Below are 56,798 nucleotides of genomic sequence, written 5' to 3' on the forward strand. Positions count from 1 at the left end.
CATCCCGTTCAGCATCGTCCGGTTGTCCTTACGGGGGCGGCCTCGCTTCCCTGTTTCTTCCGGCGGCAGAAGAGGTTTGACACGTTCCCATTGTTCTGTTGTTAATTCAGAGCATTTCATACCTCTAGTTTCGCATATCTGCTCCTTTTGTGCAACTTTTATTTTTCAAACAAGCCCTAGCAAAGATCCAGCAAATGATTGACGCCTCGGTAGAAAGGCTCAAGGACAGCATGAAGTTCCAGATCCAGCAGGAAAAGCAGGTGGAGCAGGTGGCTCCAACCGTACTTAATCAGAAGGATCTGGACGATATGCTCGACAATCTCACTATATTCGACCAGTAAATGTGGGCAGCCCTACGCTTTCAAACAGCGTGGGGCTGTTTTTTGTGGCAAAACTGCTGGCGGAAAACGGGGAATGAGGTGAAGACGAAATGGTCTTCCAGGAAGGCATCCTACTGCACCTTGAAAAAAAGGTGTGCCGCGCCTCATATCAGCAGCGGGTACGTTGCGTGTATGGAGAGCCGCACAAGCAGACCGGGCCATGATCCCGAACAGAGAAGGGAGGACAGGGGGAGCCGGATGCTGTGTGCAGACAAGCTGTGGCGGCTTGGAGGCCATGACCCATACTCGTTAATCATGATACGTCGCTTTGGCCGTGATCCGAGCGGTAGCCAATCCGTCGCAGGTTGCGGGAAGTGCCAATAGCTCGGGGAGTAAGTCTCGCGGAGCGGCCTAGCCAACCGCCGCCCGCTGCTTTTCTTTTGACTTTTACAAAAAGGAGTTGAGGAAATGGAAAAGCAAGCGGTACCAATTTGGGAGAAGGCCAATTTGACGATTGAAGAGGCGGCTGCCTACTTTGGAATTGGGACAAATAAGTTGCGAGAGATAACCAGCAACCCGGACTGTGGATTTGTTATTTGGATAGGAACAAAAAGGCTGATTAAGCGAAAAAAGTTTGAAAAGTATTTGGAAGATGTCGATACATTGTAAGCAAACAAAAGGAGGTCTGGACATGGCTTGAGCCGTGGCCAGACTGTTTTGTTATATAGCAAACTGTAACTGGTGTACTGGTAATTTCCGTAAAAAATCTAATTGAGTAGAATTCATTATGAAAAATGTGATGAAATCTCGCCAGAGTTACCGGAAATAGGTTGAATCTTGAAAAGTAGTATCTGATGTGGTAGAATAAAATGCTATATCAGATTCCTTTTCTCATGATAGAAGGGGAATTACTATGCCAAGCAAACGAAAAGACAGCAAAGGTAGAATCCTTAGAAATGGGGAGGTGCAAAGGCGAGACGGTATGTATATGTTCCGATATACCGATCCGGATGGAAAACGGAAAGCGGTATATAGTTGGAAACTGGTCAGTACTGATAAGGTTCCGGAGGGTAAGAAATGCGTGATGGCCCTTCGAGATATTGAAAGACAGATCCAGAGAGATCTTGAGGATGGTATACGTGCCGGTGAAGCAAACACAATAACTGTTAACGCGCTGTTCAAATCCTTTATGGACTTACGCACTGACCTCAAGGAAACCACAAGATGTAATTACATTTGCTTATACGACAAGCAGGTTCGGGATGAACTTGGCGGACGTAAAATTCGGAGTGTCAAGTTTTCTGACATTCAGAGATTGTATATGCATATGGTCCAAGATCTTGGCCTCAAGGCAAGTACGGTTCAAAGTGTCCATTCCATACTGTACCAAATGTTTGAGAGCGCTGTAATGGACAATCTTATTCGTGTGAATCCTGCAGCGAATGTTTTGAAAAGCTTGCGTAAGATGTTGCTGGTTGAACAGGAAAAGCGTCACGCTTTAACGGAAGAAGAACAGGCAAAATTGATTGAGTATGTTTATCAGTCGCGGATTTATTGTCGCCTCGGTACACTATTCACTGTTCTTCTTGGAACTGGTATGCGGATAGGTGAAGCACTTGGACTTAGATGGTGTGACTGCGATTTCGAAAAAAAGCTCATCAGTGTAAATCACACCCTATTATATAAGCAAAGCGAAAATGGGGGATATCGGTACCGAATCTCTGAGCCAAAGACAAAAGCGGGTCTAAGAGTTATCCCGATGCTATCAGAAGTGAAAGAAGCGCTTTTGGCTGAAAAGGCGAAGAGAAGAAACCCCAATTTAGAGCCCTTCTCTATTGGAGAATACACCGGTTTTATTTTCCTCAATAGTCATGGTAAGGTTTTTTACTCCGGCGTATGTGTTCGATGCCATACAAAACATCACGAGTGCATTTAATAGGGAAGAGTACTTCAAAGCCGAGCAAGAAAACAGAGAACCGTGTTATTTACCAAAGTTCAGTGCCCACATATTGCGCCACACTTTCTGCACAAGGTTCTGCGAAAATGAAAAAGATCTCAAGATAATCCAAGATGTGATGGGCCATAGAAATATTCGGACAACGATGGATGTCTATAATGAGGCAACCGAGTCCAGAAAGATCGCAAGTTTTCAAAGCCTGGAAGGCAAAATCAAGGTCATATAGGTTTACACCATTTTGCCGCAGCCAACACCATTTTGCACCAGGATTTACACCACTACACTGAAAAGTTATAGAAATCTGTAAGGGGTTATGTAAGCACAAAAAGCCTGGAACCCCTTGAAATAAAGGGGATAGAAGGTTATGGAAAGAAAGAGGTGTGCTTATGTACCTTAAGGCGCTGGAGATCCAGGGGTTCAAGTCCTTTCCGGATAAGACGGTGCTCTCCTTCGGGGAGGATATCACCGCCATCGTGGGGCCCAACGGCAGCGGAAAATCAAATATTTCCGACGCCATCCGCTGGGTTCTGGGGGAACAGTCCACCAAGGCCCTCCGGGGAGGCAAGATGGAGGACGTGATCTTCGGCGGCACCGCCCTGCGCAAGCAGCAGGGTTTTGCCGAGGTCTCCCTGGTATTGGACAACGCCGACCACCTGTTCCCCATGGAGGAGAGCGAGGTGATGGTCACCCGCCGGTACTTCCGCTCCGGGGAGAGCGAGTATTACATCAACCGCCGCTCCGTCCGGCTCAAGGACGTGAACGAGCTGTTCATGGACACCGGCCTGGGCCGGGAGGGCTATTCCATCATTGGACAGGGCCGCATCGACGAGATCCTGTCGGTCAAAAGCGGGGACCGGCGGGAGGTCTTTGAGGAGGCCGCCGGCATCTCCCGGTTCCGCCACCGGAAGGAGGAGGCCGAGCGCAAGCTGGAGCGCACCCAGGAAAACCTGGTGCGCATCACCGACAAGATCGACGAGCTGGAGCTCCAGGTGGAGCCTCTGCGGAACCAGAGCGAGAAAGCAAGACGGTTTTTGCTCCTCCGGGACGAGCTGCGGAGTTTGGAGATCTCCCTGTGGCTGGATCAGCTGGAAAAGCTGCGGGCGGGGAATATCAAGACCATGTCCGACTATGAAAACGCCGTCCGGCAGCGGGAGGAGGCCCAAAAGGCGGTAGAACAGTTCTACGCCGCCGCGGAGGACTTTTCCGCCAAAATGCGGGACAAGGACGTGGAGGCCGAGGGCGTCCGCTTTCAGATGATGCAAAAGCAGGCCGACGCCAACGGCCTGGAAAACGCCATTGCCGTGCTGAGAGCCAACATCCAGAACAATCTGGAGAACCGGGACCGCATCCAGCGGGAGCTGGATCAGCAGGAGGGCCGGGCGGGCTCGGTGGCCGCCCAGATCGACGAGCGCCGCCAGAGGCTGGAGGAGCTGGCCGGACAGCGCGCCCAGCTTCAGGACCAGCTGGAGCGCCGGCAGGGGGAGGCCCAGGATGCCGTCCGCTCCGCCGGCCAACTGGCCGGTGAGCTGGAGCAGCTGCGGCAGAAGGAGTCGGTGGAGCACGCCTCCGCCGCCGATGCCAAGGCCCTCCTCTCCGCCCTGGCTGCCGCCGAGCAGGAGCTGCTGGACCGGGACGAGAGCCTGCGGCAGGAGCTGGCCGCCGGGGAGGAGGCCCTGGACAGCGTAAGAGCCGCCCGGCAGGAGGCCGCCGCCGCCCTGGACAAGGCCCAGGAGGACCGGGACGCCCTGCAGAACATGCTCAACGGCTACACCCTGCGGGTGGAGTCCCGGCAGAGAAAGGCCAAGGAGGCGGAGGAGCGCCATGTGAAGCTCCAGATGGAGGAGAACGCCATCCGCTCCCGGGTCCATATGCTCTCCGAAATGGAAAAAATGTATGAGGGCTACTCCAAAGCAGTAAAGCTGGTGATGGGGGAGGCCAAGAAGGGGCAGCTGAAGGGGATCCACGGCCCGGTGGCCGGGCTGCTCCACGTGCCGGACGCCTGTACCGTGGCCATCGAGACCGCCCTGGGCGGCGCCATGCAGCATATCGTGGTGGAGCGGGAGGAGGACGGCAAGGCCGCCATCCAGTATCTGAAGCGGCGGGACGGCGGCCGGAGCACCTTCCTGCCCCTGACCTCCATGCGTCCCTCCGACTTCCGGGACCAGGGGGTGCGGCAGGAGCCCGGCTTTGTGGGCCTGGGCAACGAGCTCATCCAGTTCGACGCCCGGTACGAGCGGGTCTTTTCCAATCTGCTGGGCCGCACGGTGGTGGCCGAGGATCTGGACAGGGCCATCGCCATGGCGCGGAAATACGGTTACCGCTTTAAAATTGTCACCCTGGACGGCCAGGTGCTCAACCCAGGCGGCTCCATGACCGGCGGCTCGGTGTCCCGCAGCGCGGGCATCCTCAGCCGGGCCAATGAGCTGGAGCGGCTGCACCAGCAGGCGGCGGGGGTGACCGAGCAGCTGACCGCCGCCGCCCACGCCATGGAGGAGGCCCGGCGGGAGGCCGCGGCCGCCGCCTACGAGCTGGAGACCGCCCAGAGCCAGCAGCGGCGGCATGAGGACGACATCCTCCAGCTCAAAGAGCGGCTGGGGCATCTGGACAGCCAGCTTGTCCAGGCCGAGGGCCGGCGGGACCAGCAGCAGGAGGAGCTGCGCCAGGTCCAGGCCCGTTCTGCCCAGACCGAGACCGATATCCAGGCCGCCCGGCAGCGGATCCAGGAGCTGGAGGGCGCCGCCGCGGCTCTGCGGGCGGAGGTCGAGGGCAAGGCCCAGGGCCAGGCCGCCATGCAGGAGCAGGCGGCCGCCATCGGCGAGGCCATTGCTGAGCTGAATATGCGCCTGGCCGCCCTGGAGGCGGAGGAGCAGGCCTCCAACAAGTCCCTGGACGAGCTGGAGGCGCTGAAAGCCGACCTGACCGGCGACCGGGCGGAGCGGCAGAAGATGCTGGCGGAGTTTGTGGAGAAAAACGCCGGGCTGGAGGCGGAGATCCGGGAGAAGGAGCGCCAGCTCCAGACCCTCCGCCGGGAAAACGAGGACCGGCAGGGGGCCATCGGCCGCATTAACGAGGAAAAGCTGGCCTTGGAGGCCAGGCGGAACCAGGCCGATAAACAGGCCCGGGAAAAAAATAGCGAATTGCTCAACTTACAGCGGGAGGTCTCCGTCTTAGAACAGAAGAAGGCCGCCGCCGACCTGGAGGAGAAGAACCTGCTGGACAAGCTGTGGGAGACCTACGAGCTGTCCCATGAGGCGGCCCGGGCCCAGCGGGTGGAGCTGGAGAGCGTGCCCAAGGCACAGCGCCGGGTGGGCGAGCTGAAATCCGCCATCTCCTCCCTGGGCAATATCAACCTGGACGCCATCGAGGAGTTCGAGCGGGTCAACGAGCGGTACACCTACCTCACCGACCAGCGGGACGATGTGACCCGCTCCAAGAAGGAGCTGGAGGAGATCATCGCCGGGATCACCGAGGAGATGCGCAACATCTTTTCCGCCCAGTTCGCCCTGCTCAACGAGTCCTTCCAGCACACCTTCCAGGAGCTGTTCCAGGGGGGCAAGGCCAACCTGGAGCTGGAGGACCCGGACGACATCCTGAACTGCGGCATCGAGATCAAGGTCCAGCCCCCGGGCAAGGCTTTGAAAATTCTCTCCCTGCTCTCCGGCGGGGAGAAGGCCTTCGTGGCCATCGCCCTGTACTTCGCCATTCTCAAGGTGCGGCCCACCCCCTTCGTGGTGATGGATGAGATCGAGGCCGCCCTGGACGACGCCAACGTGGTGCGCTTTGCCCGCTACATGCGTCAGATGGCGGACAAGACCCAGTTTATCGTCATCACCCACCGCCGGGGCACCATGGAGGAGGCCGACGTGCTGTACGGCGTCACCATGCAGGAGCAGGGCATCAGCCGCCTGCTGACCATCAACCTGAACGATGTGGAGAAAGAGCTGCATATCAAATAGCGCCGGGGCTAAGGCTGTCCGGCGGAAAGGAATCAGACCACATGGGCTTTTTTGAAAAGATCAAGGCGGGGCTGACCCGCACCAAAGAAAACATCGGACACTCTTTTGACCAGCTGTTTGCCGGGGAGCTGAACGATGACTTCTACGACGAGCTGGAGGAGACCCTGATTTTGGGAGACATGGGGGTGGATACCACCCTGAAAGCGGTGGAGGAGCTCCGCCGCCGGGTGAAGGAGGAGAAGATCAAGGACATGGACTCCGCCCGGGCCTGCCTGCGGCGGGTGCTCACCGATATGCTCCAGGTGGGTGAGCCGGAGCTTCACCTCACCACCACCCCCTCCGTGGCCCTGTTCATCGGGGTGAACGGGGTGGGCAAGACCACCACCATCGGCAAGCTGGCCTCCCGCATGAAGGGGGAGGGCAAGCGGGTGCTGATGGCCGCCGCCGACACCTTCCGGGCCGCCGCCGCTGACCAGCTGGAGATCTGGAGCGGCCGGGCCGGAGTGGACCTGGTGCGGCAGCACGAGGGGGCAGATCCCGCCGCCGTGGTGTTTGACGCCCTTACCGCCGCCAAGGCCCGGGGGAGCGACGTGATCCTCATCGACACCGCCGGGCGGCTCCACAACAAGCAGAACTTGATGAACGAGCTGAACAAGATCAGCCGGGTGGTGGACCGGGAGCTGCCCGACTGCGACCGGGAGACCCTGCTGGTGCTGGACGCCACCACCGGCCAGAACGGTCTCATTCAAGCCAAGCAGTTCAAGGAGGCCGCCGGTATCACCGGCATCGTCCTCACCAAGCTGGACGGCTCCGCCAAGGGAGGCATCGTGGTGGCCATTGCCCAGGAGCTCCAGGTACCGGTGAAGTACATCGGCGTGGGGGAGGGCATCGACGATCTGATGCCCTTTGAGGCCGAGGCCTTTGTGGAAGCGCTGATTTAAGGGAGGTTATCTGACATGGCAAGAATTGACGGACGGGCCAACGATCAGCTGCGGCCCATAGAGATCATTCCCCATTTCAACAAATTCGCGGAGGGCTCCTGCCTGATCCGCTGCGGCAATACCCAGGTGCTGTGCTGCGCCAGCGTGGAGGAGCGCACCCCGCCCCACGTCCCCGAGGGGGAGGGCTGGGTCACCGCCGAGTACTCCATGCTGCCACGGGCCAACCGGGAGCGGTCCAAGCGGGACATTGCCAAGCTGAAGCTGTCCCCCCGCTCCGCGGAGATCCAGCGGCTGGTGGGCCGTTCCCTCCGGGCCTGCGTGGACATGAAAAAGCTGGGGGAGCGCACCATCACCGTGGACTGCGACGTGCTCCAGGGGGACGGCGGCACCCGCACCGCCAGCGTCACCGGCGGCTTTGTAGCCCTGAGCCTGGCGCTCTATAAGCTGGTGGAGGAGGGCGTGCTGGAGAGCATGCCCCTCAAGACCTGTGTGGCCGCCATTTCCGCCGGCATTGTGGACGACCAGCTTCTGCTGGACCTGTGCTATGAGGAGGACTCCGCCGCCCAGGTGGACCTGAACTGCGTCATGACAGGGGAGGGGGAGCTGGTGGAGCTCCAGGGCACCGGCGAGGGCCGGACCTTCACCATTGCCGAGCAGCAGGCTCTGGTGGACCTGTGCGCCAAGGGTATCCGGGAAGTGCAGGCCATTCAGCGGGCGGTTCTGGGAGGTTGAGCGTATGAAAATGGTATTGGCCAGCAAAAACGCCCATAAGCTGGTGGAGATGAAGGACATCCTCTCCCAGCTGGGGGTGGAGGTGGTGCTGGAGTCCGACGTAGGCGTGGATGTGGACGTGGAGGAGACCGGCACTACCTTTGAAGAGAACGCCTATCTGAAGGCCCACGCCGTGATGGAGGCCTCCGGCCTGCCCGCCATTGCCGACGACTCCGGCCTGTGCGTGGACGCCCTCAACGGGGCTCCCGGCGTGTATTCTGCCCGGTATGGCGGCCCGGAGCTGGACGACGTGGGACGGTATCAGCTGCTGCTGGAGAACCTGCGGGGCCAGCTGGATCGGCGGGGGAAATTCGTCTCCTGCATCTGCTGCTGCTTCCCCAACGGGGACAGGGTGGAGGCCAGGGGGGAGTGCCCCGGCACCATCGCCTACGCCCCCAAGGGGATGGGCGGCTTCGGCTACGACCCGGTGTTTTTCCTGCCCGGCCTGAAAAAGACCTTTGCGGAGCTCACCCCCGAGGAGAAAAACGCCATCTCCCACCGGGGCAACGCTCTGAAAAAATTCAAAACGGAATTGGAGAGCTATTTCAATGGACTTAACCAGTAAACAGCGCTCCCAGCTGCGGAGCCTGGCCAACGGCATCGACACCATCGTACACATCGGAAAGGACGGTATCGGCCCCAACCTGGTCAAGCAGGCGGACGACGCCCTGGAGGCCCGGGAGCTCATCAAGGGCAAGGTGCTGGAGAACTGTCTGCTCACCAGCCGGGAGGCGGCGGAGGAGCTGGCCAAAGCCACCCGCAGCGAGGTGGTGCAGGTAATCGGAACAAAATTCGTGTTATATCGTCCAACCCATCGTAAGGATAAGAAGGACCGGATCGTTTTGGCGGCATCCAAGAAACGGGATTAAAACGGGGAGGTCTTAGCATGAAGCTGGGCATTTACGGCGGTACCTTCAATCCCCCTCACCTGGGACATCTGGCGGCGGCCCAGTTCGCCCTGGATGCCCTGAACCTGGACCGGCTGGAGTTTGTCCCGGCGGCCGCGCCCCCTCATAAGACCCTGCCGGAGGGCGGTCCCAGCGCCGAACAGCGGCTGGAGATGGTGGAGCTGGCGGCGGACGGGCTGCTGCTGCCCAAAAAGGTGAGCGTCAGCGGTATGGAGCTCCACCGCCCCGGCAAGAGCTATACCGCCGACACCCTGGAGCAGCTCCAGGCCGCTGATCCTGAGGCGGAGCTGTGGCTGCTGATGGGGACGGACATGTTCCTCACCCTGCAGAACTGGCGGGAGCCGGAGGTTATCACCCGCCTGGCGGGGATCTGCACCTTTGCCCGCACCCAGTCGGACAGCGGGGAATTGCTGGAGACCCAGGCCAGGTATCTGCAAGAGACCTTCGGGGCCCGGACCTGCGTGCTCCAGCTGCCCCACATTGTGGACGTGTCCTCCACCCAGCTACGGGAGCTGCTGGCCCAGGGCAAGGGGCAGGCGTATTTGTCCCCGGCGGTGTACGGCTACATCATCCGCCAGGGGCTGTATGGCGTCCATTACGACCTGAAGCAGCTGCCTGACCGGGAGCTGCGGGCCTGCTCCTATTCCATGATCCGGGCCAAGCGGATCGCCCATGTGCAGGGCACGGAGGAGGAGGCGGTGCGCCTGGCCCAGCGGTGGGGCGCCGATGAGGAAAAGGCCCGCCGGGGCGCCATTCTACACGACTGTACCAAATATTTGACCATGGAAGAACAGTTGCAGTTGTGCAGAAAATATGGTATCGTACTGGATGATTTGGAGCAGCAGGCGGTCAAGCTCCTCCACGCCAAAACGGGCGCGTGTGTGGCCCGGGATGTGTATGGGGTGAGCGACGATGTGTATGAGGCCATCTTCTGGCATACCACCGGCAAGGCGGATATGACCCTGCTGGAAAAGATCCTCTACATTGCCGACTACATGGAGCCCAACCGGGACTTCCCCGGGGTGGAGCGCCTGCGTACGCTGGCCTATCAGGACCTGGACCAGGCGGTGCTGGCAGGGTGTGAAATGAGCATTCAGGAGATGAAGGACAGAGGGCTGCCCGTCCACCCCAATACGGTGCGGGCCAGGGATTGGTTGAGGAGCAAATCAAGCGGAAAGGAACCATGACGGCATGAATCCAGAACAGAGAAACAGTACCCAGGGCGGCGCCCGGCTGGAAAAGAAAGAATCTGCCTCCCGCCCCTCCGGGCGGAAAAAGCGATCCAGGCCTCATCTTACCCGAAAGCAGAAGATCCTGCGCATCCTTTTTATTGTGCTGACCGTTATTGCAGCCATCATCGTGGCAGCGGCTATCATATACAAGCTGTTGGTAGTCAAGCCGGAGGAGCCGGGGGTCACCCCGCCGCCCACTGAGAGCGGGGCGGTGGAGTATGACTTTGGAGAGGGGCCCCGACTGTACGGAGACCGAAAGGATGAGTTTTATACCTTCCTGCTGATTGGGCGTGACACCGGCGGCGGCGGCAATACCGATACCCTCATGGTGGTTGCCTACGATGTAAAAAATCAGGAGCTCAACGCCATGTCCATCCCCCGGGATACCATGGTAAATGTACCCTGGGATCTGAAGCGGATCAATTCGGTATACAACTACGCGCCCTATTATGATAAGGACGGCATCGAGTTTCTCCGGGAGGAGGTCTCCTACCTAGTGGGCTTCCAGCCAGATTACACCATTGTAGTGGAGTGGGAAGCGGTGGGAGAGCTGGTAGACGCCATTGGCGGGGTCTATTTTGACGTTCCCATCGACATGGACTACGAGGATCCCACCCAGGATCTGTATATCCACCTGGATGCCGGGCCCCAGGACATTAACGGAGACGAGGCCATGCAGTTGCTGCGCTGGCGGAAGAACAACAAGATGGTCAACGGGCAAAATGTGATCTACGGCGGCTACCCTAACGGCGACCTGGGCCGGATTGAGACCCAGCAGGCCTTTTTGAAGGCGGTCATTGAAAAGTGCCTCAACAGCATCAGCCTCAACACCATTCCCAAGATGGTGAACATCTTCATGGAGAATGTGGAGACCAGCGAGAACCTCACAGTGAACAATTTGGCCTGGTTTGCCCAGGAGGCCATTGTAGGCGGACTTAGCATGGACAATGTAAACTTTATGACCATGCCCAACAAAGGGGTCTATGTCTATAGCCGGACCTACAAGGACGACCAGTCCTATGTGGTTCCCATTCAGGATGAGCTGTTGGAGCTGGTGAACACTTACCTCAACCCCTACCTGGAGGACATCAAGCTGGAGGAGTTGGATCTGATGTCGGTCAACTCTGACGGTACCCTGTCCTCTACCCGGGGAGTGGTGGAGGACACCAAAGCCAACTCCGGGGGGAGCAGCAGGCCCAGCAGCACCCCAAAACCGGCTGTGACCGAAACGCCGGCGCCCTCCGAGACCCCCGTGGCCAGCCCAGAGATTTCCGCCGCCCCCAGCCAAAGCCCGGAGGCTTCCGCCAGCGCCCAGCCGTCCTCCAGCCCGGCGGCCAGCGGTGAACCCGGTCAGAGCCCGGCGGCCACGCCCACACCGGAGGTCCCCCCCACTGCCACGCCGGTGTTTACACCGGACCCCGTACCCACGCCCGTACCCACGCCCGTACCCACGCCTGCTGCGACACCTGGTGGAAATATTGAATACGGCCCGGGCATGGAGCCTGTGGCTTAAAGGAGAATTGTAAATGACGCCTAAAGAGATTGCCTTCGCTGCGGTAAAAGCGCTGGACAGCAAGAAGGGGCAGGATATCAAGGTGCTGGAGACCGGCCATCTGACCACCCTGGCCGACTACTTCGTGCTGTGCTCTGCCACCTCCACCACCCAGATCAAGGCCCTGGCCGACGTCTGTGAGAAGATGCTCAAGGACGCCGGAGAGCCCCCCCACCATGTGGAGGGTCACCGGGGCGGCACCTGGATCCTGCTGGACTTTTCCTCGGTGGTGGTCCACATCTTCAACGAGGAGGCCCGGAAGTTCTACGACCTGGAGCGCCTGTGGAGCGACGCCACCCCCGTGGACCTGAGCGAAGTGCTGACGGAAAACTGAAACCAGACAGAGCGCCGGACGGTCATGCCGTCCGGCGCTCTTTTTCCGCCGGAATACTTGCAATCCCGATATCTTTCCATTATAATATCTTAGATTGGATAATCGCCCGTTTTTTTGCAGAAACGAGGACTTCAATAAGGAAAGCGTGAGAGATTTGAAGTACGATTTTGCCGCCATCGAACCCAAGTGGCAGAAAAAGTGGGTGGAAGAGAACACCTTCCACTGTGAGGAGCACAGCGACAAGCCCAAGTTCTACGCCCTGGTGGAGTTCCCCTATCCCTCCGGGCAGGGCCTGCATGTGGGCCACACCCGGCCCTACACCGCCATGGACGTGGTGGCCCGCAAGCGCCGGATGAACGGCTATAATGTGCTGTTCCCCATGGGCTACGACGCCTTCGGCCTGCCCACCGAGAACTACGCCATCAAAAACCACATCCACCCCGCCAAGGTGACCCACGACAACATCGAGAACTTCACCCGGCAGCTGCATATGCTGGGCTACTCCTTTGACTGGGACCGGGTGATCAACACCACCGACCCCAGCTACTACAAGTGGACCCAGTGGATCTTCCTCCAGCTGTACAAGCACGGCCTGGCCTACAAGACCACCATGCCCGTCAACTGGTGTACCTCCTGTAAGTGCGTGCTGGCCAACGAGGAAGTGGTGGAGGGCGTGTGTGAGCGCTGCGGCTCTCCTGTCATCCGCAAGGAGAAGTCTCAGTGGATGCTGAAGATCACCGAGTACGCCCAGCGGCTCATTGACGATTTGGACGACCTGGACTTCATCGAGCGGGTCAAGACCCAGCAGAAGAACTGGATCGGCCGTTCCACCGGCGCGGAGGTCACCTTCAAGGCCACCACCGGGGAGGACATCGTGGTGTTCACCACCCGGCCCGACACCCTGTTCGGCGCCACCTATATGGTCCTCTCTCCCGAGCACGCCCTGGTAAAGGGATGGCTGGAGGGCGGCAAGCTCCAGAACGCCGGCGAGGTGCAGGCCTACCAGGCCGCCGCCGCCTCCAAGTCCGACCTGGAGCGCACCGAGCTGAACAAGGAAAAGACCGGCGTGTGCCTGGATGGCGTGAAGGGTATCAATCCCGTCAACGGCAAGGAGATCCCCATTTTCATCTCCGACTACGTGCTGGCCACCTACGGCACCGGCGCCATCATGGCCGTGCCTGCCCACGACGACCGTGACTGGGAGTTTGCCAAGAAATTCGGCTGTGAGATCATTGAGGTGGTCTCCGGCGGGGAGGACGTGCAGAAGGCCGCCTTTACCGCCAAGGACGAGACCGGCATCCTGGTCAACTCCGACTTCCTCAACGGCCTCACCGTGAAGGACGCCATTCCCGTTATTACCAAGTGGCTGGAGGAGAAGGGTATCGGCAAGGCCAAGGTGAACTATAAGCTCCGGGACTGGGTGTTCTCCCGTCAGCGGTACTGGGGCGAGCCCATCCCCATGGTGTGGTGCGACAAGTGCGGCTGGCAGCCCCTGCCCGAGGATCAGCTGCCCCTGCTGCTCCCCGACGTGGACTCCTACGAGCCCACCGACGACGGCGAGAGCCCCCTCTCCAAGATGACCGACTGGGTGAATACCACCTGCCCCTGCTGCGGCGGCCCCGCCAAGCGGGAGACCGACACCATGCCCCAGTGGGCGGGCTCCAGCTGGTACTTCCTGCGTTATATGGACCCCCACAACGACAAGGCCCTGGCCTCCAAGGAGGCTCTGGACTACTGGTCCCCCGTGGACTGGTATAACGGCGGCATGGAGCACACCACCCTCCACCTGCTGTACAGCCGGTTCTGGCACAAGTTCCTCTACGACATCGGCGTGGTGCCCACCAAGGAGCCCTATCAGAAACGCACCTCCCACGGCATGATCCTGGGCGAGGGCGGCGAGAAGATGTCCAAGAGCCGGGGCAACGTGGTCAATCCCAACGATGTGGTGGCCCAGTACGGCGCGGACACCATGCGCACCTATATCATGTTTATCGGCGACTTTGAGAAGGCCGCCTCCTGGAGCGACAACGCGGTGAAGGGCTGCAAGCGATTCCTGGACCGGGTGTGGAATCTGTCCGAGAACCTGACCGACAGCCTGGACTACACCGCCGCCAACGAGAGCGCCATTCACAAGGCCATCAAGAAGGTGGCCGACGATATCGAGGCCATGAAGTTCAACACCGCCATTGCCGCTCTCATGGCGCTGGTCAACGACTTCTACGCCAACGGCTGCTCCAAGGGAGAGTATAAGACCCTGCTGCTGCTTCTGTCCCCCTTCGCCCCCCATATGGTGGAGGAACTGTGGGAGACCCTGGGCTTTGCCGGCGAGGGCATGGCCTGCCAGCAGAGCTGGCCCGCCTATGATGAGAGCAAGACCGTGGCCGCCGAGGTGCAGATGGCCGTCCAGGTGTCCGGCAAGCTGCGCTCCACCATCACTGTGCCCATGGACAGCGACGAGGCCGCCGTGGTGGCCGCCGCCCTGGCCGATCCTAAGGTGCAGAAGTTTACCGAGGGCAAGAAGCTGGTCAAGACCATTCTGGTGCCCAACAAGCTGGTCAACCTGATTGCCAAGTAAGAATAGCGGAAATCCAAATCCACTCTTGACATTTGGGTCATAATAGAATACAATGGTTCTGTTAAAGCCATATCTATGTGGCCCTTTGGCGGTGGAACCCCGCCGCTTCGGAGGGAGGGGAAATCAATGTCGGAAGTCCATGTGAAGGACGGCGAGTCCTTGGAGAACGCGCTGAAGCGTTTCAAGCGCAGCTGCGCCAAGTCTGGTGTGCTGGCCGAGGTTCGCAAGCGTGAGCACTATGAGAGCCCGAGCGTCAAGCGCCGCAAGAAGTCTGAGGCCGCCCGCAAGAACCGCAAGAAGTATTACTAATCAAACACATTGCGAGGTCCTGTACCCGATGGGTACAGGACCTCGTTGTTTTTATTCGTATGGAAGAAAGGCACTCAACCCATCCCTTACAAGATGGGCTGAGTGCTTTAGTGCGTGCTTAGAACAGGTGGAACGCGGTGATCAGGCCGGAGAACACGATGGAAACGGTGGAGCACAGCTTGATCAGGATGTTCAGAGAGGGACCGGAGGTGTCCTTGAAGGGGTCGCCCACGGTGTCGCCGATGACGGCGGCCTTGTGGCAATCGGAGCCCTTGCCGCCGTGCTTGCCGCTCTCAATGTACTTCTTGGCGTTGTCCCAGGCGCCGCCGGCGTTGGACATGAACACGGCCACCACAAAGCCGGTAACGGTAACGCCGCCCAGCAGACCCACGACGGCCTCGGCGCCCAGGATCAGGCCGGTGATGACGGGGACGATAATGGCCAGCAGGGAGGGGACCACCATCTCGTGGAGGGCACCCTTGGTGCACAGGTCCACGCAGGAGGCGTAGTCGGGATCGGCCTTGCCTTCCATGATGCCGGAGATCTCACGGAACTGGCGGCGGACCTCCACCACGATGGACTGGGCAGCCCGCTGCACGCCGCTCATGGTCAGGGCGGCAAAGACGAAGGTGAGCATGGCGCCCACAAACAGGCCCACCAGCACGGCGGGGTTGGTAAGGGACAGATCGGGGGCGTGATCCATGCGGACCTTGACCACATCCACATAGGAGACCAGCAGGGCCAGGGCGGTCAGGGCGGCGGAGCCGATGGCGAAGCCCTTGCCGGTGGCGGCGGTGGTGTTGCCCAGGGAGTCCAGGGCGTCGGTGCGGTTGCGGACCTCCTCGCCCAGGCCGCTCATCTCGGCAATGCCGCCGGCGTTGTCGGCCACAGGGCCGTAAGCGTCGGTAGCCAGGGTGATGCCCAGGGTGGACAGCATGCCAACGGCGGCGATACCGATGCCGTACAGGCCCTTGCTGAACAGGGCGCTGTAATTCTCGCCGCTGGTGGCCAGGGAACCGCCCGCGGCCAGGAAAGAGACGATAATGGCGATGCCGATGATGATGATGGGAGCGGCGGTGGACAGCATACCCAGAGAGATACCGCCGATAATGGTGGTGGCGGCGCCGGTTTCGGTGGAGTCGGCCAGGTTCTGGGTGGGCTTATAGGTGTCGGAGGTGTAGTACTCGGTGAAATAGCCGATGGCACAGCCGGCCACCAGGCCCGCCAGGATGGCGATGTAGGGGCCCCAGGAGCCCATGATGAAGTAGGTCACCGGGGCGCCGATGATGGCGGCCAGCACGGCGGCGGTATAGGTGCCCTTGCGGAGGGTAGCCAGCAGAGATTTCTGGGTGGCGTCCTCACGGGTGCGGATCAGGAAGGTGCCCAGCACGGAGCACACCACGCCCACCACGGCGATGACCAGGGGCAGCAGCATAGCGTTCCAGGTCAGGTTCTCGCTGCCGTAGGCGGCGGCGCCCAGGGCGAAGGTGGCCAGAATGGAACCAACGTAGGACTCATACAGGTCGGCGCCCATGCCGGCCACGTCGCCCACGTTGTCGCCCACGTTGTCAGCGATGGTGGCGGGGTTGCGGGGGTCGTCCTCGGGGATGCCGGCCTCCACCTTGCCCACAAGGTCGGCGCCCACGTCGGCGGCCTTGGTGAAGATGCCGCCGCCCACGCGGCCGAAGAGCGCCATAAAGGAGGCGCCCATGCCGAACATAACCATGGTCTGGGCAATCTTGGCGGCCTCAAAGCCGGCGATGTACTTCAGAATGTGGAACCAGATGGACACGTCCAGCAGGCCCAGGCCCACCACAGTGAAGCCCATGACGGCGCCGGAGGAGAAGGCTACATTCAGCCCCCGGTTCAGACTTTCGTGGGCCGCGTTGGCGGTACGGGCGTTGGCGGAGGTGGCGATCTTCATGCCGATGAAACCGGCCAGACCGGAATAAATGCCGCCAGTGAGGAAAGCGAAGGGGATAAACCAGTTATCCAGCATGCCTTGCCAGGCCAAAAGGAGCAAAATAACGAAGACAATAATAAAGATCTTTGCGACGGTCGTATACTGGCGCTTAAGGTAGGCGTTGGCTCCTTTACGAATGGAAGCGGCCAGCTTTTGCATGAGTTCATTGCCTTCTGAGAAGCCTAATACCTTCTTTGCCTGAATTAAGGCAAAGATTAGTGCTATTGCAGCACCTACTAAGCCGAGACAAAACAGGTTTTCCAACAACTTTCCCAACTCCTTTGTAGTTCGGAAACCCTTGTAGCCCAACGGGTTCCCGGTTTTCCAGACAACATGATTTTAACGCAAGACACCGCTCTTTGGCAAGTCCCATTCACAGAAAGAAAGCGTCAAATCCTAGGATTTGACGCTTTCTACAAAGATGACTATAAAATTAAGAGCGTTTCCATGCATTTCCGCTAAAAAGTACGAGTATGGGAAGTATTTCCAAGCGACCCACAATCATGCAGAGAGACAGGATGGTTTTGGAGAACAGGGAGAAGGATGCGTAGTTGCCCATGGGGCCCACCAGCTCCAGGCCGGGGCCTATATTGCCGATGCAGGCCACCACAGCGGTGAAGGTGGAGCCAAAGGAGAAATTGTCCACCGATACCAGCAGCGTTGCCCCCAGAGTGATGAGAATGTAGGCGGAGAAGAAGATATGCACCGAGCGCAGGGAGCTCTCCTCCAGCACATGGCCGTCCAGCTTGACCACATTTACCGCCCTGGGATGGATCACCTGCCGGATTTCACGATGGATGCACCGGAAAATCAACAGGATGCGGGAGCATTTGATGGCGCCGCCGGTGGACCCGGCGCAGGCGCCGATGAACATGAGCAGTACCAGCAGGATCCGGGAGAACTCCGGCCACTGGTTGAAATCGGCGCTGGCATATCCGGTGGTGGAAATAATGGAGCCGACCTGGAAGGCGGCGTGCCGCACTGCTTCGCCAAGCGTGGTATAGAGGCTCCGGATGTTTATGGAGATCAGGGCGATGCTGAGAAAGACCACCACCAGGAAGAAGCGCAGTTCATCGCTCTGAAAGACCTGCTTGATCTTTCCCCGCAGCAGGAGAAAATAGAGGGCAAAGTTCACCGAGAACAGCAGCATGAATATGGTAATGATGATCTCAAAAGCGGGGTTGTTGTAGGCGGCAATGGAGAGGTTTTTGATGGAGAAGCCGCCGGTACCCGCGGTGCCGAAGGAGTGGACCAGGCTGTCATACCAGGGCATGCCGGCCAGGCGGAGGATCAGAACCTCGATGATGGTCAAGCCGCAGTAGATGCCGTAGAGGATCTTGGAGGACTGACTGCTCTTGGGCACCAGCTTGCTGACCACCGGTCCGGGGCTTTCTGCCTTCATCAGGTGGAGGGTGCGGGCCCCCAGGCTGGGCAGCAGGGCGATGGTGAGAATCAGTACCCCCATGCCTCCCAGCCAGTGCATGAAGGACCGCCAGAACAGGATCCCCTTGGGGAGAGGCTCCACCGCCGTCAGAATGGAGGCGCCGGTGGTGGTAAAGCCGGAGACCGACTCAAAAAAACAGTCGATATAGGTGGGAAAGTAACCTGAGAAATAGAAGGGAAGGGCCCCGGTGGCGCTGACCAGCAGCCAGATGAGAGCCACGGCGAAGAATCCCTCTCTGGGAAAGAAGTGGTCGTTGCTCTTCAGCAGGGAGAGGAGAAAGCCCACCACGATCAGCAGGGGAATGGTAAGCAGGAAGGGGGTGGGATTTTCCCGGTAGTACAGACAGACCGCCACAGGCAGCAGCATGGTGGCAGCCTCCACCATCAGGGTTTTTCCCGTCAGCTTGAATACCAGTCTGAAGTTCATTGAGCCGCCCCCATGTCCAGCAGAGAGTCCTCAAAGATATCGTTGATATCCAGAATTCCGTGGTTGCGGGAAATCAGGATCACGATATCGCCGGAGGAGATAACGGAGGAGCCGTCGGGAATGATGATCTTGCCGTTGCGGACCAGCACGGCGATGAGGATACCCTTTTTCAGCCGCAGGTCCCGGAGGGGAATGTTCAGGTTGTGGGTGGTCTCGTTGACCATGAACTCCATGGCCTCGGCCCGGCCGTCGGCAATCTTGTACAGGGCGTTCATCACGCTGCCCTTGGAGTTCTGCATACCCCGTACCACCTGCAGAATGTGGCTGGCGGTAATCATTTTGGGGGAAATGATGCTGTCCAGTCCGGCGGCGTGGGCGATGCCCACATAGTTCTGCCGGTTGCACTTGGCCACCACCTTGGGGATGCCCTGCTGCATGGCGTAGAGGGAGATGATGAGGTTGTCCTCATCCCGGTCGGTAAGGGCCACAAAGGCGTCGGTGGCGGACACATTCTCCTGCTCCAGCAATTCCTGGTCGGTGCCGTCGCCGCAGAGGATCATGGCGTGGGGCAGCACCTCGCTGAGGTGGCGGCAGCGCTCCATGCTGCGCTCGATAATTTTGACGTGCATCCCGATGCGGTCCAGGATCACCGCCAGATAGTGGGCAATCCGTCCGCCGCCCACCACCAGCACGTCCCGGCTCTTGGGGGTGTGGCGGCCCAGCAGGCGGAAGAAGGAGGTCAGGCCCACAGGGTCGCCCACCAGGTACAGGTGATCGCCCACCTGGGGGACAAAGGAACCGTCGGGAATGACGACCTCGCCGCTCTCCCGCTCCGCCGCGCACAGCAGCATGGACAAAGACTGAAGCTTGCGGCTCTGGGCGGACAGCGGCGCGCCTACCAGAAAATCCCCCTCCCGGACCCGGAAGCCGATGAGCTCCACCCGGCCCCTGCAGAAGGTCTCGATATTGGCGGCGGGGGGGAAGCGCAGCAGGCGGGAGATCTCCACTGCCGTGGCGTTTTCCGGATTGATGGCCAGGTCCACCCCCAGCTCGTCCTTCAGATGGGAAAATTCCATGGCGTATTCCACGTTGCGGACCCGGGCAATGGTAAATTTGGCCCCCAGCCGTTTGGCGGTAAGACAGCAGACCATATTTATCTCATCCAGGTTGGTGGCGGCGATGACCACGTCCGCGTTTGAGACGCCCGCCTCCTCCAGGGGCGAAATGGCCGCGCCGTTCCCCTTGACGCACATCACGTCCAGCGCATCGGAGGCATGGCGCAGGGCCTCGTCATTGGTGTCGATCACCGTAACGTCATGCTCCTCCTGAGAGAGGTGCTCCGCCAGGGTGAAACCCACCTTGCCGTTGCCCACGATAATGATTTTCAAGCTCCAAACATCCTTTCCAAGCGCATCCTTAAAGATGCTGTACACATTGGTAAAGCCAATCTTAACCCAAACACGGCCGGGATGCAAGAGCTGATGCACATTATTTTGTCGGAAGAACGAGAAAACGCTCCCTGAACCGGCGGAAGCCGGTTCAGGGAGCGGATTATGCCTGAAAGAATCGGTATTATGTCGTCCATTCACTGTGGATGAGGCCCACCAGATACCACTCATTCTGCCAGGGCTCAAATACCAGCTTGAGGGAACACCAGTCGTAGCCGTTTTTGCCGGGGTCGATGCCGGGGAAGTTATAGTCCACAAAGCGGGCGTCGGGGTAGGCGTCGGACACATTTTCCAGGGCGTTGCCGCTCATCAGAACGGTGTCCACCCCCACCTCCGGCGCCTGGGCGTAGTCGGCATTGTATACAAAGCGGTCAAAATAGTCGCTGCAGGTGGAGCGGATCGGGGAGCCGGAGCCGTCCATAACACCCCATACATAGGTCTGCTGGTTTTCCTCCAGTTCCGCCACGTCCGTCTGGGTCAGCGTGCGGTCGCATTCTGTGGACACCGTGGAGAAGGGGGTGAGGGTAACGCCCTTCTGGGGGTGGACCAGGCCGGACAGCGCGGTATAATCCTTTTCCTTCAGCAGCTCCAGAACCGACCCCGCCCGAGCCAGGAGCAAATCGTTGTCCTCGGTGTTCAGGGGAACCGGGGTGGTGCTGGCGGCGGTCATCTGTGTCTGCGCCATGGGAGCGCTGGCGCTGGCGGCACGGCTCAGTCCATGCCCGGCGCTGAAAAGTCCGCTGCCCAGCAGGGTACCCAGAACCAGGCCCCCGACCAGAGCTGTGGACAGAAGCAGGATTGTTCTTCGCATCGTCTCATCCTCACACGAACCGGGATTCTGTCACGACATGATATTTTAAAAGAAAGACATAAAAAATACAACAACAAAAAGTTACAAACAGAAGATATATTTGTATATCTTGCAAAGAGGGGCGGAAACAGATATAATAAAAACCATCAAACAGGAGAAATGAGGTGACGGCCATGCATCAGCATGAGCTTCAGTTTCATATCCAATGCGGCCCCGGAGACGTGGGGCGGTACTGCTTCCTGCCCGGCGACCCGGGCCGGTGCGAAAAGATCGCGGCCTACTTTGACAACCCGGTAAAGATCCAGAGCAACCGGGAGTACACAACCTATACCGGCACCCTGCTGGGGGAGAAGGTGAGCGTCTGCTCCACCGGAATTGGCGGCCCCTCCGCCGTGATCGCCATGGAGGAGCTGCATAACATCGGCGCGGATACCTTTATCCGGGTGGGCACCTGCGGCGGCATCGCCCTGAAGGTGAAGAGCGACGATGTGGTGATCGCTACCGGCGCGGTGCGCCATGAGGGAGCCAGCCGGGAGTATGCCCCCATCGAGTTCCCCGCCGTGTCGGACTATGAGGTGCAGACCGCCCTGGTACAGGCCGCCCAGAATCTGGGCAAGCCCTGGCACGCTGGAGTGGTCCAGTGCAAGGACTCCTTCTATGGGCAGCATGATCCGGCCCGGATGCCGGTAAGTCAGGAGCTGCTGTACAAGTGGGAGGCCTGGAAACGGCTGGGGGTGCTGGCCTCCGAGATGGAGTCGGCCGCCCTGTTCTGCTGCGCCGCCGCCCTGGGAGTGCGGTGCGGCTCCTGCTTCCACGTGATCTGGAACCAGGAGCGGGAGGCCGCCGGGCTGGATCAGGCCGAGAGCCACGATCTGTCCGCCGCTCTGGAGGTGGGCATTGAGGCGGTCAAGCTGCTCATCCAGGCCGACCGGAACAAGTAACAGGAAACAGAACGGTCCGTCCCTGTGGGGACGGACCGTTCTCTGCTTTTAGATCTGTTTTGGCTGCCGCAGGCACCGCATGGCGTTGAGGATGGCGATGACCGACACCCCCACGTCCGCGAATACCGCCGCCCACATGGAGGCCCAGCCCGCAGCGCTGAGCACCAGCACCAGCAGCTTGACCGCCAGGGCAAAGACGATATTTTGCCGGACGATGGCCAGGGTGCGCCGGGCGATGGAAATGGCGTGGGCAATTTTGGAGGGCTTGTCGTCCATCAGCACGATGTCGGCGGCCTCAATGGCAGCGTCGGAGCCCAGACCGCCCATGGCGATACCCACATCCGCCCGGGAGAGCACCGGGGCGTCGTTGATGCCGTCTCCCACAAAGGCCAGCGCCCCCTTGGGGGAGACCTGCTTCAGCAGAGCCTCCACCTGCTCCACCTTGCCGGCGGGGAGCAGCTGGGTGTGGACCTCGTCCAGTCCCAGGCGGCCGGCCACATCCTCGCCCACCTCCCGGGCGTCGCCGGTGAGCATCACGGTCTTGCGCACACCCTGGGACTTCAGGGCGGCAATGGCCTCTTTGGCGTCCGGCTTTACCTGGTCGGAAATGACGATGTGGCCCAGGTACACCCCGTCGGCCGCCACATGCACGGTGGTGCCCACCCGGTGGCAGGGGTGCCAGGACACGCCGATGTCCTCCATCAGCTTGTCGTTGCCGGCGCAGATGGTTCTGCCGTCCACCACCGCCCGCACGCCCCGGCCGGACAGCTCCTCCGCCTCCGATACCCGGGCGGGATCCAGCTCCTTGCCATAGGCCTCCTTCAGGGAGCGGGAGATGGGGTGGTCGGACCAGGACTCGGCCAGGGCGGCCAGCTCCAGCAGCTGCCCCTCTGAGCAGTCGTCGGGATGAATGGTGGTGACGTTGAAGACCCCCTGGGTCAGGGTGCCGGTCTTGTCAAATACCACAATTTCCGCCTTGGCCAGTACCTCCAGATAATTGCCGCCCTTCACCAGGATCCCGTCCCGGGAGGCCCCGCCAATGCCGCCGAAGAAGGACAGGGGCACCGAGATCACCAGGGCGCAGGGGCAGGAGACCACCAGGAAGTTGAGGGCTCGCTGGATAGAGTCCACCCACTGGATGGATGTAAACAGGGGCGGGAGAACGGCCAGCGCCACCGCGGCCAGCACCACAATGGGGGTATAGTACCGGGCAAATTTGGTGATAAAGTGCTCCGCCTTGGCCTTTCGCCCCGAGGCGTTTTCCACCAGATCCAGGATTTTGGACACGGTGGACTCCTCAAAGGGCCGGGTGACCTGCACCCGCAGCAGGCCGGACAGGTTGACGCAGCCAGAGATCACGTCGTCTCCCGGCCCCGCCTCTCTGGGGAGAGACTCGCCGGTGAGGGCGGCGGTGTCCACGGTGGTGGTCCCCTCCAGCACAACCCCGTCCAGTGGGATCCGCTCCCCGGGCTTGATGACAATGGTGTCTCCCACAGCCACGTCCTCCGGGTCCACCTGTTGGAGCTGGCCGTCCACCTCCATGTTGGCATAGTCGGGGCGGATGTCCATGAGGGCGGTGATGGATTTGCGGGACTGGTCCACGGCGTAGCTCTGGAACAGTTCGCCCACCTGATAGAACAGCATGACGAACACCGCCTCCGGATATTCCCCGGTGGCCAGCGCTCCGATTGTGGCCAGGGCCATCAGAAAGTTCTCGTCAAATACCTGCCCGTGGGCGATGTTGCGCACCGCCCGCCACAGCACATCCCAGCCCACCACAGCGTAGGGGAGCAGGAACACCGCCAGGCGGGCCAGACCCGTCAGCGGCAGCGGCAGGGCGGCCGCAAAGAGAAGGGCGGCGGCCGCGATCCGCGCCAGCATCCGTTTTTGCTTCTTGGACATCACAAACCACTCCTTCCGGCTGGGGGCCGGAGCATTTACAGTACGATGGTGCAGTCGGGCTCCACCTTTTTGCAGGCTTTGACCGCCTGCTGGAGAATCTCCTCAAACCGGGCGTCGTCGGCATCCAGAGTCAGCTTTTGGGTCATGAAGCTGACCGTAGCGTCATGGACCCCATCCAGCTTCTTGATGGCATCCTCCATCTTGGCGGCGCAGTTGGCGCAGTCCAGGTTGAGCAGCTTGAAACGCTTTTTCATATTAGGTTCCTCCTTATATCCTTTTACAAAATATGCAGGGGCAGCAATTCCGCCACGTGCTCGATGCCCTGGTCCAGAATGGCGCGCACGTGGCTGTCGGCCAGGGAGTAGAACACGGTTTTGCCCTCCCGCCGGGCCTTCACCAGCCGGCACTGTTTCAGAGAGCGCAGCTGGTGGGAGATGGCAGACTGGGTCATGCCCAGCAGCTGGGCGATGTCGCACACACACATCTCCGAGGCAAAGAGGACGTACAGGATCTTGATGCGGGTGGAGTCGCCGAAGATTTTGAACAGCTCGGCCAGATCGTACAGCACTTCCTCGTCGGGCATATCCCGCTTGACCTGATTCACAATATCCTCGTGGACGTGCATATATTCGCAGCGTTCCACATCTTTGGGCTCGGGCATCCGGCCACTTCCTTTCTTAAAGATATGAGTTATTGTTCATATATTATTATATGCACGGTTGTTCAAATGTCAATACCTGCTCGAAATTTTTTCTTGCGGAATGGGCAGCGGCGCATTATGATAGGGAAAAAAGGAGGGAGCGCTGTGAAGCGGGAGGAACATCGGGAAGAAGGGCTGAAGGCCCTGGACCAATGCGAGTATATGGTGCTGGCCATGACGGATCTGGCGGGGGAGCCCTACTGTGTGCCCCTCAACGCCGTGCGGGTGGGAGAGGCGATCTACTTCCACTGTGCCAGAGCGGGGGAGAAGCTGGACTGCCTGCGGGCGCATCCAGCGGTGTGTCTCACGGCGGTGGGGGAGCAGCATGTGATCCAGGCGGAATATACCACCCATTTTACCAGCGCCGTGGTCCGGGGCAGGGCGGTGGAGGTCACCGACCCGTCGGAGATACGGCAGGGGTTAAGGGCCATCTGCGACAAATACACCCCCGACTGCCCAGGCCGGGTGGAGGAGGTCATTGAGAAGTATCTGCCCGCCGTCTCGGTGTGGCGGGTGGATCTCACCTCGGTCAGTGGCCGGAGGAAGGAAGACGGCTGAAAAAGCCCCGCCGGACCGTCATGCAGACGGTCCGGCGGGGCTTTTTTCGGTATCACAGGGTCTCCAGCAGGAAACGGCCGATGCTCTCCATGGCCTCGTTGGCCTTTTTCATGGGGAACATCTGGAACACGTGCCACAGGTCGGACCACACCTCCAGCCGGCAGGGGACGGCGGCCTGGATCAGCCGGTCCCGCAGGCGCACGGAGTCGGAGAGCAGGATCTCGTTGGTGCCTGCCTGGATCAGGGTGGGGGGGAAGTCGGTAAAGTCCCCGAACAGGGGGGACAGGCAGGGGTCGGACAGGTCCTGGCCCCTGGCGTAGGCGTCCCGCACGGCGTAGATATAGTTCAGGGTGAGCACCGGGTCAATGGCCTCCCGCTCCTGGTAGGATTTCCCGCTGGCCGTCATATCCGTCCAGGGGGAGAGGAGGATCAGGGCCCGGGGCAGCCGCCGGCCGGCCTTTTTCAGCAGATGGGTGAGCACCAGGGCCAGATTGCCCCCGGCGGAGTCGCCGGCCACCACCACGTCCCGGGCGCCGTAGCCCTGGTACATCAGGTAGTCCCAGGCCTTCATGGCGTCCTCCACCGCGGCGGGGTAGGGGTGTTCGGGGGCCAGACGGTACTCAAAGGAGAGCACCTGCCAGCCGGTGACGTTGGACAGCTTGGAGGCCAGAATACGGGAATAGCCCAGGTTGCCGCTGGTATAGCCGCCCCCGTGGCAGTAGAGCACGGCCCGCCGCCGGTCGTGGCCCCGGTGGGGCCGCACCCAAGCGCAGGGCATGTCCTCCAGGGAAAAGGGCTCCCAGCTCATGCCGGCCATGGGAGCCACCAGACGGCCCAGCAGCTGCTGGCCCTTGCGCTGTTTTTCCAGGTCCTCCAGATTCATGGTCTCCGGCGTGGCGGCGCTGTGGATGGCCCGCAGGGCCCGGAGAAAGGGGTCCAGCCGCTGGGTCTCGGCGGCGGTCCGGGGTTTGGGGGCGAGGCCCTGAAGCTTGATGTGGATCTTGTCCTGGTCCATGGAGGATCTCCTTCCTGACAAATTGGGGAATAAAACATTATACCACGGCGGCGGGAAAAAGGAAAGCGCTGCGAGCCGTCACCCTTCCCCTTGAGACCGGGGTGGGAATGTGGTATGCTATCCTTATATAAGGAGGGGATGTCATGCCTGAGAAAGCGGGCGCCTCGGAGTGGTACCGGCTGGACAACGCGGGCGTGCTCTACTCCGCCCTGCAGAAGGAGACCTATTCCGCCATTTACCGCTTCTCCGCCGTTATGGACCAGCCGGTGGACCGGCAGGCCCTCCAGCGGGCGGTGGATCAGACCATGCCCCGGTTTCCCACCTTTCGGGTGCGGATCAAAAAGGGGGCCTTTTGGTATTATTTTGAGCCCAACGACGCCCCCGGCCCCTTTGTGAAGGAGGATATCTCCAATCCCTGCCAGCCGGTGCGCTTTCGGGAGGACAACGGCTGGCTGGTCCGGTTTTATTACTATGAACACCGCGTTTCGGTGGAGGTGTTCCACGCCGTCAGCGACGGCGGCGGGGCGCTGGTGTTTTTCAAGACCCTGCTGGCGGTCTATCTGCGGGAGCTGGGGCATAAGATTGGAAATACCCACGGCATTCTGGATATTGGGGAGCCGCCCCGGCGGGAGGAGCTGGAGGACGCCTATGGGAAATACGCCCAGGGCAAGGGCTGGCGCTGGAAGGAGCGGGAGAAGGCCTACCAGAACACCGGCACGCCGGAGCCCTTTTATACCCTGAACGTGACCATGGGCTTCTGTTCGGTGTCCCAGCTGAAACAGAAGGCCAAAGGATACGGCGTGTCCATCACCGAATATCTGGCGGCGGTGCTGATACAGGTGATCCTGGAGAAGCAGCACCGGGAGCGGCCCCGGAAGGAGCGGCCGGTGGCTCTGGCCATTCCCATCAATCTGAGGGCCTGGTTCCCCTCGGAGACCCTGCGCAACTTTATTCTCGCCGTCCGGCCGGTTATTGATCCGAGCCTGGGGGAATATACCTTTGAAGAGGTGCTCAGTCAGGTCCACCACACCATGCGGCTGAAGATCAACCGCCAGCGGATGCGGGCGGAGCTGACGGGCAACGTGCGCTTTACCAAAAACCGGCTGCTGCAGATTGTGCCCATTGTGCTGAAAAATCCGGTGATGTCCCTGGGCTACCGGATCGCGGGGGTGCGGCCCTATTCGGGCACCTACACCAATCCGGGAGCTTTTTCCGTGCCGCCGGAGATGGAGCCCCACATCCGGCGCATGGAGGTCATTCTGGGGCAGGCTACCAACCCCCGGGTCCACTGCGCCTCCATCAGCTATGGAGACCTGATGGAGATCACCTTTGCGGGCACCCAGCGGGAGAGCGACACCGAGCGGGATTTCTTCCGCTTCCTGGTCCGGGAGGGTATCCACGTCAAGGTGGAGAGCAACCGGGCGGAATGAGAAAAAAGGGGACGTTTTTATGTCATACTGTGTCCATTGCGGGGTGGAGCTGGACGCCACAGCTACCTTCTGCCCCCTCTGCCATACTCCGGTGGCGGATCCGAACCAGCCGCCGGACCTGAGGGCGCCCAAGCCCTTTCCCACCCAGCGGGGAGAGGTAGCCCCCGTGTCCAAGCAGGAGCTGGCGCTGCTGGTCACCGCCATGCTGGCCTGCGTGGCCCTGTGCTGCGGGCTGCTCAACGTGTTCCTCAAGCCGGAGCGGGGGTGGTCCCTGTATGTCATCGGCGCGGCGGCCATGCTGTGGCTCTGGCTGGTGCCTCCGCTGCTGGCCAGGGGGATGCACCTGCTGCTGCGGCTGCTGGTGGATGTGGCGGCGGTGGCCCTCTACGTCTACCTGATTTCCTTGGACCTGAACGGGAAAGCCTGGTTCTGGGGGCTGGCCGCTCCCATCATCTTTTGGGGCGGCGCCATTCTTCTGCTGCTGGGCCTGGTGCTGCGGGTATACCGCCGCTCGATCATCACCAGCCTGACCATCCTCATCGGCAGCCTGGGGGTATTCCTGTTCGGGGTGGAATACCTCATTGATCTGTGGCTCTGCGGCCGGTGGGACCCCTCCTGGTCCCTGGTGGTGCTCACCATCTGCCTGGGGTTGGTTATCCCCCTGGTCATCGTGCGCCGGATCCCCTCTCTCCGGGAGGAGGCGCGCAGGCGGTTTCACATATAACCGGTATGACTTGACGATTGGGTGAGAGTGTCGTATAATGCAGAAAGCAGAATGTTACTCAGTTGGAAGTACATGCTGCGGATAAGAGAGAAGGGAGTTGCTATTATGTCGCAGGATAACGGTAAGGGTCTGGCTATCGCCAGCATGGTGCTGGGCATTGTGGGCCTGGTATTCACCTTTTTCATCAATGGGCTGATCGGCCTGATTCTTGGCATTATTGGTCTGGTTCTGGCCAGTAAGTCCAAGCAGCAGGGCTTTGTGGGTCCCATCCGCACCGCCGGCTTTGTGATGAGCCTGATCTCCGTGATCGTGGGCGTGCTGGCCTTCGTGCTGGTGCTGGCCTGCGCCGCCACCATCGGCGCCATGGGCCTGAGCCTCTAAGCCAACGGTACATCATGCAAGACGCAAGCGCCGCGGCGCCCCGCCAAGGGACGCCGCGGCGTTTTGCCTGAGAGGAGGAAACGGCGTGCTGCCCTATGTCACCCTGTTCGGACACACCCTGTCCACCTATAGCGTTCTGGCAATCCTGGGCTTTTTGGCCGGCCTGCTGCTGGTGGTGCTGGCCAGTCCCCGCTTTGGCCTGAACAGAGACGACAGCGTGTATCTCTATGTCTTTTCCTTCGCCGGGGTGCTGGTGGGGGCCAAGCTTCTGTCCCTGCTGCCGCTGCTGCCCCAGATGGCGGCCGACCTGCCCATGCTGTGGACGGGGGAGTGGGAGCGGTTCGTGCGCACCTATCTCACCAGCGGCATGGTGTACTATGGCGGTCTGGCGGGGGCGGTGGTGGGCGCATGGCTCACCGCCCGCTATTTTTCCCTGCGCCTGAGCGATTTTTTCCTCGTCCTGGTTCCCGCCATTCCCCTGTTCCACGCCTTTGGCCGGGTGGGCTGCTTCTGCGCCGGCTGCTGCTACGGCGTAGAGGCCCCGGAGCCCTGGGGGATCTCCTTCACCCACGCCGTAGCCGGTCCCAATGGGATACCCCTGCTGCCGGTGCAGCTGTGGGAGAGCGGGGCGGAGCTGGTGATCTTCGCCATCCTGCTGTGGTATGCCGGCAGGACAAAGGTACGGGAGCGGCTGCTGCCGGCCTATGTGCTGCTTTACGCCCCCACCCGTTTTGTGCTGGAGTTTTTCCGGGGAGATCCCGCCCGGCGGCTGTACGGGCCCCTCTCCACCTCCCAGTGGCTCAGCCTGGCCGCAGTCGCGGCGGCGCTCTGGCTGCTGTACCGGCGTAAAAACCATGAATATTCAAAATAAAATAAATATTATGCATATTATCGGAAAAATACACCAGAGCAATGGGGGTCAATTCGCATATTTATGCGAATTGACCCTTGCATTTTCCAGAGGGCTGTGCTACACTATCTCCAACAAGAACAAACGGAGGTTTTTACCATGGCTGACATCAAAAAAGTAGTGCTCGCCTATTCCGGCGGTTTGGATACATCCATCATCATCCCCTGGCTGAAGGAGAACTACAACAATCCCGAGATCATCGCCGTCTCCGGCAACGTGGGTCAGGCCGACGAGCTGGAGGGCCTGGAGGAGAAGGCCATCAAGACCGGCGCCTCCAAGCTGTACGTGGAGGACCTGGTGGACGAGATGGTGGATGACGTGATCATCCCCTCCATGCAGATGGGGGCCAAGTATGAGGACTACCTGCTGGGCACCGCCTTTGCCCGGCCCATCATCGCCAAGCGTCTGGTGGAGATCGCCAAGGCCGAAGGGGCCGACGCCATCTGCCACGGCTGCACCGGCAAGGGCAACGACCAGATCCGGTTTGAGCTGGCCATCAAGCGGTTTGCCCCCGAAATGAAGATCATCGCCCCCTGGCGGGAGTGGGACATCAAGAGCCGGGACGAGGAGATTGACTATGCCGAGGCCCACAATGTGCCCCTGAAGATCTCCCGGGAGACCAACTACTCCAAGGACAAGAACCTGTGGCACCTGAGCCACGAGGGCCTGGACCTGGAGGACCCGGCCAGCGAGCCCCAGTACGACAAGCCTGGTTTCCTGGAGATGGGTGTGTCTCCCGCCATGGCGCCCGACCAGGCCACTTATGTGACCATCGACTTTGAGAAAGGCTGGCCCGTGGCGGTGGACGGGGAGAAGATGAAGGCCTCCGACGTCATCCGCAAGCTCAACGACCTGGGCGGCAAGAACGGTATCGGCCTGCTGGACATCGTGGAGAACCGGATGACCGGCATGAAGGACCGGGGCGTGTACGAGACCCCCGGCGGCGCCATCCTGTACCGGGCCCATGAGGTGCTGGAGATGATCACCATTGACAAGGACACCGCCCACATGAAGAGCAAGCTGGCGGTGGACTTCGCCGACCTGGTGTACAACGGCAAGTGGTTCACCCCCCTGCGGGAGGCCCTCACCGCCTTTGCTACCGAGACCCAGAAGCACGTCACCGGCACCGTGAAGCTGAAGCTGTACAAGGGCAACATCATCACCGCCGGCGTCACCTCTCCCGACACCCTCTACTCCGAGGAGATCGTCACCTTCCAGGAGAGCGATTACAACCAGAACGACGCCACCGGGTTCATCAACCTGTGGGGCCTGCCGGACACCGTGCTGGCGCTGCGGGATCAGGGCAAGCTGAACAAGTAATTTTCAAATGTTCTGCGGGCGGCCGCAGGCTGACCCTACCGAAACCGTAGGGACAACCTGCGGTCGCCCGCAATCCAAATAGGGAGCGATTGACTATGAAACTTTGGGCCGGACGGTTCCAGAAAGAGACCGACACCCTGGTGAATGACTTTAACTCTTCCATTACGTTTGACGCCCGGATGTACAAAGAGGACATCACCGGCTCCATGGCCCACGCCGCCATGCTGGGCAAGCAGGGCATCATTGAGGCGCATGAGGCGGAGAAGATCATCGAGGGACTGAAGGTGATCCTGGCCGATATCGAGGCCGGACAGGTGGAGTTCTCCATGGAGAATGAGGACATCCACATGAACATTGAGACCATGCTCACCCAGCGCATTGGCGACACGGGCAAGCGGCTCCACACCGCCCGCAGCCGCAACGACCAGGTGGCGGTGGATTTCCGGCTCTATGTGAAGGGGGAGATCCCCAAGATCATCGGCATGGTGCTGGAGCTGGAGAAAGTGCTTATCAAAAAGGCGGAGGCCAACCTGGAGACCGTCATGCCGGGCTATACCCACCTCCAGCGGGCTCAGCCCACCACCTTCGGCCACTACATGATGGCCTACGCCAATATGCTCCGCCGGGACGTGACCCGGCTGGAGGACTGTCTGGAGCGCATGGACGAGTGCCCCCTGGGGGCGGGCGCCCTGGCCACCTCCACCTATCCGGTGGACCGGTTCCAGACCGCCGCCGCCCTGGGCTTCCAAAAGCCCACCGACAACTCCATGGATTCGGTGTCCGACCGGGATTTTGCCATTGAGTTTCTGTCCGCCTGCTCGATCCTGATGATGCACCTGTCCCGGTTCTCCGAGGAGATCATCCTCTGGTGCTCCTGGGAGTTCAAGTATGTGGAGCTGGACGACGCCTACTCCACCGGCTCCTCCATCATGCCCCAGAAAAAGAACCCTGACGTGGCTGAGCTGGTCCGGGGCAAGACCGGCCGGGTGTACGGCTCCCTGGTGACCCTGCTTACCGTCATGAAGGCCCTCCCCCTGGCCTATAATAAGGATATGCAGGAGGACAAGGAGTGCGTCTTTGACGCCATCGACACGGTAGAGATGTGCCTGCCGGTGTTTACCGCCATGCTGGACACCCTCACCGTTCTGCCCAAAAATATGCGCGCCGCCGCCTCCGGCGGCTTCATCAACGCCACCGACTGCGCCGACTACCTGACCAAGAAGGGCATGCCCTTCCGGGAGGCCTATATGATCGTGGGCCGGCTGGTGAACATGTGCATCAAGGCGGGGGAGACCCTGGACACCCTGCCTTTGAAGGACTTCCGCTCCATCTCCAACCTGTTTGACGCCGACGTGTACCAGGCCCTGGAGCTGAAAACCTGCGTCAACGGCCGGAAGGTCTACGGCGGCCCGGCCAAGGAGGCCGTGGAGCAGCAGATTGCCAACATCAAAGCCTTTGTGGAGGCGCGGGAACATGAGTAAGCCAAAGGTATTTATTGACGGCCAGGAGGGCACCACCGGCCTGCAGATCCACGAGCGGCTAGCAGGCCGGGAGGATATTGAGTTGCTGGTCATCGACCCTGACAAGCGAAAAGACCTGACCGAGCGGAAAAAGCTCATCAACGCCGCCGATCTGGTGTTCCTCTGCCTGCCCGACGCGGCGGCGGTGGAGGCGGTGGGGCTGATTGAAAATTCCCGTACCCGGGTCATCGACGCATCCACCGCCCACCGTACTGCCCCCGGCTGGGTGTACGGTTTCCCGGAGCTGTACAAGAAGCCGGAGGAGGTCATCGGAACCGCCCGGTTTGTGGCCAATCCAGGCTGCCACGCCACCGGCTTTCTGGCCTCGGCGGCTCCACTGGTGTCCATGCGGATCTTGCCCCGGGATTACCCACTGACCTGCTGCTCCCTCACCGGCTACTCCGGTGGGGGCAAGAAGATGATCGCCCAGTACGAGAGCAAGGAGAAGGGGGAGGAGCTGTGCAGTCCCAGAGTGTACGGCACCACCCTCAAGCACAAGCATCTGCCCGAAATGCAGAAGATCTCCGGCCTGGACAACCCGCCGGTGTTCACCCCGGTGGTGGATGACTACTATAAGGGCATGGCCACCACCATCTACATCCACAACCGCTACCTGGTGGGCCAGCCCACCGCCAAGGAGCTGAGCCTGATCCTGATGGCCTACTACGCCGGACAGCCCCTGGTCTCGGTGGCCCCCTACACGGAGGAACCGGCCTATCTGGCGGCCAACGCCCTGGCGGGCACGGACAGGCTGGAACTCACCGTCAGCGGCCATGAGGGGCAGAGCATCATCACCGCCCGGTTTGACAACCTGGGCAAGGGCGCCTCCGGCGCGGCGGTGCAGAACATGAACCTGATGCTGGGCTTTGAAGAGACCCGCGGCCTGGCGCTGTAAGGAAAGAGGAGTGAGCAATATGAAACAGATTCCCGGCGGTGTCACCGCCCCCAAGGGCTTTACCGCCTCCGGCGTCCACTGCGGTGTGAAGAAGGGCAAGGGAGACGGCAATCAGCCTCCCATGAGCAAGATGCCCGAGGTGCTGGAGGACAAGAAGGATCTGGCCCTCATCGTCTCCGAGCAGCCCTGCGTGGCGGCGGCGGTGTATACCATGAACCGGGTGAAGGCCGCCCCCCTGTATGTAACCATGGACCACCTGGAAAACGGGGAGGCCCAGGCCATCGTGGCCAACTCCGGCAACGCCAACGCCTGCGCCCCCAACAGCCATGAGCACGCCGAGGAGATGTGCCAGCTGGCGGCCCAGGCCACCGGCCTGAAGGCCAGCGACTTTGTGGTGGCCTCCACCGGCGTCATCGGCCAGGAGCTGAACATCGAAGCCATTGCCAAGGGGATGCCCGCCGCCGCCGCCGCCCTGTCCAAGAACGGCTCCGACGATGCGGCCAACGCCATCATGACCACCGACACGGTGAAGAAGGAGCTGTCGGTGACCTGCTCCATCGGGGGCAAGACGGTGACCATCGGGGCCATCGCCAAGGGCTCCGGCATGATCCACCCCAACATGGGCACTATGCTGTGCTTTGTCACCACAGACTGCGCCATCACCCACGAGATGCTCACCGAGGCCCTCCATGAGATTGTCCCCCGTACCTTCAACCGGGTGACTGTGGACGGGGACACCTCCACCAACGACATGTGCGTGGTGCTGGCCAACGCCATGGCGGGAAATGAGCTTATTGAGTGGAAGGACGACAACTATACGGTGTTCTATAAAACCCTCCACTATGTCTTTGAACAGCTGGCCCGGAACATCGCCGCCGACGGCGAGGGGGCCAGCAAGCTGATCACCTGCACCGTGTCCGACGCCCGCAGCGAGGAGAGCGCCGAGCGTCTGGCCAAGGCGGTGGTGGGGTCCTCCCTGGTAAAGGCCGCCATGTTCGGCGCCGATGCCAACTGGGGCCGGGTGCTGTGCGCCATGGGCTACTCCAAGGCCCCCTTCCGGCCGGAGTTTGTGGACGTGAAGTTTGCCTCCGCCGTGGGGGAGATCCTGGTGTGCCATCAGGGCGCCGGGGTGGACTTTGACGAGGTGGCCGCCAAGAGCATCCTGTCCCAGGACGAGGTGATCATCCTGGTGGACCTCCACGAGGGGGAGCACCTGGCCACCTGCTGGGGCTGCGACCTGACCTATGACTATGTGAAAATCAACGGCGACTACCGGACGTAAGAGGTGTGGAAGAGCATGTCCTATTCCCATGTGGAGCGGGCCCAGGTGCTGGCCGAGGCCCTGCCCTATATCCAGAAGTATAACGGCAAGACCGTGGTGGTGAAATACGGCGGCAACGCCATGATCTCCGACGAGCTGCGCCAGGCGGTGATCTCCGACATCATCCTCCTCCATCTGGTGGGGGTGCGGGTGGTGGTGGTCCACGGCGGCGGGCCGGAGATCACCGAGATGCTCAAGAAAATCGGCAAGGAGTCCCAATTTGTGGACGGCCTGCGCTACACCGACCAGGAGACCATGGACATCGTCCAGCAGGTGTTGTGCGGCAAAGTGAACAAGAATCTGGTAGCCACCCTGAACCGCCTGGGCGGCAAGGCTGTGGGACTGTGCGGCATGGACGCTGGCCTGTTCCAGGCCAGGCAGCTGGACGAGAAGTACGGCCTGGTGGGTGAGATCACCGCCGTGGACCCCCAGGCGGTGGTGGACTGCCTGGAAAACGGCTACATCCCCGTGGTGTCCACGGTAGCCCAGGGGGTGGACCAGGAGACGGCCTACAACATCAACGCCGACACCGCCGCCGCCAAGCTGTCCATGGCCCTGAAGGCGGAGAAGCTGATCCTGCTCACCGACGTGCGGGGATTGATGATGGACCCCGCAAACGAGAATACGCTGCTGCCGGTGGTGAAGCTGTCCCAGGTACCCGGTCTGGTGAAGGACGGGGTGATCAAGGGGGGCATGATCCCCAAGGTGGACTGCTGCGTGGAGGCGGTGCGCTCCGGCGTGAAGGACGCGGTGATCCTGGACGGCCGGATCCAGCACTCCATCCTCATCGAGCTGCTCAGTGACGAGGGCATCGGTACCATGCTGCTGTAAGGAGGGAAGGCACGTGAATCATGAAGAGCTGGTCGCGCTGGACCATCAGTACGCCATGCAGACCTACGGCCGCTTTGACGTGGACATTGACCACGGCAAGGGGGCTACTCTGTACGACCTGGCGGGGAAGGAGTACATCGACTTCTCCTCCGGCATCGGGGTGAACTCCATTGGCTACGGCAACGAGAAGTGGGTGGCGGCCATCACGGCCCAGGCCCAGAAGCTGGGCCATATCTCCAACCTCTTTTACTCCCAGCCCTACGCTCAGTTGGCCCAAACCCTTTGCCGGCGCACCGGCATGGCGGCGGCCTTTTTTGGCAATTCCGGCGCGGAGGCCAACGAGGGCATCATCAAAATGGCCCGGAAATACTCCTTTGACAAGTACGGCAAGGGGAGAGGCACCATCATCACTCTGAAAAACTCCTTCCACGGCCGCACCATCACCACCCTCACCGCCACCGGCCAGGATGTGTTCCACAACTACTTCTTCCCCTTCACCGACGGCTTCCGGTACGCTCAGGCGGGCAGCATCGACGCCATCCAGGAGGTGGCGGGCCATGATGTGTGCGCCGTCATGCTGGAACTGGTCCAGGGGGAGGGGGGCGTCTATCCCATGGATCCGGAGTATGTCCACAATCTGGCGGTGCTGTGCGCCGAGCGGGACTGGCTGCTGCTGGTGGACGAGGTGCAGACCGGCGTGGGCCGCACCGGAACCCTGTTTGCCTTCCAGCAGTACGGCATCATCCCCGACGGCGTATCCTTTGCCAAGGGTATCGCCGGCGGTCTGCCCATGGGCGGCTTCCTGGTGAACGAGCGGTGCCGGAACGTATTGGGTCCCGGCACCCACGCCACCACCTTCGGCGGCAACCCCATCTGCGCCGCCGCCGCTCAGGTGGTGCTGGATACCCTGGACGAGGACGCCCTGGCCGCTGTGACAGAGAAGGGCGACTATATCCGCACCCGCATCGCCCACATGGGCCTGTCCAGCCTGGGCGAGAGCCGGGGGCTGGGCCTGATGATCGGGGTGGAGGTCAAGGGGGAGGAGAGCAACAAGGTGCTGGCTGCCCGGCTGATCCAGCACGGCCTGCTGGTGCTCACCGCCGGCACGGCGCTGCGGCTGCTGCCCCCGCTGACCATTACCATGGCTGAAATTGACAAGGGGCTGGCGATTCTGGAACAGACCCTGGTTTAATCTGTTGTGAGGTGAACTGAAATGCAAAAAGACCTGCTCAAACTGCTGGATCTGACCCCTGCGGATATCACCAAGATCCTGGATACCGCTGACCAGATGAAATACAACCAGAAGCACAGCCTGACCCACCACTATCTGGAGGGCAAGACCCTGGCGATGATCTTTGAGAAGAACTCCACCCGTACCCGGGTCTCCTTTGAGACCGGCATGTACCAGCTGGGGGGCCACGCCCTGTTCCTCTCCGGCAAGGAGAGCCAGATCGGCCGGGGTGAGCCCATTGAGGACACCGCCCGGGTGCTCAGCCGCTACTGCGACGGCATCATGATCCGCACCTACGGCCAGGAGGAGGTGGAGACCCTGGCCAAGTACGCCTCCATCCCCGTCATCAACGGCCTCACCGACTTTGCCCACCCCTGCCAGGTGCTGGCCGACCTGATGACCATTCGGGAGCACAAGTCCCGTCTGGAGGGCCTGAAGCTGTGCTACATCGGCGACGGCAACAATATGACCAACTCCCTGATCGTGGGCGGTCTGAAGGTAGGCATGGAGGTGTCCGTGGCCTGCCCCGAGGGCTACGACCCCGACCCCAAGGTGCTGGAGTTTGCCCAGAATTGCGGCGGCAAGTTCACCCTCTGCCGGGATCCCAAGGAGGCCGCAGCGGGCGCCGACGCCATGTTTACCGACGTATGGGCCTCCATGGGTCAGGAGGGCGAGGCCCAGGCCCGCCGGGCGGTGTTTGAGGGCGTCTATCAGATCAACAGCGAACTGATGGCCCTGACCAACCCCGGCTGCATGGTGCAGCACTGCCTGCCCGCCCACCGGGGGGAGGAGATCACCGCCGAGGTGTTCGAGGCCCATGCCAACGAGATCTTCGACGAGGCGGAGAACCGCCTCCACGCCCAGAAGGCGGTCATGTACCTGCTGATGGGCGAGCAGTAAGTGCATATATACTAAAACCGGCGCACAGCATTTGCTGTGCGCCAGTTTTTTGCCTTGACACAAGAGGTTTGTTCTGATAAACTAGCCTCATAAAAGAGGTTTCTTTAGACAAACCAAACGAAAGGCGGGGTGCAAGATGGAAGATTTCAAGCTGTTCGATGCGGAGTACAAGCTGATGGAGCTGTTGTGGGAGCGCCAGCCCATCAACTCCACCGCGCTGTCCCGGCTGTGTCAGGAGAAGCTTGGTTGGAAGAAGTCCACCACCTTCAACCTGGTGCGCAAGCTGGGGGAGCGGGGGATTTTAAAGAACGAAAACGCCACCGTCACGGCCCTGATCCAGCGGGAGCAGGTGCTCCGCCGGGAGAGTGAGGCGGCGGTGGCCAAGTCCTTCGGCGGCTCCCTGCCCAACTTCGTGGCCGCCTTTCTCAGCGGAAAAAAGCTCTCCCACCAGGAGGCGGAAGAGCTGCGGCGGCTGATTGACGAGAGCGAGGCGCGCCATGACTGAGCTGTTGGCAGCGGTAGGGGGCATGAGCCTCACCGCCGGCCTTACCGCTCTGGTGGTGCTGGTTCTGCGGTGGGCGCTGGTGCGGCTGAGGGCCCCGGCCTTTGTGCGGCTGCTGCTGTGGGCGGTGGTGCTCTTCCGCATGGTGTGCCCCGTCAGCTTCACCAGCCCCTGGGGGGCCGCCGCCCTGGTGGAAGAAGCGCTGCCCACCGCGGCCCAAGTGCAGGCCACCCAAGAGCCTGTGCAGCAGCCGGGCACGGTGGGCGTCCCGGCCATCTCCCCGGCGGAGCCCCTGCCGGAGGACGCCGTGGTGGAGCTCACGCCCATGGAGCCGTCGGAGGTGCCGGAATCCCAGCTTTCCCCCATGCTGCCGCTGTCCGTTTTGTGGCTGGCGGGAGTGGCCGTTCTGTGGGGCTGGTGGCTGTATGCCCACCGGAAGCTGAAAAAGCGGATGGAGACGGCGGTGCGGGTGGCGCCCGGGGTTTTGGAGAGTGATCAGTCCGGTCCGCCCTTCGTCCTGGGCTTTTTCCCGCCCAACATCTATCTGCCCCAGGGGCTGGAGGAGCCTCACCGGAGCTATGTCCTCTCCCATGAGCGGTTCCACCTGTGCCGGGGGGATTTTCTGTGGAAGCCCCTCTTCTTTCTGGCGGCGGCGGTCCATTGGTTCAACCCGGTGCTGTGGCTGGCCTGGCGGCTGTTCTGCCGGGATCTGGAGGCCTCCTGCGACGAGGGGGTGCTGAGCAACCTGCCGGAAGGGGAGCGCACCGGCTACGCCCGGGCTCTGCTGGCCCTGGCCGCCCCCGAGACCAGCCGCCTGCCCGCCGCCTTCGGGGAGCACGACGTATCCCGCCGGGTGAAGGGGGCTCTGTCCTACCGAAAGCCTGCCATCCTTGCGGCAATTATTCTGGTCATAGCCGCTGTGGGCGTTGGCCTGTGGCTGGCGGCGGATTCCACCGGCGGGGCGGGTCTGCCTCAGTCGCCGCCCACCGTCACCCTGTCCCTTGACCATCGCCAGGCGGAGCTCACCGCCGCGGACTGGGACGGGGAGACGCCCCCGGATCCGGCGGAGCTGCTGGCCGACGCTCCCTTGTTTACAGATGACTACATCTGGTCCCACAACGCCGGCCTGAGCCTGTCTGGCCAGTCCCGCCCCACGGAAGGGACTTATACCGACTACCTGCTTCAGGATGGCCAGTGGATGGAAGGGCACAACGGCTCTATGACGTATACAATCGCACTCCAGCCCCGGGCGGACTCGGCAGGGAAGGGGACGGAGGAGCGGGGGGTGGTCTTTACCTATACCTGGAAGGAGGGCTTTGCCACCCGCTCAGCTACCTATGCCTACCGCCTCCTGGTGCCCTCTGTGCGGGAGGACCAGGTGTTGGAGGAACCGCTGATGGTCTCCGTCGGCACCATCCTGCCGGTCTGTGAGGGCGGACCGTCGGAGTTTGGCTCCATTGTGGTTCAGGGCAATCTGTGTACCCTGCCTATGGACGCCATTCTTACCGTCAACGACCTCTCAGAACCCTTCCAGTCCACCGAGCTTACGCTCTATCTGCTGGACGAGAGGTATGGTGTGGCGGACCAGGCCCCGGTGGGAGGCAGCAGCGGCGGCAAGGAGCGGGAACAGGTGTACTCCGCCTTTGGCTTTCCCCTGAACCTGGAGGAAAAGGGCTGGTGGAAAGGAGAGGATCTGCTGCTGGGGGTGACGGTGGCATATACCTGGCCGGACGGGACCCAGACCCAGTGGAGCACCGTCTTTTGGGCGGTGCCGGAGGAGGAACTGCCCGGTCAGCCTGCCGCCGGGGAGGAGATTACCGTGCGCCTGTGGCCGGACCCCGCTCAGGGGGAGGACACCACCGGTGTGTCCATCTATGTGCGCAATGACCCGGAGCTGGAGACCAGCCAGATGGGGGTGTGGGTAAATGGTGTGACCTCCTGGTTTGATACAGGCGCGCTCCTGTCCGGTCAGCATGCCTGGGCAACGCCAGGCTGGGCTGACCTGGACGGGGACGGGACAGACGAGCTGGCCATTATCCGGTATGAGGGACACGGCACGGGGGCGAGCCTGGAAGCGCTCCACGTGCTGGAACCGGGTGAGGGCGGCGGCTATGCCCTGGCAGCCACCTTCACCCTGGGCGAGGAGGAGGCGGCATGGGTGGAGGCCACGCTGAAGGAGCTGGGGCTGGATCCGCTCTCCTGCGGCTATATCTGCTATTTTCCCGATCTCTTTACCGTGGATATCGGGATCTGCGACCCGGTCAACGGCCCGCCCCTGGGCAATTATGTGGGTACGCTTACCTGCACACTGGCCTACGACGGCCAGAGCCTCACGTTGACCGACCCGGTGTATGTCCCGACGGCCTGACATCCTCCGGCGGTCCCGGCGGGATGGGCCGCCGGTCTCCCCGCCGGAGATTGGAGGCGGAGGAGATGGCCTCCCGGCCAAATTTGTCCCGGATGCCGTCCATGGCCTTTTCCAGCTTCTCCAGCTTGTCCCTCCGGGGGGCGGCATTGGCGGCGAACAGATTGAGCTGTTCCCCCGCGTCACCCTCCTCCACCAGATTCTGCGCGGTGATGGTGAGGGCCCGCACCGGGGCCTTTTCGTTCCACGCCGCCCGCACCAGCGCCATGGCCGCCTCCACCAGGTCCCTTGAGACGTAGGTGGGGGCGGCCAGCCGCGTCTGGCGGCAGATATCCTTGAAGTTGGGGTCCCGGATGGTGACCTGTACGGTGGTACACTTGAGGGCGTGCTTGCGCAGCCGGGCGGCCACCTCGTCGGCCAGCTCGGACAGGGCGGTGCGCAGCTCTGCCCATCCCACCAGATTCCGGGGAAAGGTGAGGCCGTTGCCCACCGATTTGGGCCCCGGCATGTCCCGGGCGGGGATTACCGGGCTGTGCTCCGCTCCGGTGGCATAGTCGTGGAGGGTGTAGCCCCCCTTGCCCAGGATCTCCCCCAACGCCGCCCGGTCAAACCGGGCCAGATCCCCGATGGTGCGTACCCCGTAGCCCGCCAGCACCCGGGCCGCCGCCCGCCCCACAAACAGCAGATCGGTCACCGGCAGGGGCCACAGCAGCTCCTGATAATTGTCCCGGGAGACGACGGTGGTGGCGTCCGGCTTTTTGTAGTCGCTGCCCATTTTGGCAAAGACCTTGTTGAAGGATACCCCCACCGACACGGTAAGACCCAGCTCCTCCCGCACCGCCCGGCGGATCCGGTCGGCCAGCCCCTTGCCGTCGGTGTGGAACAAATGGAGGGTGCCCGTCACGTCCAGCCAGCTCTCGTCGATGGAAAAGGGCTCCACCAGGTCAGTGTACCGCTCATAGACGGCGTTGACCTGTTTGGAGTATGCCCGATACTTGCCGTGGTGGGCGGGGAGGAGGATCAGGTCGGGGCACTTCCGCCGGGCCTGCCAGATGGTCTCGGCGGTCTGGACCTTATAGGCCTTGGCAGGCTCATTTTTGGCCAGAATGATGCCATGGCGGCTCTCCGGGTCGCCGCACACCGCCACCGGCTTGTCCCGCAGTTCCGGGTAGTCCAGCAGCTCCACCGAGGCGTAAAAGCTGTTCAGATCACAGTGGAGAATCACCCGCTCCATCCCATCACCCCCTTTACTTCTAGGATATCACGCTTCCGCCTGGAAGTCAAACGGATGTTCTAACCCTGGAAGGAGATCAGTTCTTCCAGCAGCTCCGGGCGGCTGGTCAGGTCCTGATTGCCGGAGTAGCTCAGGTAGACCACCACATTGCCCTTTTGGAGAAAGAGCCGCTGGCCGGGCCAGTGGGTGTCGGTGGCCAGTACCGCCCGGTCAAAGCCGGAGAGGGTAAGCTCTTCCACGTCATAGTCATCGGGGGAATAGTAGTGCTGGGTGTGCTGGTACACCAGCTCATCCAGCAGCGGGGAGGCCAGGAAGGGGAGGGAGAGCCGGTACCAGCGGGTTGTCAGCCGGGGTTCATAGTCTCTGCCGTCGGTGAGCTTTTGGATGATCTCATACTGCGCCGGGGCCACCAGGGTGCAGGCAAAGGAGACGTAGTTGTTCCGGTCCTGGCCGTCGGTCCAGCGGCCGTCCACCAGGGGCTCCAGCGCCGGGTCATCTTCCAGCTCCGTCAGAGACAGGGTGGGGACGGGCTTGCTCAGACCGTCCAGCTGCCCTTCCCAGGCGCGGGAGGTGGTGACCACCAGAACGGCTGCGTAAAGGACCGTCAGGGACAGGACAATCCAGGTCAGTACCCGCTGAAAATGAACGGCGGACCGCCAGCTTCCGTCCCGGCGAGGCGGCAGCCCCTCCTCCAGCCGCCTGCGCAGCCGGAAAAAGGAACGGTATGCCTGGACAGTCATGGCGGTAGAGAGTAAATCCAGGAGGATCACAAGCAGGTTGCCGCTGGTGGGGCTTTCCACCAGCCAGGTAAGAATGGGTGTGGAGAAAAGGAAAAAGGGCAGAAGGACAACGGCCAGCATCACCAGGGTCAGGGTGGTCAGCAGGATACAGGTTCGCTTGGCCCGCTTTGCTACCTGTTCCAGGGCGTAGCTCTGCACCACCGGGTCGGTGTGCAGCTCCGGTGCCTCCGGGTCAAAATTGACATACAGGTCGAAGTATTGCACCAGGCTGCCCGCGTACTCCCAGCCCAAGGTCCTGCAATAGTCCCGGTTTTCCCGGCTCCACAGGTTTCCGGCGGGGTCCAGCCGGTAGCGGACATGGGCGGGCTTCCCCCGGCGGAACACGATACCCAGGGCCCAGGGGCGTTCAAAGAACAGGCCCTTTTGGGCCATGGCTTCCAGCCAGCCCTCGAAATGGTCCATGTCGATGGGGTCCAGACACATCCATTTCCGCACTGTATCCTTCATGGTGATTCCTCCCGTGCTTTTAAAAGTTGAGCGCTCAGATCAGGACAGAGGAAGGGCCGCCAGAAGTCCCAGCTCCAGGAGCAGCACAGCCAGACCCACCAGGATGGGGAGCGTTCTCCAGCCCATGCTCCGCCGCCAGCTGCCGTCCCGCTGGGGCGGCAAGCCCTCTGCCAGCTGCCGACGAAGCCGGAAGAAGGAGATGTAGGTCCGTATCTCTTGGGCCAGGACAAACAGGTCAAAGACCAGCAGGCACAGATTTGGGAAATTGGCGATCTCCGCCTGCCGGGTGAGGACGGGGAAGAGGACGGCGGCCAGCAGCAGCAAGGTCAGGGCGGCCAGCCCGCCCAGGTACCAGCGCAGCCGCTTGCCCAGCAGGTCCAGCGCATAGCTCTGCACCACCGGGTCGGTGTGGAGCTCCGGGGCCTCCGGATCAGGGTTGGCGTAGAGTTCAAAATGCTGCCCCGCCTGACCCAGATAGTTCCAGCCCAACTCCCTGCAGTAGTCCTTGCTCTCCCGGGTCCACAGCCGCCCGGCGGGCTCCAGCCGGTAGCGTATGGCGGCGGGCTCCCCCCGGCGGAACACCACGCCCCAATAGGACATCCGCTCAAACAGCAGTCCCTTCCGGGCCATCTCCTCCAGCCAGCCCTCAAAGTGGTCCATGTCCAGCGGCTCAATATAGATCAACTTGCGTATGATGTCTTTCATTGCCCTTCCTCCTCCGCGTCGCTCAGGCAGGCCCGCAGCCGGGCCACCTCCTCCAGATAGCGTCTGCGGCCCTCATCCGTCAGAGTATAAGTCCGCCGCCGGCCGTCCACTGCCGTCTCCCGGATCAGGTTCTCCTCCTGAAACTTAGCTAGAATGGTGTACAGGGTGCCGGGGCCCAGCCGGACCCGGCCTCCGGTACGACCCTGCACCCAGTCGGCCATCTCGGTGCCGCACCGGTCCTCCCGCAGCAGGGACATGAGCACGTAAAACATGGACTCGGTCAGCAGCTCCAGGGTCTTGCGGCCCATCTTCCTCACCTCCTGATATCGTGTCTCGATATCGTCTGTGGATATTATAATATCGTCTCTCGATATTGTCAAGAAAAAAGCCGGGCCGGCGAGATCGCCGGCCCGGCTTTTCATCCATTATGCCTCCAGAAGCAGTTCAGCCAGCTCCTCCCGGTTGGCCACGATAGTAGCAGCTCCGTGCTCGAGGAGGAAGGCCTCGTCCCGGAACCCCCAGCTCACCGAGATACAGGGCAGGCCAGAATTTTGGGCAGTCTGGATGTCTACGTCGGAATCGCCAATGTACACCGCGCCTTCCGCCTGGCTTCCCAGCTCGGCCAGGGCCCGGAATACGGTGTCGGGGGCGGGCTTGCGGGCCACCCCTTGGGATTCCCCGATGGCCACCTCCACCCGGTCTCCGAAATAGGCCTGGCACAGACCCTTCACTGCGCCGTCAAACTTATTGGATACCACCGCCGTACGGATTCCCGCCGCCCGGAGCCGGTCCAGCAGCTCCAGCACCCCGGGGTAGGGGGCGGTCTTGTGCTCCATATTCACCAGGTAGTGGGCCCGGAAATCGGCCAGCACCTGATGCTCCAGGGCCTCGTCCGTGCCCTCCGGCACCGCCCGGTGGATCAGCAGCCCCACGCCGTTGCCCACGAAGCGGCGGACCTCCTCCACCGTGCGGGTGGGCAAGTGGTGGAGCGCCAGGGCGTAATTGGTGCTGTCGGCCAGGTCCTGCAGGGTGTCCAGCAGGGTGCCGTCCAGATCGAAAATGGCGGTATGATACTTCATAAAAGGTCGCCTCCTGTCCCATAATGGGGAATTCCCGCGGAAGGCAGTATATCACATCAGGAGCCAAAGAGAAAGAGCTTTGCCAGGAAAAAACCCAGCAGGCCGCAGCCGGGAAAGGTGAACAGCCAGGTCAGCGCGATCCGGCCGGCCACCCGCCGGTCGGCTCTGGAGCCGGCCCCCAGGACGGCGGCGGTTTTGGCGTGGGTGGTGCTGACGGGCAGGCCCAGCAGGGTGCAGGCCAGCAGGCAGGATCCCCCGCCCAGGTCGGCGGCCAGCCCCTGCCTGGGACTCAGGCACACCATCTCCCGGCCCACCGTGTCGATGATCCGACGGCCGCCCAGGGCTGTGCCCGCCGCCATGACTCCGGCGCACAGCAGGGTCAGCTCCAAAGGAATGGAGAAAATCCTCTGCTGAGGCAGAACGGGGGAGAGGGAGAGCCCCAGCAGCAGGATGCCCAGACATTTCTGGCCGTCCTGGGCGCCGTGGAGGAAGGCCATGGCCGCCGCGCCCCCCACCTGTCCCCGGCGGCACAGGGCGGGAGAGGGGCGGAGTAGGGTCAGAGCCCGCCGGAACAGCCGTCCGGCCAGCCAGCCCAGGCACACCGACAGGGCCAGGCCCAGCAGGATCCTGGCCCAGGGGCCGGGGTGTACCGTGCCGCCGGGCAGGGCCAGGGCGGCGCCGGTGACGGCGGCGGCCAGACCGTGGCTTTCGCTGGTGGGGATGCCGAAGCGCCAGGCGGCGGTGGACCATAGCACCACGGCGCACAGCCCGGCGCACAGGGCGGAGCGGGCGGCGGGTACGTCCGCCCCAAAACCGGCGATGGAAAACAGAGTTTCGGCTACCACCGGGGAGAAGGCCACGGCCCAGCCCAATCCCAGCAGATTGCACAGGGCGGCCAGCCCCACCGCCCGCCGGAAGGGCATGGCCCCGGTGCACACCGCGGTGGCGATGGCGTTGGGCGCATCGGTCCAGCCGTTGACTGCCACCACTGCCAGCACCAGCAGGCAGGTCAGGGCGGTCACCGGATGGGACAGGATCGCGGTCAGCATAACATTCACCCCCGTCCCATTTTACTGGAACGGGGGTGGGGATATGCGCGACTAATACAGGCCGATGGCGGCCAGAATACGGGCGACCTGCTGAGCCCGGACCGACCAGGCGGCGCTGGCGCCGTGCTCCTGGCGGCGCAGGCGGGCCCAGTCGCCGGTCTCGGCCAGGGCCCGGCGGCACAGACGGGCAAATTCCTCCGGGGAATGGGCGCCGTAGACCACGTCGGGGAAATGCTCCACCTGTTCGGGGTAAAACATGGACACGGTGGGCTTGCCGGAGGAGAGGTATTCGTACACCCGGGTGGGAATGATGTCGTCATACTGCTCCGACCAGCGCTGGAGGTTGAGGCAGACGTCAAACCGGGCCAGGTAGTCAGGTACCTCCACCGGCGGGCGGCGGCCCAGAAAACGCACATTGGGGAACCGTTTCAGATGGCGGACCATAGGGCCGTCCTCCACCCGGCCCAGAAAGACAAAGGTGCAGCCGGGCAGTTCCCCGGCGGCGGCGGCCACCGGCGCCAGGTCCAGGTCCTCCCATACCACCCCGCAGTAGCCCAGCACCGGGCCGGGGATGCCCGCCAGCTCCCGGGGACACTCGGCGTTGGGCCGGGTAAACATCAGGTGGTTGACCCCGTTGGGCAGGATGGCGATATTGTCGTTGCAGGGGGCCAGGTGGTGCCTCAGCCCGGGGGAGGCGGCGAAGATCACGTCGGCGGCCAGGGCCAGATCGCTTTCCCACACCGGAGAAAAGTCCTCCCAGTCCCGGTAGCAGTCGTACACCACGCCCCGGTGGGGCAGGTATTCCAGCAAGTGGACCTGCTCCGGGGAGGTACACCACAGCAGCGGCTCCCGGAACCGGTGCCGGTCCATCCGCCGCTGGATATAGTTGGCCAATTTGCGATAGTGGCGGCGGAACAGCAGCCGGTGCCGCTCCTCCGCCTCCAGCACCGGCGGGAGGGTGTAGACCGTCAAACCGGGCCGCATGTTCCGGCCCGGGTCCTTCCAGCGTCTGCCCGGCGGCTCAAAAAAGAGCACCTGGGCGTCCTTCAGCCGGATCATCAGCTGCTGGGTACGGGTGGGAATGGTACGCCAGGGGGTACAGGAGAGGCAGAGGATCTGTTTCAAGGCCGCTCACCTCTCCAGGAGTTTGCGGGCGGTCTCGCTGTTGCGCTCCTCGACCCGGCGCAGCCGGTCCACGCCGCCGGACAAAAATTCCTGGTCCCCAATGCGGGCGCAGGCCCCGTCGATATAGTGCCGGAGTCCCTCCGCCGTTACCTCTCTCAGGTCGGTATAGAGATCCTGCCCGATATAGGAGAGGAAGGAGCTGATCTTCTGGTCGTATACCACGCCCACCAGCGGGACGCCCTGCCCCGCGGCGAATACCAGGGCGTGCAGGCGCATGGACACCACCACCTGCATCCGGGCGAACAGGCCGATGGTGTGGCTGGAGCTGCCCGTCTCCTGCAGGATATAGTGGGGGGCCTTCATATACTGGGCGGCGGAGCGGGCGGCGGCCACGTCCAGACGCCGCTCAATGGGTAAAAAGACGGGGGTCAGGCCATACTTCTCGTAGGCATAATCCGCGGCGGCGGCAAAGATTTGGGCCTTTTCCTCAAAGCCCGGCCAGGGCCGCAGGGCAAAGCCAATATACTTTCCCTTGGGGTCGATGCCCTGACTTTCCAGAATGCCGTCGATGGCCTGCTCGGGGGAGGGGGGGAGGATGACGGTGGGGTCGGCGGAGAGGATGATCTCCGGCGCGGTGACCTTCATATCCTCCAGCTCGTCCTTGGAGTGGGTATCCCGGAGGGTGATGGCGTCCACACTCTTCTGCAGGACCCGGGAGGCCCGCTGGCGGTTGGCGGGGGAGTGGATGGGACCGATGCCGCAGCCGTACATCATCACCTGGTTGCCCAGTCGTTTGGCCCAGGAGATGGTGAACAGGTAAAACCACAGGGAGCGGTGGCTGGTCACATCCTGCATCAGGGAGCCGCCGCCGTTGATATACAGCTTGGTCTTGCGCATCCGCCACAAAAATTTGGGGAAGGCAAAGGTGTAAATGGAGTTGACCCGGTAGGTAAGCCGGGTGCTCTCAGGATTGCGGGAGAGCACCCACACCGGCAGGTCGGGGTCCACCTGCCGCAGCTCGGTGACAATGGCCTCCAGAATGGCGTCGTCTCCGGCGTTGCCCCGGCCGTAGGCGCCGCACACCAGGGCCCCGTCCCGTCGGCCGGTCTTGCGGCCCTGGCGGCGGAGGATGGCCTGGTAGATGGAGAGCTGCCGCTGAAGGGTACTCTCCAGAGAGTAGTCCTCCCTGGCCCGCTGATAGAGCCGCTGGCCGATGTGGCGGCGCAGCTCCGGATCCTGGGCCAGGGTGATCAGATGGCGGGCCAGGGCCTGATCGTCTCCCGCCTCAAAGAGAAAGCCGTGGACGCCGTGCTCAATGAGGTAGGGCACGCCTCCCACCCGGCTGGCCACCGTGGGCAGTCCCGCCCGGGCTCCCTCGGTGAGGGAGTAGGGGAAGGTCTCGGACAGGGAGGTGAGGGTGTTGATGTCCAGGGCGTTGTAGAAGCTGTCGGTGTCGGTGACCCAGCCGGCAAAGCACACCTGCTCCGCCACCCCCAGCTCCCGGGCCAGGTTTTTGAGCATGTCCATCTGCTCGCCGTCGCCGGCGATGAGCAGCCGCAGATTGGGGCAGGTCTCATGGGCCAGGGCAAAGCCCCGTACCAGGGTGGCGATGTCCTTCACCGGGTTGAGCCGGGCGGCGATACCCACCACCACGCTGTTTTCATCCGCCTGCAGCCCCACGCTTTTCCAGTAGGCCTCCCGGGTCATGGCGGGGGTGCGGGGGGTGAAGTCCAGGCCGTTGTAGATGGTGAACAGCTTGTCCGGGTCAAACTTGCGGGAGATCAGCAGGTTGGTCATGGCGTCGGATACGCCGATGCGGTAGTCAAGACGCCGCAGCGCGATGGTGTTGATGGTGCCGTAGGAGACGCGGGAGAAGGGGCGGCCCAGGTAGTCCAGCCGGTAGTCCGAGTGGACGGTGGTGACCACCGGCAGGCCGGTGGCCTTCCGCAGCAGGGCGCCCATCATGTTGCCCCGGGCGCCGTGGCAGTGGATGATCTGATAGCCGCCCTCCCGGATCATCTGCTTCAGGGTGCGGAAGGTGTGCAGCAGATTGTGCCCGGGCAGAACCACGGTGGAAATGCCCAGCTCCCGGGCTTCCTGGGCAAAGGGACCCTCCATAAAGCACACCATGGTTACCTCAATGGTGCGGGAGAGATTTTGAAGCAGCGAGTGGACGTGGGTTTTGGCCCCGCCGCTGTCGCCGCCGGAGATCAGGTGGATGACCTTCATGGATTGGAAACCTCCAAAGAAAGTACTTGTCGGGCTGTGGGGAGATATGGTACAATACCCGAGTACCATTGTACCAACGATACCGTCAATTTACAACCTCGGAGGCTACAAAAGATGATAGACGAAAAGGGAAGACTCTTTGGAAAGATCAACATTGTGGATCTGCTGGTGATTCTGGTCATTGTAATCGCCGCGGCGGTGCTGGGCGTCAAATTCCTGGGCCCCAACAGCACCATAGCCGTCAACCCCAAGACCACTCAGGTGACCTATAAAGTGCTGGTGGAGAGCGTCCAGCCCGAGGTCTATGAGAATATCCAGCAGTATATTCCCTCCACGCTGATGGCCTCCGGCGAGCTGCTGGACGGCCAGGTAATCGCGGTGGAGGCCAAGCCCCACACCACCAACGCCACCGTCAGCGCCAGCGGGGACATGCTGCTGGTGTCCACCGACAAGCAGCTGCTGGACCTGACCTTTACCGTTGAGTGCAACGTGGTCAACACCATCACCTCGGAGATCGGCACCCAGGAGGTCCGTTTGGGCAAGAGCCACATTATCAAAACCGATAAATTTGAGATGAGCTCCGGCACCATCACCTACTGCGTGTGGGGCGAAGAGGCGGAATAATATGACACCAGACAGGGGCGGCAGATGCGCCGCCCCTGATTTTTTATTAGGAGGATTGCTATGCCGGAATGGTTTCTCGCAATAGACGGCGGCGTGCTGCTGTGGATTCAGGAGACGCTGCGCTGCGCTGTGTGCAACGGTATTCTAAGCGTGTATACAAAGCTGGGCGACGCGGGCATGCTGTGGATCGCGCTGTCCGTACTGATGCTCTGCTTTCGGAAAACCCGCAAGGCGGGACTGGCCAGCCTGCTGGCCATGCTGCTGGGGCTGCTGTGTACCAATGTGGCCCTCAAGCATCTGGTGGGCCGGGCCCGGCCCTGGTTGTCGGTGGAGGGACTGGTGCCGCTGGTGGAGGAGCACGACCCCAACTCCTTCCCGTCGGGCCACACCTGCGCCGCCTTTGCCGCCGCCTCCGCCTGGTGCCGTACGCTGCCCTGGCGGTGGATGAAGGTGATCGCCGTGGTATTGGCCGCCCTGATGGGCTTTTCCCGGTTGTATGTGGGGGTCCATTTCCCCAGCGATGTGCTGGCGGGTATGGCGGTGGGGCTGCTGTGCGGCTGGCTGGCCTGCCTGCTGTGGCGGCAGGTGCCCGCCTGGCGGAGGCTGGAGCCGCCTTGCCAAAGGGACTGAGTTATGTTACACTGTAAAAAAGCTCCTGCCGGAAAGGAGAAGGGCCATGAACATTTACGAATCCGCCGAAAATTATCTGGAGACCATCCTCAGCCTGCATGAGACCCAGGGGCTGGTGCGATCCATCGACATCGCCAACCACCTGCATTTTTCCAAGCCCAGCGTCAGCGTGGCCATGAAGAAACTGCGGGAGAGCGGTTATATTGAGGTGGACAAGGAGGGCTATATCTCTCTGCTGCCCGCCGGGGAGGAGATTGCCCGCCGGATCTATGAGCGGCACAAGCTGCTTACCCAATTTTTCATCCATCTTGGCGTCAGTCCCGACGTGGCGGCGGCGGACGCCTGCAAGATTGAACACGACCTCAGCGAGGAGACCTTTCAAAAGATCAAGGAGCACGCCCTGGGTAGATCACCCCAGGCATAAAACAGGATGCGGACAGCTCTCCTTAGCACATGATTTCTCTCCACTTCATCCAATCGACTATTGGTATAAACAGGAACACAAATGTGCTGCTTTAACTCAAATATATCATAAATGGAGCGCAGGATTTACCCGCCATTTTGATACCAACAGTAAGGAAGCAGGGACCCAAGAGGGTCCCTGCTTCCTTACCATTAAATTAGTCTTATTGCTCAGCACCGCTGTTGAACAGAGGTGCAAGCGTATCGGCATAGGTCTCGAAAATCTCTAGCAGAACGCTGTCCCAGTGGCGGGCATCCTGCTCTTTGGTGCCAAACACATAATCCTCCTGACCGTAGTCGATGGCATCAAAGCCGGGGATGGCTTTGCTGGCTCCGGCGGTGCGGTAGGCAGCCGCGTCGGCCAAGGAGAAGGAGACTGTTCCATCCTCATAGCTGACCCAGCCGGTCAGATCAGTGCCGGTGGCCTCGGTGGCGGTGCCGTTGACGGTCTGAGGCTCAGCGGCGGCCTTGGTGATAGCGGCTGCGCCGTTCACATATTCCCCGTACATCTGATCCACATACAGGCTGAAGGAGTCACCCAGCACTTCAGAGGGCACATGTCCGCCGTCCCACTGCCATTCGATCGTAGCATCAATCCCGGCATTCAGCATGGCGATCTGAAGGTTCAGGGAGTTGAGCATGGAGATGTCGCCCTCCGCCGCGCCGCAGAGCATTCTCACCCAGGTCGGATTTTCTGCATCCTCCGCACTGATATAGTTCAGGGGGTTATAGAGCTCCACCAGGTTGTTGCCGTATTGATCCCCAGCCTCGATGCTTTCAATGTCGGTGCGGTAGGCCTCCACCATCTCCTCATAGGTGGCGTAGTTGTTGGAGTCCACACTGCTGCCAGCGGCTTGGGTGGTGCCGGCATCAGGTGTGCCCACGATCATCTCATGGTTGCCACCGCCGTTGCCACGGTCCATCTGACCGTCTTTCCAATCTGGCATCTGGCCATCAGCGCGTTCAGGCAGCTGCTCCGGGTCAAATTCCGTATCGCCTTTGCCGTCCATTCCACCGGCCATCATGCCGCCGCCCATGCCGCCTGTTGAACTTTTGGCATAGCGGCCCTCCAGAAAGGCCTCCGCCTTGTCCTGTACGGTCATGGCGGCTACCTCCTCATCAGTGAGAGCGTTGCCGTCTGCGTCAAACCAGGTCCAGCCTTCGGCGTAATCCCGACTGTCCACATACCACTGGAGATTCGCTGTGAACTCGGCCAGATACAGATCCAGATAGGTTCCGTAGTAGCCGTTGGTCTCGGGGTATGCCTCGGGGTCATACTCAATGGTCAGGGCGACGGAGTCCTCCAGATCCCCGTCGCCGTTGAGGTCAAAGCCCACATCGGACTCATTAACGGAGAGGTTCTGCTCGTTGATATGCTCCATATAGGCTGCGGACAGGTACTCAGCCAGCTGAGCCTGGAACGGGGTGGAAAAGCCGTATTCCGCATCCAGGTCATACTCGAAGGCCATAGCCATATCCGCCTCCGCCAGGGAGGTGATAGGACTGTACGCGATGCAGCCCCAGGCCCCGTCGGAGATCTCGTAATCCGTACTACCAATAGTAACGGCGGTAGAGTAGCCGCCGTCCTCGGTATAGTAAATACCCACTGCGCCGGCAGCGATCTCATAGTCGTAAAAGTCGGGATCATTGGAGGTAACAGCGAACATCACCGCATGGGCACCGCCGCCAGAGCCGCCGGTGGAAACCATATAGTTTACGCTGCCCGGCAGGTTGCCCAGCAGGATGTTGTACTTTATGAACCGGGCTGCGTTCTTCTGATCCACCAGGCAGGAGGGGGCGTCGCCGGTATAATATGTGTTTCCGTCCTCATCAGTGGCGGTGTCCTGCTTGCCCCGGTTGCCGCAGGACACATTGATATATCCGTCGGACGCGTAGGTGGTGGACGCCAGGGAGTTCATCTGGGAGCCGTATCCAGCCGCACCAGTGTTGAGGATGACAGGGGCAGTAGCTGCGGTGTAGGTTTGGCCGTTGGTACTGGTAATCTGGGCCTCATAATCGATAACCAAGGAGCCGCTGACGGCTTCTCCCCGGCCTCCCTACTGGTCACATCGGCAGAGTTGTCTCCGTCAGTGTCAATGCCGGTAACATAGGCGCCTGGAATACAGGCGGAAACGCCCTGCTGATCTGGCAGTTCCGGATAGACCACAGCGGACACAATAGACATGACCCAGGCATCAGCGTCCGTATTGTAGGTCCAGGTCAGATCGGTGTTATTGGCCAGATTTAAAGTCTCCTCAATATACGCTTTTTCTTCGGCATCGGCCACGGCTGAAGTGGTTTCTTCGATTTCCGCTCTCAATGATTTCTGACCGCAGGCGCACAGTCCTGCCGTCAGGGACAGGGAAAGCAGCAATGCGGTGACTTTCTTACAATACATAAACGAGCCTCCTGTTTTTTTGGTGGTCCTATCATACCATGCTGTAAATTAACTGTACTTTAATATCCGAAGATAGATGTGGCGAAAATTTGTCTCCCATAAAAGCTGTGAGAGCACAGCGCTGTGCGGTGCTCTGTCAACATCAGGAACTTGACAATGCGAACTTTATTATGATAAACTGTTATATAACGAGTGGCGTAACTGCGTAAATCCAGTTACGCCGCTCATTTTATTTTTTCAATGGAGGAAGATACATATGAACGAGATTTTTCGCAGGGTCAGCGTTCGTCGTTTTCAAGATCGGCCTGTAGGAGGGGAAAAAACAGAACTGCTGCTTCGTGCTGCCATGGCGGCTCCATCTGCCGGAAACCAACAGCCCTGGGAGTTTTATGTCGTTACCAACCGAATGCGGCTGGGAGAACTGGCTGCCTGCAGTCCCTATGCCGGCTGCCTGAAGAATGCGCCTCTGGGCATCGTGGTGTGCTGTCGGAAAGACTGTCCTATGCCGGAGTATGCCCAGATCGACTGCTCTGCCGCAATCGAAAACCTGCTCCTGGAGGCAGTGAGTCAGGGACTGGGGGCGGTGTGGCTTGGCGCCGCGCCTTTGGCGGAGCGGATGGAGGCTGCCCGGCAGGTACTGCGGCTTCCGGAGCATCTGGATGCGTTTGCATTTATAGCCTGTGGCTATCCCGCGGAGGAGCGGCCCTGGCAGGACCGGTATGACCCAGCCCGTGTTCACGGAATTTCGTGAGGTGGCCGGGCCGGAAGTTCAGAAGCCATCTTCCGGCGCGGAACATGACCACGGAGAGATTGGCCTGAACAAAATAGGCAGCATGCCTGTGCCTCGGCTGCTGCTGAGTATGGCGGTCAACGCCCTAATTCTTGCTTTCCCTTGTCGGAGGGGGACATGGAGCTGTATGTTACAGTCCTGTGCATCGTTGCGCTGGGGCCAACATCTTTCCTGTCGCTTGAATAGCTATCAGGCCAGAGGATCCAATGCGTATCCTCTGGCCTGTTGATGTATTGAGGCTGCTTATGGCTTAATAAAAAGTCCAGGCAGCTAATTTCACGAGACCGACAGTTCGCTTTCCAGGTCGGACAGCATGATGTCCAGCGCAGTAATGCCACCCTCAGCGGTATACCAAACGGCAGGGTGGGCCAGATAGACGAGATGGCCGTTCTTGTAGGCGTCGGTACTCATCACCAGTTCGTTTTCCATGATCTCCTGGGCCAGCTTTGCCCCGTCGGTGCCGATGGCGGCATCACGGTCCAGAACGAAGATATAGTCGGGTGCCTTCTCCACAATGAACTCAAAAGATGCCTCGTTGCCATGGGTGGAGGTGTCGATGTTGGCGTCCACGCCAATATTTTCGAAACCAATTTCGCGTCCAATCATGGAGCAGCGGCCGTCATTGCCCAGCACATTGTAGCTACCGCTGGTGACCAGTCCCACGATGGCGGTCTTGCCGGCGGCAAATTCGGACAGGGTGGTGATCCGGGCGTCAAAATTGGCCATCAGCTCATCCACCTTGTCCTCCAGACCAAACATGGAGGCAATGGTGGTAGCGTTCTGCCGCACGCTTTCCACTACGCCAAGCTCGGTATCAGTGGCCAGGTAGACCACAGGAGCAATCTCGCTGAGGGCGTCATAACTGGAAGCCAGGCGGCCGCCGATGAAGATGACATCCGGCTCGCATGCCATGACGGCTTCCAGATCGGCCTCCTTGATGGTGCCCAGATTGGCGATATCGTCATTGATGTAGTCCTGAAGATACTCCAGGCTGGTGGATGCGGTGCCTACTACCCGGTCGCCCACACCCAGCGCGTTCAGGATGTCCAGAGAGGCCATATCCAGAATGGCGATGCGCTGAGGGTCGTAGGGCACCTCCAGCTCAGCCGCCTCATGGCTGGCATTGAGGCTGGTGATGGTTACAGTCTCTTGGGCGGCGTTGTTCTGGGCCTCACTGTCGACCTGACCGCCCACGTTTCCGCCAGCCTCGGTGGAGCCGCCGCCGTTCTGTGCGGAGCAGGCCATAAGGCTCAAAGCCATCACGCCGGCCAGGGCAAGAGAAAGCATCTTTTTCAGGTTCATTTTTGGTTGCTCCTTTTCTAAAAGTACTGAAAATAAGGGAATCAATAGTAGATGGACAGGGGTTTGCCCGCAATGGTCAGGATCTCAAAGTCCACCTGATAAATCTGTGACAGATTCTCTTTTGTCATCACCTCCTCCACAGTGCCGAACTTGGCGATTTTTCCGTCCTTGAAGGCACAGATGTAATCAGAGTAAAATGCCGCATAGTTGATCTCATGCAGCACCAAAATCACCGTCTTTCCCAGCTCGTCGCAGAGGCGGCGAACGATTTTCATCATATTGGTGGCGTGGTAAATGTCCAGGTTGTTGGTAGGCTCGTCCAGAAGCACATACTCGGTATCCTGGGCGATGACCATGGCGATCAGCGCCCGCTGCCGCTGGCCGCCGGAGAGCTCGTCGATGAAACGATCCTGAAATTCCTCCAGCTCCATGTAGGCAATGGCCCGATCGATGATCTTCTGATCTTCCGGGGTGACCCGGTTGCCCGAATAGGGAAAACGCCCGAATGTCACCAGCTCTCGCACGGTCAGCTTCATCTGGATGTTGTTGGTTTGGGTCAGGATGGCAAGACGTTTGGAGAGTTCCTTGCTTTTCCATTTGCCGATGTCCTTGCCCTCGAAGTCCACCAGTCCGCTGTCGTGGGCGATAAGCCGGGAGATCATGCCCATGACAGTGGATTTGCCCGCACCGTTGGGGCCGATGAGGGAAATTACCTTGCCCCTGGGGATAGCGAAGGTCACGCCGTCCACCACGGTTTTACCGTCATACTGTTTGGTCAATTCCTGAATTCGCACAATTACACCTTCTTTCTTGTCAGGAGAAGATAGAGGAAATAGAGGCCCCCGCCCACGGTAATGAAAACGCTCACCGGCACGGAATAGGAATACACATGTTCCACGATAAGCTGCCCGCCCACCAGCACGACCATGCCGAACAGTGCTGTACCCAGAATTAACTGGGTGTGCCGGAAGGTTTTGAGCAGCTGACGGGACAGGTTGGCGATGATGAGCCCCAAAAAGGAGATGGGTCCCACCATGGCGGTGGCCACGGCGATGCAGAGGGTCACGCCCAGCAGCAGGCGGCGGATGCAGCGGTCGTAGTCCACGCCCAGATTGATGGCCTGTTCCTTGCCCAGCGTCAGCACATCCAGCAGAGCCAACTCCTTACGCAGGATGAAGATGACACTTGCCAGAAGAATCAGGGAAAAGACGATAATCTCGGAATTGATGTTGCTGAAACTGGCCACCAGGGTATTCAGCAGAGTGTCGTACTCATTAGGGTCCATCACACGGGTCAGCGTCGTCTGAATGCTGCCGAAGAAAGAGGTCAGAACCGTGCCTACCAGCAGCACATAGAGTACATTGTGCTTGGTCTTTTTGAAGATCCAGCTGTAAATAATAGTGGCGGTAATTCCCATGAATACCACGTCCACCGCGAAGGAAAGATTTGCGCTGGATGCGATGATACTGGAGGAGCCCAGGAAAAACACCACCGCTGTGTGGATGAGGGTATACAGGGAATTCATGCCCAG

Annotated in this window: 55 protein-coding genes (1 of these 55 running past the window's edge); 33 read left to right on the forward strand and 22 right to left on the reverse strand. The window is 61.1% G+C overall.

What is annotated here, in order from left to right; translation table 11 throughout:
• Positions 1–120, reverse strand: a 120-nt coding sequence (locus B5F88_RS21930) for a transposase (protein WP_140402052.1), incomplete at its 3' end; no start/stop codon positions are given.
• A 74-nt stretch (positions 121–194) separates the two neighbouring features.
• Here B5F88_RS21930 and B5F88_RS20600 point away from each other — a divergent pair.
• From B5F88_RS20600 to rpsU, 14 genes are all read left to right on the forward strand, one after another.
• Positions 195–341, forward strand: coding sequence for a hypothetical protein (locus tag B5F88_RS20600; protein ID WP_162612104.1), 147 nt, complete (start codon positions 195–197; stop codon positions 339–341).
• A gap of 447 nt (positions 342–788) precedes the next feature.
• Entirely contained in the window at positions 789–989 is a 201-nt protein-coding gene (locus tag B5F88_RS03615) for an excisionase (protein WP_087187674.1), read from the forward strand.
• A gap of 244 nt (positions 990–1,233) precedes the next feature.
• A complete protein-coding gene (locus B5F88_RS21295; protein WP_275532907.1) occupies positions 1,234–2,256 on the forward strand; it encodes an integrase DNA-binding domain-containing protein in 1,023 nt (340 codons plus the stop codon).
• On the forward strand, positions 2,192–2,503 hold the full coding sequence (locus B5F88_RS21720; protein ID WP_275532908.1) for a tyrosine-type recombinase/integrase: 312 nt from the start codon (positions 2,192–2,194) through the stop codon (positions 2,501–2,503). Before B5F88_RS21295 ends, B5F88_RS21720 begins: the two co-directional genes overlap by 65 nt.
• Before the next feature lie 160 nt (positions 2,504–2,663).
• On the forward strand, positions 2,664–6,233 hold the full coding sequence (smc, locus tag B5F88_RS03630) for a chromosome segregation protein SMC (RefSeq protein WP_087341719.1): 3,570 nt from the start codon (positions 2,664–2,666) through the stop codon (positions 6,231–6,233).
• Positions 6,234–6,274: 41 nt separating this feature from the next.
• The gene (gene ftsY / locus B5F88_RS03635) at positions 6,275–7,174 is read left to right on the forward strand and encodes a signal recognition particle-docking protein FtsY (protein ID WP_087341721.1); all 900 of its coding nucleotides are present in this window, start codon (positions 6,275–6,277) and stop codon (positions 7,172–7,174) included.
• 15 nt (positions 7,175–7,189) lie between these two features.
• A complete protein-coding gene (rph, locus tag B5F88_RS03640; RefSeq protein WP_087341723.1) occupies positions 7,190–7,906 on the forward strand; it encodes a ribonuclease PH in 717 nt (238 codons plus the stop codon).
• A gap of 4 nt (positions 7,907–7,910) precedes the next feature.
• A complete protein-coding gene (locus B5F88_RS03645; protein ID WP_087341725.1) occupies positions 7,911–8,510 on the forward strand; it encodes an XTP/dITP diphosphatase in 600 nt (199 codons plus the stop codon).
• The gene (yhbY, locus tag B5F88_RS03650) at positions 8,494–8,814 is read left to right on the forward strand and encodes a ribosome assembly RNA-binding protein YhbY (protein ID WP_087341834.1); all 321 of its coding nucleotides are present in this window, start codon (positions 8,494–8,496) and stop codon (positions 8,812–8,814) included. The genes B5F88_RS03645 and yhbY overlap by 17 nt, the downstream gene beginning before the upstream one ends.
• A 17-nt stretch (positions 8,815–8,831) precedes the next feature.
• Positions 8,832–10,040 carry a bis(5'-nucleosyl)-tetraphosphatase (symmetrical) YqeK gene (yqeK, locus tag B5F88_RS03655; protein ID WP_087341727.1) on the forward strand — a complete coding sequence of 403 codons (1,209 nt, stop codon included), beginning with the start codon at positions 8,832–8,834 and terminating at the stop codon, positions 10,038–10,040.
• Positions 10,041–10,044: 4 nt separating this feature from the next.
• Positions 10,045–11,598: an LCP family protein gene (locus B5F88_RS03660; RefSeq protein ID WP_087341728.1), complete on the forward strand. Its 1,554-nt coding sequence runs from the start codon at positions 10,045–10,047 to the stop codon at positions 11,596–11,598.
• A gap of 13 nt (positions 11,599–11,611) precedes the next feature.
• On the forward strand, positions 11,612–11,971 hold the full coding sequence (gene rsfS / locus B5F88_RS03665) for a ribosome silencing factor (RefSeq protein WP_087341730.1): 360 nt from the start codon (positions 11,612–11,614) through the stop codon (positions 11,969–11,971).
• A gap of 154 nt (positions 11,972–12,125) precedes the next feature.
• On the forward strand, positions 12,126–14,546 hold the full coding sequence (gene leuS / locus B5F88_RS03670) for a leucine--tRNA ligase (RefSeq protein WP_087341732.1): 2,421 nt from the start codon (positions 12,126–12,128) through the stop codon (positions 14,544–14,546).
• A gap of 126 nt (positions 14,547–14,672) precedes the next feature.
• Positions 14,673–14,855 (forward strand): 30S ribosomal protein S21, encoded by a 183-nt coding sequence (gene rpsU, locus B5F88_RS03675; protein WP_009259223.1) that lies wholly within the window; start codon positions 14,673–14,675, stop codon positions 14,853–14,855.
• A gap of 118 nt (positions 14,856–14,973) precedes the next feature.
• Here rpsU and B5F88_RS03680 read toward each other — a convergent pair whose 3' ends face one another.
• The 4 genes from B5F88_RS03680 to B5F88_RS03695 all read right to left on the reverse strand — a co-directional run bounded on the left by B5F88_RS03680 (position 14,974) and on the right by B5F88_RS03695 (position 20,947).
• Positions 14,974–17,082 carry a sodium-translocating pyrophosphatase gene (locus B5F88_RS03680; RefSeq protein ID WP_087341836.1) on the reverse strand — a complete coding sequence of 703 codons (2,109 nt, stop codon included), beginning with the start codon at positions 17,080–17,082 and terminating at the stop codon, positions 14,974–14,976.
• A 169-nt stretch (positions 17,083–17,251) separates the two neighbouring features.
• The gene (locus B5F88_RS03685) at positions 17,252–18,688 is read right to left on the reverse strand and encodes a TrkH family potassium uptake protein (RefSeq protein WP_087341734.1); all 1,437 of its coding nucleotides are present in this window, start codon (positions 18,686–18,688) and stop codon (positions 17,252–17,254) included.
• Positions 18,685–20,076 carry a Trk system potassium transporter TrkA gene (gene trkA / locus B5F88_RS03690; RefSeq protein WP_087341736.1) on the reverse strand — a complete coding sequence of 464 codons (1,392 nt, stop codon included), beginning with the start codon at positions 20,074–20,076 and terminating at the stop codon, positions 18,685–18,687. Before trkA ends, B5F88_RS03685 begins: the two co-directional genes overlap by 4 nt.
• 184 nt (positions 20,077–20,260) lie before the next feature.
• The gene (locus B5F88_RS03695; RefSeq protein WP_087341737.1) at positions 20,261–20,947 is read right to left on the reverse strand and encodes a hypothetical protein; all 687 of its coding nucleotides are present in this window, start codon (positions 20,945–20,947) and stop codon (positions 20,261–20,263) included.
• Positions 20,948–21,120: 173 nt separating this feature from the next.
• Between B5F88_RS03695 and udp the strand changes: the two genes are divergently transcribed.
• A complete protein-coding gene (gene udp / locus B5F88_RS03700; protein WP_087341739.1) occupies positions 21,121–21,888 on the forward strand; it encodes a uridine phosphorylase in 768 nt (255 codons plus the stop codon).
• Between the two features lie 48 nt (positions 21,889–21,936).
• Here udp and B5F88_RS03705 read toward each other — a convergent pair whose 3' ends face one another.
• From B5F88_RS03705 to B5F88_RS03715, 3 genes are read right to left on the reverse strand one after another with little or no spacing between them, the layout of a single operon-like run.
• Positions 21,937–23,790 carry a heavy metal translocating P-type ATPase gene (locus B5F88_RS03705; protein WP_087341740.1) on the reverse strand — a complete coding sequence of 618 codons (1,854 nt, stop codon included), beginning with the start codon at positions 23,788–23,790 and terminating at the stop codon, positions 21,937–21,939.
• Positions 23,791–23,825: 35 nt separating this feature from the next.
• On the reverse strand, positions 23,826–24,044 hold the full coding sequence (locus B5F88_RS03710; protein WP_087341742.1) for a heavy metal-associated domain-containing protein: 219 nt from the start codon (positions 24,042–24,044) through the stop codon (positions 23,826–23,828).
• Between the two features lie 23 nt (positions 24,045–24,067).
• Complete coding sequence (locus tag B5F88_RS03715; protein ID WP_087341745.1) at positions 24,068–24,451, reverse strand: metalloregulator ArsR/SmtB family transcription factor; 384 nt, start codon at positions 24,449–24,451, stop codon at positions 24,068–24,070.
• 144 nt (positions 24,452–24,595) lie between these two features.
• Between B5F88_RS03715 and B5F88_RS03720 the strand changes: the two genes are divergently transcribed.
• On the forward strand, positions 24,596–25,048 hold the full coding sequence (locus B5F88_RS03720) for a pyridoxamine 5'-phosphate oxidase family protein (protein WP_087341747.1): 453 nt from the start codon (positions 24,596–24,598) through the stop codon (positions 25,046–25,048).
• A gap of 52 nt (positions 25,049–25,100) precedes the next feature.
• Here B5F88_RS03720 and B5F88_RS03725 read toward each other — a convergent pair whose 3' ends face one another.
• Entirely contained in the window at positions 25,101–26,063 is a 963-nt protein-coding gene (locus tag B5F88_RS03725; protein WP_087341749.1) for an alpha/beta hydrolase, read from the reverse strand.
• Positions 26,064–26,206: 143 nt separating this feature from the next.
• Here B5F88_RS03725 and B5F88_RS03730 point away from each other — a divergent pair, with 143 nt between their 5' ends.
• The 13 genes from B5F88_RS03730 (at position 26,207) to B5F88_RS03790 (ending at position 40,396) form a co-directional block, all read left to right on the forward strand.
• Positions 26,207–27,493 (forward strand): hypothetical protein, encoded by a 1,287-nt coding sequence (locus tag B5F88_RS03730; protein WP_087341752.1) that lies wholly within the window; start codon positions 26,207–26,209, stop codon positions 27,491–27,493.
• 19 nt (positions 27,494–27,512) lie between these two features.
• Complete coding sequence (locus tag B5F88_RS03735; RefSeq protein WP_087341755.1) at positions 27,513–28,217, forward strand: DUF6320 domain-containing protein; 705 nt, start codon at positions 27,513–27,515, stop codon at positions 28,215–28,217.
• Between the two features lie 105 nt (positions 28,218–28,322).
• Positions 28,323–28,598, forward strand: a complete 276-nt coding sequence (locus B5F88_RS03740; protein WP_087341757.1) for a hypothetical protein — start codon at positions 28,323–28,325, stop codon at positions 28,596–28,598.
• 85 nt (positions 28,599–28,683) lie between these two features.
• Entirely contained in the window at positions 28,684–29,469 is a 786-nt protein-coding gene (locus B5F88_RS03745; protein ID WP_087341759.1) for a prolipoprotein diacylglyceryl transferase family protein, read from the forward strand.
• A gap of 138 nt (positions 29,470–29,607) precedes the next feature.
• Positions 29,608–30,828: an argininosuccinate synthase gene (locus B5F88_RS03750; protein WP_087341761.1), complete on the forward strand. Its 1,221-nt coding sequence runs from the start codon at positions 29,608–29,610 to the stop codon at positions 30,826–30,828.
• A gap of 95 nt (positions 30,829–30,923) precedes the next feature.
• Entirely contained in the window at positions 30,924–32,309 is a 1,386-nt protein-coding gene (gene argH / locus B5F88_RS03755; protein ID WP_087341763.1) for an argininosuccinate lyase, read from the forward strand.
• Positions 32,302–33,243, forward strand: coding sequence for an N-acetyl-gamma-glutamyl-phosphate reductase (gene argC / locus B5F88_RS03760; protein WP_087341764.1), 942 nt, complete (start codon positions 32,302–32,304; stop codon positions 33,241–33,243). Before argH ends, argC begins: the two co-directional genes overlap by 8 nt.
• 19 nt (positions 33,244–33,262) lie before the next feature.
• On the forward strand, positions 33,263–34,525 hold the full coding sequence (gene argJ, locus B5F88_RS03765) for a bifunctional glutamate N-acetyltransferase/amino-acid acetyltransferase ArgJ (RefSeq protein WP_087341767.1): 1,263 nt from the start codon (positions 33,263–33,265) through the stop codon (positions 34,523–34,525).
• A 15-nt stretch (positions 34,526–34,540) separates the two neighbouring features.
• Entirely contained in the window at positions 34,541–35,395 is an 855-nt protein-coding gene (gene argB / locus B5F88_RS03770) for an acetylglutamate kinase (RefSeq protein WP_087341769.1), read from the forward strand.
• A 13-nt stretch (positions 35,396–35,408) separates the two neighbouring features.
• Positions 35,409–36,587, forward strand: coding sequence for an aspartate aminotransferase family protein (locus B5F88_RS03775; protein ID WP_087341771.1), 1,179 nt, complete (start codon positions 35,409–35,411; stop codon positions 36,585–36,587).
• Positions 36,588–36,608: 21 nt separating this feature from the next.
• On the forward strand, positions 36,609–37,526 hold the full coding sequence (gene argF, locus B5F88_RS03780; RefSeq protein ID WP_087341773.1) for an ornithine carbamoyltransferase: 918 nt from the start codon (positions 36,609–36,611) through the stop codon (positions 37,524–37,526).
• A 136-nt stretch (positions 37,527–37,662) separates the two neighbouring features.
• Positions 37,663–38,031 carry a BlaI/MecI/CopY family transcriptional regulator gene (locus B5F88_RS03785; RefSeq protein ID WP_087341775.1) on the forward strand — a complete coding sequence of 123 codons (369 nt, stop codon included), beginning with the start codon at positions 37,663–37,665 and terminating at the stop codon, positions 38,029–38,031.
• On the forward strand, positions 38,024–40,396 hold the full coding sequence (locus B5F88_RS03790) for a M56 family metallopeptidase (protein ID WP_087341777.1): 2,373 nt from the start codon (positions 38,024–38,026) through the stop codon (positions 40,394–40,396). Before B5F88_RS03785 ends, B5F88_RS03790 begins: the two co-directional genes overlap by 8 nt.
• Here the strand turns inward: B5F88_RS03790 and dinB are convergent.
• From dinB to csaB, 8 genes are all read right to left on the reverse strand, one after another.
• Entirely contained in the window at positions 40,359–41,627 is a 1,269-nt protein-coding gene (gene dinB, locus B5F88_RS03795) for a DNA polymerase IV (protein ID WP_087341779.1), read from the reverse strand. The two genes, B5F88_RS03790 and dinB, sit on opposite strands and share 38 nt — an antisense overlap.
• A 59-nt stretch (positions 41,628–41,686) precedes the next feature.
• Entirely contained in the window at positions 41,687–42,874 is a 1,188-nt protein-coding gene (locus B5F88_RS03800) for a DUF2812 domain-containing protein (protein WP_087341781.1), read from the reverse strand.
• A 39-nt stretch (positions 42,875–42,913) separates the two neighbouring features.
• Complete coding sequence (locus tag B5F88_RS03805; protein WP_087341783.1) at positions 42,914–43,579, reverse strand: DUF2812 domain-containing protein; 666 nt, start codon at positions 43,577–43,579, stop codon at positions 42,914–42,916.
• Positions 43,576–43,887, reverse strand: coding sequence for a helix-turn-helix transcriptional regulator (locus B5F88_RS03810; protein WP_087341785.1), 312 nt, complete (start codon positions 43,885–43,887; stop codon positions 43,576–43,578). Before B5F88_RS03810 ends, B5F88_RS03805 begins: the two co-directional genes overlap by 4 nt.
• Positions 43,888–44,004: 117 nt before the next feature.
• Entirely contained in the window at positions 44,005–44,658 is a 654-nt protein-coding gene (locus B5F88_RS03815) for an HAD-IA family hydrolase (RefSeq protein ID WP_087341787.1), read from the reverse strand.
• Positions 44,659–44,714: 56 nt separating this feature from the next.
• On the reverse strand, positions 44,715–45,707 hold the full coding sequence (locus B5F88_RS03820) for an inorganic phosphate transporter (RefSeq protein ID WP_087341789.1): 993 nt from the start codon (positions 45,705–45,707) through the stop codon (positions 44,715–44,717).
• A 51-nt stretch (positions 45,708–45,758) separates the two neighbouring features.
• Positions 45,759–46,832: a glycosyltransferase gene (locus B5F88_RS03825; RefSeq protein ID WP_087341791.1), complete on the reverse strand. Its 1,074-nt coding sequence runs from the start codon at positions 46,830–46,832 to the stop codon at positions 45,759–45,761.
• Positions 46,833–46,838: 6 nt separating this feature from the next.
• Positions 46,839–49,061: a polysaccharide pyruvyl transferase CsaB gene (csaB, locus tag B5F88_RS03830; RefSeq protein ID WP_087341793.1), complete on the reverse strand. Its 2,223-nt coding sequence runs from the start codon at positions 49,059–49,061 to the stop codon at positions 46,839–46,841.
• A 114-nt stretch (positions 49,062–49,175) separates the two neighbouring features.
• On the opposite strand from csaB, the gene B5F88_RS03835 reads away from it, so the two are divergent.
• Genes B5F88_RS03835 through B5F88_RS03845 form a run of 3 tightly spaced genes read left to right on the forward strand, consistent with a single transcriptional unit; the run spans position 49,176 to position 50,739 of the window.
• A complete protein-coding gene (locus B5F88_RS03835; protein WP_087341795.1) occupies positions 49,176–49,685 on the forward strand; it encodes a DUF4330 domain-containing protein in 510 nt (169 codons plus the stop codon).
• 60 nt (positions 49,686–49,745) lie between these two features.
• Complete coding sequence (locus B5F88_RS03840) at positions 49,746–50,315, forward strand: phosphatase PAP2 family protein (RefSeq protein ID WP_087341797.1); 570 nt, start codon at positions 49,746–49,748, stop codon at positions 50,313–50,315.
• Between the two features lie 46 nt (positions 50,316–50,361).
• Positions 50,362–50,739 carry a metal-dependent transcriptional regulator gene (locus B5F88_RS03845; protein WP_087341799.1) on the forward strand — a complete coding sequence of 126 codons (378 nt, stop codon included), beginning with the start codon at positions 50,362–50,364 and terminating at the stop codon, positions 50,737–50,739.
• 202 nt (positions 50,740–50,941) lie between these two features.
• On the opposite strand, the gene B5F88_RS03850 is transcribed toward B5F88_RS03845, so the two are convergent.
• Together B5F88_RS03850 and B5F88_RS03855 are read right to left on the reverse strand one after the other, a co-directional pair.
• On the reverse strand, positions 50,942–52,804 hold the full coding sequence (locus tag B5F88_RS03850) for a hypothetical protein (RefSeq protein ID WP_162612105.1): 1,863 nt from the start codon (positions 52,802–52,804) through the stop codon (positions 50,942–50,944).
• The gene (locus B5F88_RS03855; protein ID WP_087341805.1) at positions 52,693–53,175 is read right to left on the reverse strand and encodes a hypothetical protein; all 483 of its coding nucleotides are present in this window, start codon (positions 53,173–53,175) and stop codon (positions 52,693–52,695) included. Before B5F88_RS03855 ends, B5F88_RS03850 begins: the two co-directional genes overlap by 112 nt.
• Before the next feature lie 256 nt (positions 53,176–53,431).
• On the opposite strand from B5F88_RS03855, the gene B5F88_RS03860 reads away from it, so the two are divergent.
• Entirely contained in the window at positions 53,432–53,926 is a 495-nt protein-coding gene (locus B5F88_RS03860) for a nitroreductase family protein (protein ID WP_087341807.1), read from the forward strand.
• Between the two features lie 315 nt (positions 53,927–54,241).
• On the opposite strand, the gene B5F88_RS03865 is transcribed toward B5F88_RS03860, so the two are convergent.
• The 3 genes in view from B5F88_RS03865 to B5F88_RS03875 are tightly spaced (at most 41 nt apart) and all read right to left on the reverse strand, a layout consistent with a single transcriptional unit that may run on beyond the window.
• On the reverse strand, positions 54,242–55,267 hold the full coding sequence (locus tag B5F88_RS03865; protein ID WP_087341809.1) for an ABC transporter substrate-binding protein: 1,026 nt from the start codon (positions 55,265–55,267) through the stop codon (positions 54,242–54,244).
• A gap of 41 nt (positions 55,268–55,308) precedes the next feature.
• Complete coding sequence (locus B5F88_RS03870; RefSeq protein ID WP_087341811.1) at positions 55,309–56,061, reverse strand: ATP-binding cassette domain-containing protein; 753 nt, start codon at positions 56,059–56,061, stop codon at positions 55,309–55,311.
• A 2-nt stretch (positions 56,062–56,063) separates the two neighbouring features.
• On the reverse strand, positions 56,064–56,798 hold the 3' portion of the coding sequence (locus B5F88_RS03875; protein ID WP_087341813.1) for an iron chelate uptake ABC transporter family permease subunit. Its footprint extends 243 nt past the window's final position; 735 of the gene's 978 nt are visible here — the last part of the coding sequence; the start codon falls outside the window, past its right edge; the stop codon is at positions 56,064–56,066.

The organism is Flavonifractor sp. An306, from assembly GCF_002159455.1.
GTDB lineage: Bacteria > Bacillota > Clostridia > Oscillospirales > Oscillospiraceae > Flavonifractor.

Excerpts from the sequence above, each read along its gene's own strand:
- B5F88_RS03740 (WP_087341757.1), top strand. The coding sequence starts at position 28,323 with ATGTCGCAGGATAACGGTAAGGGTCTGGCTATCGCCAGCATGGTGCTG.
- B5F88_RS03865 (WP_087341809.1), bottom strand. The coding sequence starts at position 55,267 with ATGAACCTGAAAAAGATGCTTTCTCTTGCCCTGGCCGGCGTGATGGCT.
- B5F88_RS21720 (WP_275532908.1), top strand. The coding sequence starts at position 2,192 with ATGGTAAGGTTTTTTACTCCGGCGTATGTGTTCGATGCCATACAAAAC.
- B5F88_RS03790 (WP_087341777.1), top strand. The coding sequence starts at position 38,024 with ATGACTGAGCTGTTGGCAGCGGTAGGGGGCATGAGCCTCACCGCCGGC.
- B5F88_RS03730 (WP_087341752.1), top strand. The coding sequence starts at position 26,207 with ATGCCTGAGAAAGCGGGCGCCTCGGAGTGGTACCGGCTGGACAACGCG.
- B5F88_RS03645 (WP_087341725.1), top strand. The coding sequence starts at position 7,911 with ATGAAAATGGTATTGGCCAGCAAAAACGCCCATAAGCTGGTGGAGATG.
- B5F88_RS03860 (WP_087341807.1), top strand. The coding sequence starts at position 53,432 with ATGAACGAGATTTTTCGCAGGGTCAGCGTTCGTCGTTTTCAAGATCGG.
- B5F88_RS03725 (WP_087341749.1), bottom strand. The coding sequence starts at position 26,063 with ATGGACCAGGACAAGATCCACATCAAGCTTCAGGGCCTCGCCCCCAAA.
- argB (WP_087341769.1), top strand. The coding sequence starts at position 34,541 with ATGTCCTATTCCCATGTGGAGCGGGCCCAGGTGCTGGCCGAGGCCCTG.
- smc (WP_087341719.1), top strand. The coding sequence starts at position 2,664 with ATGTACCTTAAGGCGCTGGAGATCCAGGGGTTCAAGTCCTTTCCGGAT.
- yqeK (WP_087341727.1), top strand. The coding sequence starts at position 8,832 with ATGAAGCTGGGCATTTACGGCGGTACCTTCAATCCCCCTCACCTGGGA.
- B5F88_RS03815 (WP_087341787.1), bottom strand. The coding sequence starts at position 44,658 with ATGAAGTATCATACCGCCATTTTCGATCTGGACGGCACCCTGCTGGAC.
- B5F88_RS03840 (WP_087341797.1), top strand. The coding sequence starts at position 49,746 with ATGCCGGAATGGTTTCTCGCAATAGACGGCGGCGTGCTGCTGTGGATT.
- B5F88_RS03735 (WP_087341755.1), top strand. The coding sequence starts at position 27,513 with ATGTCATACTGTGTCCATTGCGGGGTGGAGCTGGACGCCACAGCTACC.
- B5F88_RS21295 (WP_275532907.1), top strand. The coding sequence starts at position 1,234 with ATGCCAAGCAAACGAAAAGACAGCAAAGGTAGAATCCTTAGAAATGGG.
- argF (WP_087341773.1), top strand. The coding sequence starts at position 36,609 with ATGCAAAAAGACCTGCTCAAACTGCTGGATCTGACCCCTGCGGATATC.
- argH (WP_087341763.1), top strand. The coding sequence starts at position 30,924 with ATGAAACTTTGGGCCGGACGGTTCCAGAAAGAGACCGACACCCTGGTG.
- B5F88_RS03835 (WP_087341795.1), top strand. The coding sequence starts at position 49,176 with ATGATAGACGAAAAGGGAAGACTCTTTGGAAAGATCAACATTGTGGAT.
- B5F88_RS20600 (WP_162612104.1), top strand. The coding sequence starts at position 195 with ATGATTGACGCCTCGGTAGAAAGGCTCAAGGACAGCATGAAGTTCCAG.
- B5F88_RS03800 (WP_087341781.1), bottom strand. The coding sequence starts at position 42,874 with ATGAAGGATACAGTGCGGAAATGGATGTGTCTGGACCCCATCGACATG.
- B5F88_RS03685 (WP_087341734.1), bottom strand. The coding sequence starts at position 18,688 with ATGAACTTCAGACTGGTATTCAAGCTGACGGGAAAAACCCTGATGGTG.
- B5F88_RS03615 (WP_087187674.1), top strand. The coding sequence starts at position 789 with ATGGAAAAGCAAGCGGTACCAATTTGGGAGAAGGCCAATTTGACGATT.
- B5F88_RS03710 (WP_087341742.1), bottom strand. The coding sequence starts at position 24,044 with ATGAAAAAGCGTTTCAAGCTGCTCAACCTGGACTGCGCCAACTGCGCC.
- argJ (WP_087341767.1), top strand. The coding sequence starts at position 33,263 with ATGAAACAGATTCCCGGCGGTGTCACCGCCCCCAAGGGCTTTACCGCC.
- B5F88_RS03750 (WP_087341761.1), top strand. The coding sequence starts at position 29,608 with ATGGCTGACATCAAAAAAGTAGTGCTCGCCTATTCCGGCGGTTTGGAT.
- B5F88_RS03785 (WP_087341775.1), top strand. The coding sequence starts at position 37,663 with ATGGAAGATTTCAAGCTGTTCGATGCGGAGTACAAGCTGATGGAGCTG.
- B5F88_RS03820 (WP_087341789.1), bottom strand. The coding sequence starts at position 45,707 with ATGCTGACCGCGATCCTGTCCCATCCGGTGACCGCCCTGACCTGCCTG.
- B5F88_RS03805 (WP_087341783.1), bottom strand. The coding sequence starts at position 43,579 with ATGAAAGACATCATACGCAAGTTGATCTATATTGAGCCGCTGGACATG.
- dinB (WP_087341779.1), bottom strand. The coding sequence starts at position 41,627 with ATGGAGCGGGTGATTCTCCACTGTGATCTGAACAGCTTTTACGCCTCG.
- yhbY (WP_087341834.1), top strand. The coding sequence starts at position 8,494 with ATGGACTTAACCAGTAAACAGCGCTCCCAGCTGCGGAGCCTGGCCAAC.
- argC (WP_087341764.1), top strand. The coding sequence starts at position 32,302 with ATGAGTAAGCCAAAGGTATTTATTGACGGCCAGGAGGGCACCACCGGC.
- rsfS (WP_087341730.1), top strand. The coding sequence starts at position 11,612 with ATGACGCCTAAAGAGATTGCCTTCGCTGCGGTAAAAGCGCTGGACAGC.
- B5F88_RS03810 (WP_087341785.1), bottom strand. The coding sequence starts at position 43,887 with ATGGGCCGCAAGACCCTGGAGCTGCTGACCGAGTCCATGTTTTACGTG.
- udp (WP_087341739.1), top strand. The coding sequence starts at position 21,121 with ATGCATCAGCATGAGCTTCAGTTTCATATCCAATGCGGCCCCGGAGAC.
- B5F88_RS03715 (WP_087341745.1), bottom strand. The coding sequence starts at position 24,451 with ATGCCCGAGCCCAAAGATGTGGAACGCTGCGAATATATGCACGTCCAC.
- B5F88_RS03845 (WP_087341799.1), top strand. The coding sequence starts at position 50,362 with ATGAACATTTACGAATCCGCCGAAAATTATCTGGAGACCATCCTCAGC.
- rpsU (WP_009259223.1), top strand. The coding sequence starts at position 14,673 with ATGTCGGAAGTCCATGTGAAGGACGGCGAGTCCTTGGAGAACGCGCTG.
- B5F88_RS03855 (WP_087341805.1), bottom strand. The coding sequence starts at position 53,175 with ATGTATTGTAAGAAAGTCACCGCATTGCTGCTTTCCCTGTCCCTGACG.
- csaB (WP_087341793.1), bottom strand. The coding sequence starts at position 49,061 with ATGAAGGTCATCCACCTGATCTCCGGCGGCGACAGCGGCGGGGCCAAA.
- B5F88_RS03695 (WP_087341737.1), bottom strand. The coding sequence starts at position 20,947 with ATGCGAAGAACAATCCTGCTTCTGTCCACAGCTCTGGTCGGGGGCCTG.
- ftsY (WP_087341721.1), top strand. The coding sequence starts at position 6,275 with ATGGGCTTTTTTGAAAAGATCAAGGCGGGGCTGACCCGCACCAAAGAA.
- rph (WP_087341723.1), top strand. The coding sequence starts at position 7,190 with ATGGCAAGAATTGACGGACGGGCCAACGATCAGCTGCGGCCCATAGAG.
- B5F88_RS03705 (WP_087341740.1), bottom strand. The coding sequence starts at position 23,790 with ATGTCCAAGAAGCAAAAACGGATGCTGGCGCGGATCGCGGCCGCCGCC.
- B5F88_RS03660 (WP_087341728.1), top strand. The coding sequence starts at position 10,045 with ATGAATCCAGAACAGAGAAACAGTACCCAGGGCGGCGCCCGGCTGGAA.